A 56,674-nucleotide genomic window follows, 5' to 3' on the forward strand; every position below is an offset into this window, starting at 1 on the left:
TCTCGCGCAAGCAGACCATGCAGCCCGAGGTCATGGACCTGCGCGATACGCTCTCGGACCTTGCGCATCTGCTGAACAGGCTGGTGGGAGAAAAGGTGCGGCTGACGCTGAAACATGATCCCGTCCTGCCAACGGTGCGCGGTGACCGCCGGCAACTCGAACAGGTGATGATGAACCTGGTGGTCAACGCCCGCGACGCCATGCCCGAGGGTGGCGAGATCGTTGTCGAGACAGAGCGCCGCGAACTGGCCGAACCGATGACCCGCGACCGCGCGGTGGTCGCGCCCGGGCTCTATGTTTCGGTCCGGGTGACGGACAAGGGGATGGGAATCCCCCAGGACAAGCTGCAAAAGGTCTTTGAGCCCTTTTTCACCACCAAGCGCACCGGTGAGGGAACGGGGCTTGGCTTGTCCACCGTCTATGGCATCGTCAAGCAGACCGGCGGTTTCATCTTCGTGGACAGCGTGGTCGGGCAGGGGACCTGTTTCACCCTGCTTTTCCCGGCCTTCGAGGCGCCCCGGCAAGAAGCTGTGGCCACCGAGGAGAAGGCCGAGCGGAAGCTGCCCGAGCAAGGATCGGGCGTGGTCCTGCTGGTCGAGGACGAGGCCCCGGTCCGGGCCTTCGCGGCCCGCGCGCTGCGCCTGCGTGGCTACACGGTAATCGAGGCAGAGACCGCCGAGGATGCGCTCGCGACGCTGGATGATGACGATTTGGCCGTGGACATCTTCGTGACCGATGTCGTCATGCCCGGGATGGACGGCCCGACCTGGGTGCGCAAGGCGCGGGAACGCCGCCCCGATACGCGGGTGGTCTTTGTATCGGGCTATGCCGAAGACGCCTTTGGCGAAGGCAGCGAGGAAATTCCAAATTCCGTCTTCCTGCCGAAACCCTTCTCTCTATCGGACCTGACCGAGACGGTGCACCAGCAACTCAACTGAAGGTCGGGCGCTAGGTCGCGCCTTCCCAGGTCTCGAAATCCGCCGCACATTTGCGCCGCAGCTTGGCGTCGATCTCCGGGGACAGCGACAGGTCCCGCCGCGGAGAGACGTTTTCGCGCGGCAGGTCGATCTTCGTCTCAAGCCGCTCTTCGAGAAAGGCCAGCAAGCCGGCCTGGTTTTCGTAGCGGAACAAATGGTTGACCGAGACACCGTTGGGGCGCGGCTCCACGAACTTGGCCTGGCTGCCGACGTTCGCGAATGGCGGACGATCGCCGCGGGCATAGGCATCGCAGAACTGGTCAAAACTGAGCCCGCGCGTCGAGGTCGGCTTGCCATCCAGGAAATCACGCTGCCGATACCTGTACCAGGAGCCAAGCCAGTCCACCGGTTCGCGGATCACTGCCAAAAGCTCCATCTCGCCGCCGACCTTCTCGAACATCGGGCGGAAGAAACGGTTGTAACGATAGACCGGCGCATGTTTCAACTCGGGCGGGTCGGAGACCGCCATCGAAGCCTTGGGAGCCAGCGCCCGCGTATAGGCAGAGGTGCCGGTCTTGGGGACCGCCAGCATGACCAGGCGCGCTTTCCAGAACACGAGCATTCGATTTGTTCCTGTTTCGGTAACCTTGCCTTAACCCTCGCGCGCCAAGCTGGAAAGAGAAAGAATTCACTTGAACCGTTCATGGTTTGGTCTCATAGCTATTGGGAACAAGGGGTGAACGAAAGCAGCGATTGCCGCGCTCGCCGGCATATGGAATAAGGATCGAAACGCATGGCAACGGCAGATCTTCTGAGCATGGATAACAAGCGTAAGGCCGAGAAACAGAAGGCCCTGGACAGCGCACTCGCCCAGATCGAGCGACAGTTCGGCAAGGGCTCGATCATGAAACTGGGTGGCGACAATGCCATCAAGGATATCGAGGCCACCTCGACCGGCTCGCTGGGGCTGGATATCGCCTTGGGAATCGGCGGGTTGCCCAAGGGCCGGATCATCGAGATCTACGGCCCCGAAAGCTCGGGCAAGACGACGCTGACGCTGCACTGCGTGGCTGAAGAGCAGAAAAAGGGCGGCGTCTGCGCCTTTGTCGATGCCGAACACGCGTTGGACCCGCAATACGCCAAGAAACTTGGCGTCGATCTGGACGAGTTGCTGATCTCGCAGCCCGACACCGGTGAACAGGCGCTGGAGATCACCGATACGCTGGTGCGCTCGGGCGCGGTCAGCATGGTGGTGGTCGACTCGGTCGCCGCGCTGACGCCGAAATCGGAACTCGAAGGGGACATGGGCGACTCGAACGTCGGCGTGCAGGCCCGCCTGATGAGCCAGGCGATGCGCAAGCTGACCGGCTCGATCAGCCGGTCCAATTGCATGGTGATCTTCATCAACCAGATCCGCATGAAGATCGGCGTCATGTTCGGCTCGCCCGAAACGACCACCGGCGGCAACGCGCTGAAATTTTACTCGTCCGTGCGCCTCGACATCCGCCGCATCGGCTCGATCAAGGACCGCGACGAAGTTGTCGGCAACCAGACTCGCGTCAAGGTGGTCAAGAACAAGGTGGCGCCGCCGTTCAAGCAGGTCGAATTCGACATCATGTACGGCGAGGGCATCTCGAAGATGGGCGAACTGCTGGACTTGGGCGTCAAGGCCGGTGTCGTCGACAAGTCCGGCTCCTGGTTCAGCTACGGCGACGAGCGGATCGGGCAGGGGCGCGAGAACGCGAAAACCTACCTGCGGGAGAATACGCGGGTCTCGCTGGAGATCGAGGACAAGATCCGCGCGGCGCACGGCCTGGATTTCGACATGCCCGAGGGTGACCCGGAACTGACCGAGGATTGATCCGGCGATATGACGGACAGGAAAGGGGCGCTCTTCGGAGCGCCTTTTTTGTTGTCCCGTGCGGGGCGACAGGCGACTGTGGACACTTGCGGATGGCGCCGCTACATCTGCGCCGATCACTCGCCCGCAAAGAGGCCCGCAATGGCAAGTCTGAACGACATCCGCTCGACCTTTCTGACCTATTTCGAAAAGCAGGGGCACGAGGTCGTTGCCTCCAGCCCGCTGGTGCCGCGCAACGACCCGACGCTGATGTTCGTCAACTCGGGCATGGTGCAGTTCAAGAACCTTTTCACCGGGGTGGAAAAGCGCGACTACAACCGAGCGACCACCTCGCAGAAATGCGTTCGGGCAGGCGGCAAGCACAATGACCTCGACAATGTCGGTTACACCGCGCGTCACCATACCTTCTTCGAGATGTTGGGGAATTTCTCCTTCGGGGATTATTTCAAACCCGAAGCGATCCCCTTTGCCTGGGAATTGGTGACCAAGGAATTCGGCATCGACCCCAAGCGGCTGCTGACCACCGTCTATCACACCGACGATGAGGCCTTCGAGATATGGAAGAAGGTCGGCGTGCCCGAGGACCGGATCATCCGCATCGATACCTCGGACAACTTCTGGCAGATGGGGCCGACCGGCCCCTGCGGCCCCTGCACCGAGATCTTCTACGACCACGGCGATCACATCTGGGGCGGCCCGCCGGGATCGCCCGAGGAGGACGGCGACCGCTTCATCGAGATCTGGAACGTCGTCTTCATGCAGAACGAGCAGTTCGAAGACGGCTCGATGAAGGCGCTCGACATGCAGTCGATCGACACCGGTATGGGGCTGGAACGGATTGGCGCGCTGTTGCAGGGCAAACACGACAACTACGACACCGACCTGATGCGCAGCCTGATCGAGGCCAGCGCAGATGCGACCAGCGCCGACCCGGACGGGCCGGGCAAGATGCATCACCGGGTGATCGCCGACCACCTGCGTTCGACATCTTTCCTGATCGCGGACGGCGTGATGCCGTCGAACGACGGGCGCGGCTATGTCCTGCGCCGGATCATGCGCCGCGCCATGCGCCACGCGCACCTCTTGGGCGCACAGGACCCGTTGATGTACCGCCTCGTCCCGGCGCTGGTGCGCCAGATGGGGCAGGCCTATCCGGAACTCACCCGCGCGCAGGCACTGATCGAGGAAACGCTGAAATCCGAGGAAACGCGGTTCAAGGCGACACTGGATCGCGGGCTGAAGCTTCTCGATGACGAATTGGCCGGGCTTGACGGTGACGCGCCGCTGCCGGGCGCTGCGGCCTTCAAGCTTTATGACACCTATGGTTTCCCGCTGGATCTGACGCAGGATGCGCTGCGCGAGAAGAACCGCGAAGTGGACGTCGAAGGCTTTGACGCCGCGATGGCCGAGCAGAAAGCACGCGCCCGCGCGGCATGGAGCGGATCCGGCGAAGCGGCGGATGCGACCATCTGGTTCGATATTGCCGATGCGCATGGTGCTACGGATTTCCTGGGCTACGACACGGAAACGGCCGAAGGCCAGGTGTTGGCGCTTGTGGCGGACGGCAAGCCGGTCGACAGCCTGTCGGCGGGTCAAAGCGGGTGGATCGTATTGAACCAGACGCCGTTCTACGGCGAAGCCGGCGGGCAGGTCGGTGATACCGGCTGGTTGCGCCGGCTGGAGAACGAGGATGACAGCGCCACCGTCAGCGATACGCAGAAAATGGCGGGCGGCGCGGTCTACGCGCATCACGTCACCGTGGATCGCGGCACCTTCGCCAAGGGCGATGCGCTGCAAATCGAGGTGGATCACGGCCGTCGCTCGGCGATCCGCGCCAACCACTCGGCCACGCACCTGCTGCACGAGGCACTGCGCGAACGGCTGGGCGATCACGTCGCGCAGCGCGGGTCGCTGAATGCGCCGGACCGGTTGCGGTTCGACTTCAGCCATGGGCAGGCGCTGAGCCTCGAGGACCTGCAAAAGGTCGAACGGGACGTGAACGCCTTTATCCGTCAGAACGCGCCGGTGAGCACGCGGATCATGACGCCGGACGACGCGCGCGAGATCGGCGCGCAGGCACTCTTCGGTGAGAAATACGGCGAGGAAGTGCGCGTCGTCTCGATGGGGACAAAGCCCGGCTCGGGCAAGGGCACCGACGGCCAGACCTATTCGATCGAACTGTGCGGTGGCACCCATGTGCGCCAGACCGGCGACATCGGACTCTTCGTGACGCTGGGTGACAGCGCATCCAGCGCGGGAGTCCGGCGGATCGAAGCACTGACCGGGGCCGCTGCCTTCGACTATCTCACGCAGCAGGATCACCGACTGGCAGAGGTGGCAGGCGTTCTGAAGGCCAGCGCCTCTGACGTGCCGGGGCGGGTCAAGGCGCTGATGGATGAGCGCAGGAAGCTGGAGTCCGAGGTAGCACAGTTGCGCCGCGAACTGGCAATGGCTGGTGGCGCGGGGCAGGGCACCGGCTCGGAAGCGCGTGAAATCAACGGTGTCCAGTTCGTTGCTCAGGTGCTGAGCGGGGTGACGGGCAAGGACCTGCCACCGCTGATCGACGAGCACAAGACGCGGATCGGGTCGGGCGCCGTGCTGTTGATCGCGGATGCGGGTGGCAAGGCGGCGGTGGCAGCCGGCGTTACCGACGACCTGAAAGGCACTCTGTCGGCGGTGGACATCGTCAAGGCGGCGGTGGTCGAACTGGGCGGCAAGGGAGGCGGTGGCCGTCCCGATATGGCGCAGGGCGGTGGTGCCAACGCAGAAAACGCCGAGGCCGCCATCAAGGCCGCCGAAGCCGTAATCGGAGGAAAATGAGATGCCCGCACTCTGGATTGCCCATGTCACCGTGAGTGACGCCGAGGCCTACGGGAAATACGCCGAATTGGCCGGACCGGCCATCGCCGCGCATGGCGGAACCTTCATCGCCCGGGGCGGGCGTTTCGTGCAGCTTGAAGGCAAGGAACGTCCGCGCAACGTCGTGGCACGGTTCCCCTCGGTCGAGGCGGCGGTGGACTGCTACCATTCCGACGCCTACCAGGAAGCCCTGAGCCACGCGCGCGGCGCCTCCGAGCGCGAATTGATGGTCGTCGAGACCAGCGAGTGAAACCGCTCGCCGAGTTGCGCCGGTCCTTCAACGGGCCGGGGCGGCTCCACTGGATCGGGCTGCGGCCCGCGCGCAAGGCAGGTCTGACCCCGGTCGCGCGTGTCCGGATCACCGCCGATGGTCTGGACGGAGATCATGGCCGGTCCGGCAAACGGGCCGTCACATTGATCCAGGCGGAACATCTGCCTGTGATCGCCGCACTTGTCGGGCGGGACGACCTTCCGCCCGAATTGCTGAGGCGCAACCTTGTCATATCTGGGCTCAACCTGACCGCGACGCGGGAATTCGGCCTGCGGATCGGTTCGGTCCGGCTGTCGATCGAGGTCCCTTGCGCGCCCTGTTCCCGGATGGAGCAGGTTCTTGGCACGGGCGGCTACACGGCCTTGCGCGGGCATGGTGGTTGGTGCTGTTCGGTGTTTGAACCGGGAGTGATTGCCCTCGGCGATCCGGTCTGCCCCGATTTCTGACGGATATTTCGACGCTCTTCCGTATATCGGCGCTTTTTCGCCCGGCTGACGCGTGTATTGAGCGGGCTCCTGCCGCAGGTCAGAGCGGGCGTTGGGAAGATGAGTGATTCGTGCGACATTCCCGGCTATGCTTGCCAGAGTGGCCAATTTTTTCGCTTTCGGTAATTGTTCCCGAAACGGAAAAAAATACATGCGGTCCTTCTTGCTGGACCGTTGCAAAACTATGGCACCTCAACCACAGAATCCGTGAATTGGGCAGAAAATTGGGGGGTTAGCCCTTTTTTGCCGCGCCAAGTCAGGAATTCCTGTCGCGCGGGCGCGATTTTCTTGGCTAGAGTTTGGATACCTTCAATTTCTTGGGAGAAAGATCATGAAAAAAGTTCTTGCTGGCGCACTTCTCGCGGCCGCATTCGCCGCCCCCGCAATGGCCTGGGAAGGCAAGGTCGTTGCGTGCTACGACAAGGTCTGGGTTCCGGCCAAGTACGCCTACAAGCAGCATCTGATCATGGCTGCCCACACCGAGTGGGAGTACAAGCACGGTCAGATGGTCAAGGTCCACTATCCGGCGGTCTACAAGGAGTCCAAGCACCTCGTGAAGGCGGGCTACTACGTGGCGAAGAAGTCGGCCTGCAAGCACTGAGCTGCAGCCCAATGAATCGGAAAGGCGCGGGGACTGCCACCCCGCGCCTTTTTTGGTCTTGGGGCTTTTATCCCCTTTTATCAGGCCCTTATCTGGCGAATTTCATGCGCAACGTGAACCGGCCCCGCCTGAAATGAGGCGGAGCAAGAACAGGGTCAGGCGCCGCGCGCGGCGCGCTTGCGCTCATGCGGGTCAAGGTGGCGCTTGCGCAGGCGGATCGCGTTGGGCGTGACCTCGACCAGTTCGTCGTCGTTGATGTAGGCAATCGCCTCTTCGAGGCTCAGCGTGATCGGGGTGGTCAGGCGCACCGCTTCGTCGGTGCCGGAGGCCCGCACGTTGGTCAGTTTCTTGCCCTTGAGCGGGTTCACCTCGAGGTCGTTCTCACGCGAGTGCTCGCCAATGATCATGCCGGTATACACCGGGGCCTGAGCGCCGATCATCATCTTGCCGCGTTCTTCGAGGTTCCACAGCGCGTAGGCCACCGCTTCGCCGTTTTCCATCGAGATCAGGACACCTGCACGACGGCCCGGGATCGGACCCTTGTGCGGGGTCCAACCATGAAAGACGCGGTTCAGCACGCCGGTGCCCCGGGTATCGGTCAGGAATTCGCCGTGATAGCCGATCAGCCCGCGCGAGGGGACATGCGCGATGATGCGCGTCTTGCCGGCGCCGGCGGGTTTCATCTCGACCAGGTCACCCTTCCGGGCGCCGGTCAGCTTTTCGATCACTGCGCCCGTGTATTCGTCGTCGACGTCGATGGTGGCCTCTTCGACCGGTTCCATCGTCACGCCGTCTTCTTCGCGCATGATGACCTGCGGGCGCGAAATCGAAAGCTCAAAGCCTTCGCGGCGCATGTTCTCGATCAGGACGCCCATCTGCAGTTCGCCGCGGCCGGACACCTCGAATGCCTCGCCGCCGGGCGTGTCCTTGATGCGGATCGCGACGTTGGTTTCCGCCTCCTTGTGCAGACGCTCGCGGATGACGCGGGACTGGACTTTCTTGCCGTCACGGCCAGCCAGCGGGCTGTCGTTGATGCCAAAGGTCACCGTGATGGTCGGCGGGTCGATCGGTTGCGCCTCGAGCGGTTCATCGACGGCCAGAGCACAGATCGTATCGGCGACGGTGGTTTTCGTCATGCCCGCGATCGAGACGATGTCGCCGGCCTCGGCCTCTTCGATGTCCTGCTGTTGCAGGCCGCGGAAGGCCTGGATCTTGGTGACGCGGAACTGTTCGATCTTCTGGCCGATGCGCGATATCGACTGGACCGTCTGGCCCACCTTCAGCTTGCCGGACTCGACGCGGCCGGTCAGCATCCGGCCAACAAAGGGGTCGGCCCCCAGCGTCACGGCCAGCATGGTGAAATCCTCGTCGCGCTTCTTGATCTGCTTGGGTTCCGGGACGTGGTTCACGATCAGGTTGAACAGCGCGTCTAGGTTCTTGCGCGGACCGTCAAGCTCGGCGTCGCACCAGCCGGACCGGCCGGAGGCGTAGAGATGCGGAAAGTCCAGCTGGTCTTCGTCGGCATCGAGGGCCGAGAACAGGTCAAAGACCTCGTCCAGCGCGCGATCCGGTTCGGCGTCGGGCTTGTCGACCTTGTTCAGCACCACGATTGGCCGCAGGCCAAGGGCCAGTGCCTTGGAGGTCACGAATTTCGTCTGCGGCATCGGGCCTTCGGCGGCATCGACCAGCAGCACAACGCCATCGACCATCGACAGGATGCGTTCCACCTCGGCGCCGAAATCGGCGTGGCCGGGGGTGTCGACGATGTTGATCCGCGTGCCTTTCCATTCGACGCTTGTCGCCTTGGCAAGGATGGTGATGCCGCGTTCGCGTTCCAGATCGTTCGAATCCATCGCCCGTTCGGCGACGGCCTGGTTGGCGCGGAAGGCGCCGGATTGTTTCAGCAGTTCGTCCACCAGCGTCGTCTTGCCGTGGTCAACGTGTGCAATGATCGCGACGTTGCGCAAATCCATGAGACGGTTCCTTTGTCCGGAGTTGGCGCGGGACTAGCCGGGTAGGGACAAAAAGACCAGTGCCGATTTGCCGCAAGCGCGTTGCAAGGGGATCACGGATCACGCTTGCGAGAGCGCCAAGGGGAACCGGCGGAGGTTTGCCGGCCCGTCGGGGTCCCTCAGCGGGCTTTGGCCGGTGACGCGGCGGCAGGGTGCGCAGCGCGGAACAACTGGGCCTCCGACCCGTTGAAAGAACATCACGGGCCGTTACTTGCGGCTCAGCATGGCGCGCTGCGAGCCCGCAGCGTAGCGGAACCAGAAAAGGAGACAGTCATGAAATCGAGCATCTTTGCAGTGATCGCAGCGTCCGCATCGCTTGGCGCAGCACCCGTGCTGGCCGGCAGCATCGACCGCACACCGGTCGAAGTCGAACCGGCGGCGCCCGTTGTGCCCGCTGCCCCCGTTGGCGTGGACTGGACCGGCCCCTATGCGGGCTTCAGCTTTGGCAACCTGAACGCTCAGGGTGGCGGCACCTCCGACAACGGCAGCATCTTCGGCGTCTTCGGCGGTTACGATTATGACTTCGGCGATTACGTCGTGGGTGGTGAGTTCGAATACCAGGACGGCAACGGCTACAGCCTTGGTGGCGTCGACGTGGACAACGTGATGCGGCTCAAGGGCCGGGTCGGTGCCGACTTTGGCCGGACCCTGGTTTACGGGACCGCGGGCGTGGCACGCATCGACACGTCGCTGGGCGATGCGACCGGACCCGTCGGCGGTGTCGGCCTCGATTACAAGGTGACCGACCGGTTCTCGATTGGTGGCGAAGCGCTGGCGCACAGCTTTGAAGACGTCGGCGGTTCGGGCGCGGACGTGGACGCGCAGACCTATTCGCTGCGGGCAACCTTCCGCTTCTGATCGTCCCCCTCATGTGAGCGGAAGGCGCGGGCCCCCCGGAGCGTTCTCCGGGGGGCTTTTCCGTTCGGTCGTGCCTAGTGCGGCGAAGTGTTGGAAAAGAGGTGGATCACCAGGATCCCGGCCAGGATCATGCCCATCCCAAGGATCGCCGGCAGGTCGAGTTTTTGGCCAAAGACCGCCAGGCCGATCACGGCGATGAAAACGATGCCAAGCCCCGACCAGATCGCGTAGGCGATGCCCACGGGAAAATACTTCAGCGCAATTCCCAGCAGGTAAAAGGCGGCCGCATAGGCCACCACGGTGATCGCCGTGGGCACCACCCGCGTGAACTGCTGGCTCGCCTGCAGGGCGGTGGTTCCGATGGTCTCGGCCAGCACGGCAAAGGCAAGAAAGAGATAGGGCATGGCGGTCTCCGGAAATTCGCAGGCAAAGGGCTAGCGCGGGCGCGCCCCGGGCACAAGCCGCGGCACGCCCGTGCCCTTGACCTGATTCAGGCGGGCAGGTGGATCGGGAACCGTGCGCGGATCGCCTTGTCGGTGGCGGCATCGAAACGGGCCGGGCTGCGCATGGACAGGATGGCCTCCTTGCGTGCCGTGGCCTTGGCCACGAGGTCCGGCTTGTCCAGTTCTTCCCATTCGCGGGGCGATGTGCGGTCGCCAAACTGCGGGTAAAGGTGGTCCCGGTGCATCCTGTCCAGGGTTTCCGGCGTGCCGAGGTAATGGCCCGGCCCACCCAGGCAGACAGCGCGCATCTGGTCCAGGGCCAGGGTGGTATCGTCCACTTCGATCCCGCGCACGCAGCGCAGCGCCTGACCGATCAGGTCATCGCCAAGGATCAGGCTCTCATGGCAGAACCCCAGCAAAGAGGCATGCATCCCCGCCGCCTCGTAGACCATGTTTGCCCCGGCCACCCCGGCAAGCACGTTGGAACACATCTGTTCCCAGCCCGCCTGCATGTCCGGCAATTTCGAATCCGCCGCGCCGCCGGCAGTGCCTCCGGGGAGACCGTAATGCGCGTGCATCTGGGCACAGCCCGCGCTGAGCAGCGCCTGCTCTCCGGATCCCAGGCACATGGCCCCGGTCCGCAGATCCAGCCCGAAAGGCCAGGTGCCGAAGATCGCGGGGTGGCCCGGGGCAATGGCGTTGACGTAGACAAGCCCGGCCAGGCATTCCGCCACCGATTGCACGATGGCCCCCGCGATGGTCGAGGGCGCGGTCGCCCCTGACATGCCCGCCGACAGCAGCAGCACCGGCATGTCGCCCCGAATGCAGGCCTCCATCGTCTCGCAGCTTTCCGTGGCGAATTTCATCGGTGGCACGACAAAGCAGTTCGAATTCGACACGAAAGGCCGCGCGCGCCAGGCGGCCTCGCCCCCGGCAATCATGTGCAGCAGGTCCAGCGAAGCCGGCACGTTGGCGGGGTCGGAGAACGAGGTGCCCACCTGCTTGGTCGTCCCGGCGCAGCAGGCGTAGAGCGTGTTCAGATCGAGTTCGAGGTTGTCCATGATGTCACGGGCAACCATCGGGCGCTGGAGAAAGTGGATATTGTCCAGCTGATGCGCAATCCGCGCCGCATCGTGCAGATCCTGCAGCGTGCTTTCGCGGTAGGATTTCCCGTCGATCTCGACCAGGTGCACCGCCGCACCGGCGGTACCGTAGTGGACACGTTGCCCCGACAGGTCGAGGTCGAAACGGGGATCGCGGGCGGGCAGGGTGATGTCGCGCGCGGCCTTGGCCAGCATGTCTTCTACCAGGGCTGGCGGAAAGCGCAGGCGTCCGTCTTCGCCCAGTCGCGCGCCCGCGCCGGTCAGGATCTCGACCCCGGAGGCAGGCGCTCCGGACAGGCCGATTTCGTCCAGCGCGATCAGTGCGCTTGCGTGGATGCGTGCGACCTCTGCCTCTGTCAGCGGGCGATAGCCTCCGCCGATAAGGCCGGCGCGGACCGGTCGCTGGTCGTCGGACAGGGCGGCGGTGCGGGCGGCAACGCGGGCGGCTCGACCGCCGCCGCGGCGGGAAAGAGGGGCTGTCATCTGTCGTGTCTCCGAGGGATTGGGGCAGGGATCAGGGGGCCTACTGCCTGCTCGGACGTCCCCGGGCGGCGCGCCCGCGCCGTGCCCCAATCTGGCGCAGGATCAAGGAGATAACCGCGACATGCATCTTCATGAAAGCCAGTCTGCAGGGGCGGGTCTGCTCTGTCTCCGCAGAAAGCGACGTCATGTCGTTTTTGACCCGGTGATCTAAATAGTTTCAATTTTACAGCCGGTTAAACAGCCGTAAACCGCGGGCTGCATAGTGTGCCGTCATCTTGAACCCACACCGGAGACTTATGGATGAAACGTGCATTGCTACTGTCCGCAGCGCTTTTCGGGGCGGCGCCCGCTGCTTTTGCGGTCGAACCTCACGCGGCCATGCAGGCCTATGTCGACAGTGAAATCATGGCCTGGGCCCATGAAACCGCGATCGTCGAGGCGATCGAGGCCCAGAATGTCCGGACCGGCGGCTATGACGCCACGCGGATCACCCAGTTGGACGGAACCTGGCGGGCCGAGGTGGGCACGGGGTCGGCCCTGGTCGACGGTGTCCTGATGAACGCCGCCGCCGACTTCCTGCGCTCGCGGGTGGAGGCCAGTGGCGGAATGATTACCGAGGTGATCGTGATGGACGCAAAGGGGCTGAACGTGGCGGCCTCGGGCGCGACTTCGGACTATTGGCAGGGGGACGAGGCCAAGTACCTGGAAACCTATCCCAAGGGCGCCGGCGCTGTACATTTCGGCGAGGTGGAATTCGACGAATCCAGCCAGTCCTACCAGGTGCAGATCTCGATCACGATCACGGACCCTGACACCGGCAAGCCGATCGGTGCCATGACCGTCGGGGTCGATGCCGAAGTGCTGCTGTAAGGCCGCGGCGCCCCCCATCTTCAGGCAAGGAAAAAGAGCATGACACAGGACGGCGGCAAGACGAGGTCAGGCGCGGGCCTGCACTCGGTTTTCATCAGGTGCGCGGGCATCATGGCTGTGACCACGATCGTGGTGGCAGCCGTGCTGTCGGTACAATCCCTGCGGCTGGTCGACGACCTCGCCGTCAAGGGCGTGGTCGACCAGGCCGCGCGGACGGTCGAACTCAGCGCCAGCGCGCTGAACAAGCCGATCCGGTTCAAGGCTCTGCCGAAGGTAGAAGAAGAAGTCTCGGCCGCGATGACCGCGGCCGGGGCCAACGGGCGCGTGGCGATGGTACTGGGGGCCGAGGGCGAGCGCCTCGCCGCGGTCGGTGAGGATACATCGCTGCTGGACAGTGTTGCCGACCTTGCCGCACGGGCCCTGGCCGATGGCACCCGGATCAGTACCGAAGGCGGGCTTTGGGTGGCGGAACCCGTCCTCGCCGGACCCGAAGGGCCGGTGATCGGCGTGATTGCGATGGCCTGGAATGCGGATTCGGCCCTTGCCGACGTAAGGCCCGAGAAGATGAGCATCCTGCTGACGGCGGCGGCAGTCTTCATCGTGCTGCTGGGGGCGACGCTGTTCCTGTTGCAGCGCAGCCTTGGCCGTCCGCTGCGCCAGGTCACGGAGGCGGTCGAGCGTATTTCCGATGGCGACTACGACAGCGAAATCGGGATGAGCGGTCGGCGCGACGAATTCGGCAGCATCGCGGCCCGCATGCAGGACATGACCCGGGCCCTGAGCGTTGCGCGTGACGCAGAGAAAGAGCGCGCCCGCAACATGGAACGCCAGGTCGAGATGGTGTCTCACCTGGGCCAGGCGCTGGACGTGCTGGCGGAGGGCGTTCTGAACCGCGAGATCGTGGCCGAATTCCCCGAGGAATACGCCGCGCTCCGGACCAACTACAACCGTGCCATTGCCAGCCTGCGCCGGGTGGTCGACGAGGTTTCGGCCAGCGCCGACAGCCTCCTGGACAATGCCAACCAGATCGCCTCGGCCTCGGATGATCTATCCCGGCGGACAGAAACACAGGCCGCCACGCTCGAGGAATCTGCGGCGGCGCTGGAAGAACTGCTCAGCAGCGTCAGCGCGGCGGCGGAAAATGCCCGCAACGCGGATGACCAGGTACGCCAGACCCGCGAGATCGCGGAACGCAACGGCGAGGTGATGCGCTCTGCCATCGAGGCAATGAGCGTGATCGAGAAATCCTCGGAGCAGATCGGGGAGATCACCAGCGTCATCGACGACATTGCCTTCCAGACCAACCTGCTGGCCCTGAACGCCGGGGTCGAGGCGGCGCGCGCGGGCGAAAGCGGCAAGGGCTTTGCCGTGGTGGCGACGGAGGTCCGCGGACTGGCCCAGCGCAGCGCGGCTGCGGCCCAGCAGATCAAGGAGTTGATCACCGGTGCGGGCGAACAGGTGGCCAGCGGCGTCAGGCTGGTCGAAGAGGCCGGCGGCGCGCTGGACGACGTATTGAGCCGCGTGGCCGAGGTGTCGAACATGATGACGGGCATCGCCAGCAGCGCCGGGGAACAGGCCCAGGGCCTGCAGGAGATCAACGTCGGGATTTCCAACCTCGACCGGGTCACCCAGCAGAATGCCGCGATGGTCGAGGAATCCACCGCCTCGGCGCATATGATGCGCAGCGATGCAGGCGCGCTCAGCGAAACCGTGGGCCGTTTCGTCACCGGCTCTGATACCCGGACCCCAGGTGTTGCCGGACCGGAGGCCGCGGCGGGACGAATTCGGGCCGCCTGACACGGCACAGGCGCGGGGCGGGCTGTCATTTGACGACGCCAAATGCGGCAATCGCCATCCGCCCCGCCGCAAACTGCACAAGAAACGTGCAAAAGCCGCGCTCTGTCACCTGCTTGCGGCAATGATCGGCGGATTGGGCCCTGTCAGCATCTGCGGGTTTACATCGTCTCTCCGGAGGGCTTCTCTGGTTTGAGGACAATCAGACCCTGGGACAGACGGAAACATCATGGCGATTACAGCGAGCATCCGGCATCTTACCCATTACAAGTACGACCGCCCGGTGAACCTGTCACCGCAGATCATCCGGCTCCGACCGGCGCCGCACAGCCGGACCCGGGTGATCAGCCATTCGCTGAAGGTCTCGCCCGAAGGGCACTTCGTCAACCACCAGCAGGACATCTACGGAAACTGGCTGGCCCGGTTCGTCTTTCCCGAACCGGTGACCGAATTCCGGATCGAGGTCGACCTCGTGGCCGACATGACGGTCTACAACCCCTTCGATTTCTTCGTCGACGATGTCGCCCGGGAATGGCCCTTTGAATACCCCGCGGAAATCGCCCCCGATCTCGCCGTCTATCGCAAGACCGAACCGCTGACGCCCTTGCTGAAGAAATGGGTCGAAAGCGTCCCGCGCAAGAAACAGGTCACGATCGACATGCTGGTGGAACTGAACCGCCAGCTGGAACAGGAGACCGAGTACCTGATCCGGATGGAACCCGGTGTGCAAACACCGGAGGAAACGCTGGAAAAGAAATCCGGCTCCTGCCGCGACACCAGCTGGCTGCTCATCAACATCCTGCGCCACCTGGGTTTTGCCACGCGCTTCGTCTCCGGCTACCTGATCCAGTTGAAACCGGACCTAGAGGCGCTGGACGGTCCCTCGGGCACCGACCACGATTTCACCGACCTGCACGCCTGGTGCGAAGTCTATCTTCCTGGCGCCGGCTGGGTCGGGCTGGATCCGACCAGTGGCCTTCTCACCGGGGAAAGCCACATCCCCCTGGCGGCCACGCCGCACTACAGCAACGCCGCCCCCATCGTGGGTGGCTTCAGCGGCCACAAGGACACCAAGACCGATTTCGATTTCGAGATGGAGGTGCACCGCGTCGCCGAACATCCGCGCATCACCAAACCCTTTTCCGAGGAAAGCTGGGACGCGCTGGACGCGCTTGGGAAAAAGGTGGATGCCGAGATCGAAGCGCAGGACATGCGCCTGACGATGGGCGGTGAGCCGACATTCGTCTCGATCGACGATTTTGAAAGCGCCGAGTGGAACACCGCCGCCGTCGGCCCGCAGAAACGCGCCCTGGCCGATGACCTGATCCGGCGCCTGCGCGATCGGTTCGCGCCGGGCGGCTTCCTGCATTTCGGGCAGGGCAAGTGGTATCCGGGTGAAACCCTGCCGCGCTGGACCTTCTCGCTGTATTGGCGGCGGGACGGAAAACCCGTCTGGAAGAACCTCGACCTGGTGGCCAAGGAAACCTCCAAGGACGCGACCGCGGCCGACGCCGAGGCCTTCATGGCCGGTTTCGCCAAGGCGCTGGAGATCGGTACCGAATATGTCCAGCCCGCATTCGAGGACCCGGCGGTCTGGATCCTGAAAGAGGCGGAACTGCCGGAAAACGTCACCCCCGAGGATTCGCGCCTCAAGGATCCCGAGGCGCGTGCGCGCATCGCCCGTGTTTTTGAACGCGGGCTGGACAAGCCGGCCGGCTTCATCCTGCCGATCCAGCGCTGGCAATCCCGCGCATTCGGCCGTGGCTGGCGCTCGGAACGCTGGCAGACGCGACGCGGCCACCTGTTCCTGATCCCCGGCGACAGCCCGGTGGGCTTTCGCCTGCCGCTGGGGGCGCTGCCGCATGTCAGCGCCTCGGCTTATCCCTATGTCTATCCGGCGGACCCGACCGTGCCGGTCGAGGACCTTCCCGACTTCCACGAGATGGACGACAAGCGCCAGGCGCTGTTCGAGGAACTGCGCAAGATCGCCGCCGAAGAGCGGGACACGCTGCCCCGGACGACTCCGGGCCGCGAACAGCCCGTGTCACGCTTGCGGGCCGATGAACCGGCGGCGGTGCAGCGTGAACAGGCGGTCACGCCAGAGGGCGGTGTCGTCCGGACCGCCATCGCGGTCGAGCCGCGTGACGGGAAGCTGTGCATCTTCATGCCGCCGGTCGAAATGCTGGAGGACTACCTCGAGCTGATCTCCACAGCCGAACAGACCGCCGAGGCCCTGGGCCTGCCCCTGCATATCGAGGGGTATACGCCGCCGCATGACTCGCGCCTCAACGTCATCAAGGTGGCACCGGACCCCGGCGTGATCGAGGTCAACGTGCATCCTGCCGGCAGCTGGGAGGAATGCGTGGACATCACCAGCGCGGTCTACGAGGAGGCGCGCAACAGCCGTCTCGGCGCCGACAAGTTCATGATCGACGGCAAGCACACCGGGACCGGCGGCGGCAACCACGTTGTCGTCGGCGGCGCCACGACGATGGATTCGCCTTTCCTGCGCCGCCCGGACCTCTTGCGCTCGCTGATCCTCTACATGCAGCGGCACCCCTCGCTCAGCTACCTTTTCTCGGGCACCTTCATCGGTCCGACCAGCCAGGCGCCCCGCATCGACGAGGCACGGCACGACACGCTGTATGAACTGGAAATCGCGCTGAGCCAGATCCCGGATCCGTCCGAAGGGGAGCAGTCGCAACCCTGGCTGGTGGACCGCCTGTTGCGCAATATCCTGATCGACGTGACCGGCAACACGCACCGGGCAGAGATCTGCATCGATAAACTCTATTCCCCGGACGGACCGACGGGGCGGCTTGGCCTGGTGGAATTCCGCGGCTTCGAGATGCCGCCGGATGCGCGGATGAGCCTTGCGCAACAGGTGCTCTTGCGCGCGCTTCTGGTGCGGCTGTGGAAATCTCCGGTCAAGGGCAAGCCGGTGCGCTGGGGCACGACGCTGCATGACCGGTTCATGCTGCCGGAGTTCGTCTGGCAGGACTTCATGGACGTGCTGCGCGACCTCAAGGAACACGGGTTCGACCTGCGCCCGGAATGGTACGAGGCACAGCGCGAATTCCGCTTCCCCTTTGCGGGCGAAATCGAGGCCGAGGACGTCCACCTGGAAGTGCGGCAGGCGTTGGAGCCCTGGCACGTCCTGGGTGAACGCGGCGCCATCGGTGGCACCGTACGCTATACCGACAGTTCCGTGGAACGGATGCAGGTGCAACTGACCGCGCTGGATCCCAGCCGCTATATCGTCTGCTGCAACCAGCGGCAGGTGCCTTTGCACGGCACCGGCACCAGCGGGCGCAAGGTGGGCGGCGTGCGCTTCAAGGCTTGGCAACCGGCCGAGGCGCTGCACCCGGTGCTGCCGGTCAACGCGCCTCTGGTCTTCGACATCTTCGACACCTGGTCGGGCCGGGCCATCGGGGGCTGCACCTATCATGTGGCACATCCCGGCGGGCGCAGCTATGATACTTTCCCGGTCAATACGAACGAGGCCGATGCCCGCCGCCTGGCACGTTTCCAGAAGTGGGGGCATACGCCCGGAACCTATTGGCCGGCGACTGAAAACCCGCACCCGGAGTTCCCGATGACCCTGGACCTGCGGCGCGCGCCCTGGATCTGACATGGGCGAAACCGGCGCCGTTACGCCGGCGCGAAAGGCGCCGCTGGACAGTTATCTGCCACCCAAGGGGGTGGCAGATGAGCTTTTGCGCCCTGACGGTACGTTGCGCCCGGTCTGGCAGCCGATGATCGACCACCTGGCCGGGCGCAGACCCGACCAGGTGAACCAGGACTTTGCCCGCGGTGACCTCTACCTGCAGGATGCGGGCGTCTACTACCGCCAGTACACTGGCGACGAATCCACCGAGCGCGATTGGCCGCTGAGCCATATCCCCGTTATCATCGGCGAGGCAGAGTGGACCAAGCTCGCCGAGGGCATTGCCCAGCGGGCCGAGCTTCTGGAGCGCACGATGGCCGATCTCTACGGCCCGGCAACCCTGGTCAAGCGCGGGATCCTGCCGCCGCAGCTGGTGGCGCGCAACCCGGAATGGCTGCGCCCGATGGTGGGTGTCAAACCGCGCTCGGAACATTATCTGCATTTCCTCGCGTTCGAGATCGGGCGCTCTCCGGATGGCAGCTGGCTGGTGCTGGGGGACCGGACCCAGGCCCCTTCTGGCGCCGGCTTTGCGCTGGAGAACCGCATGGCGACGCTGCGGGTTTTCAACGATCTCTACCAGGAGACGAACGTTCACCGGCTGGCCGCTTTCTTTCGAACCTTCCGCGACCGGTTGACCCAGCTGCGCGGTCCCGAACAGGGGCAGGTGGCGATCCTGACGCCGGGCCAGAACACTGACACCTATTTCGAACATGCCTACATCGCGCGCTACCTGGGCTTCCTGCTGCTGGAGTCCGAGGACCTGGTGAGCGTCGACGGCAAGCTGATGGTGCGCACGATCAGCGGGCTGGAACCGGTCAGCGTGCTGTGGCGGCGGCTGGACTCGCGCTTTGCCGACCCGCTGGAACTGGACGAAAGCTCGGCGCTCGGGACGCCGGGCATGGTCGGTACGCTGCGCTCGGGCGCGGTGACGATGCTCAATTGCCTGGGGTCCGGCGTGCTGGAGGCGCGGGCGCTCATGGCCTTCATGCCGCGCATCTCCGAGGCGCTGATGGGTGAGCGGCTGAAGCTGCCCAACATCGCGACATGGTGGTGCGGGCAGGCCAGCGAACGGGCCTATGTGCGCGAAAACCTGGAACGCATGATGATCGGGCCGGCGCTCTCGACACAGCTGCCGTTCGAGATCGACAGTTCCACCGCGCTTGGCGGACGGTTCCGCGACAATGCGCGCGGCCCGGTGCGTGACTGGCTGGACAAGAACGGCGGTTCCCTGGTCGGGCAACAGGCGGTGACACTGTCGACCACGCCGGCGATGATCGATGGCAAGCTGTTGCCGCGGCCGATGGTTGTCCGCGTGTTCGCGGTCCGCACAAAGGACGGCTGGACGGTGATGCCCGGCGGCTATGCCCGCATCGGCCGGACAGAGGACCCAACCGCTCTGGCGATGCAAAGCGGCGGTTCGGTGGCTGATGTCTGGGTGGTCAGCGACGCGCCGGTGTCCACCGAAACGCTGTCTGGTCAGCAGCCCGGGCCGTTCATCCGTCGGATGCCCGGGCGGTTGCCCGCGCGGGCGGCGGACAACCTGTTCTGGTTGGGCCGCTACGTCGAAAGGGCTGATTTCACCGCGCGGACCCTGCGGGCCTACCACCTGCGGCTCGAGGACAACGGCGGCACGCCGATGCCCGTTTTCGACCAGCTTGGTCGCTATCTCGAGGGGCGGGGGCTGTACCTGGCGGAACCCTTGCCGGATCTTTTCCTGAACCTGCTGCAACGGGCCCGCGGTTGTGCCAGCAAGGTGCGCGACCGGTTTTCCGATGACGGCTGGTACGCGCTGGATGAACTGGAAGGAGCGGCGCGCGATCTGGCGGGGGCGGTGGACCACGGCGATGCGACGGGCCGCGCCCTGAGCCAGCTTCTGCGCAAGCTGGCGGGATTTGCGGGGCTCGTGAACGACAACATGTTCCGCTTTTCCGGCTGGCGCTTCATGTCGATGGGGCGCGCGCTGGAACGCGGGGTGCAGATCTCGGACCTGCTGGCGGTCTTTTCCGCCAGCGGCGCGGCGCAGGGCAGCCTGGATGCGGCGTTGGAAATCGGCGACAGCGTCATGACCCACCGCCGGCGCTACTCGGTCGAGACAAACCGGAACACGGTGGTCGACCTGCTGGCGCTGGACCCGGAAAATCCGCGATCAGTGATCTACCAGGCCGGGGTTCTGCTGGATCAACAGGCCAAACTGCCCCGGCAGGGCAAGTCCAGTCAGCTGACGGAGGTCGGGCGTCGGATCCTGAGGGTGCATACCGATCTCTCGGTCGCCACGCCCGAGGTGCTGGACAGCGCCGCGCTGGCAAAGCTGGCCGACGATCTGCAGGCGGTGTCGGATGCGATCCACACCCAGTACATGGGGTAGGGGATGCTCTACGACGTCACGCTTTCCGTTCGCTACGCCTACGCGCTTTCCGCCGCGGCGGCGCGGATGCACTTGCGCATGATGCCGGGGAACGGACCGGCGCAACGCCTTGTTTCGGGCCTCCTGCAGGCCGATCCCGCGCCCGCGTTTCGCCGCGACAGGGTGGATTTCTTTGGCAATGCACTGACCGAGATGGCCTATGACACACCGCTGGACACGGTCGATTTTCGGTTCACCGGTCGCATCCGGCGCGACGACTTGCCCAAGGAACTGGACCTGTCCTGTGCGCTGGCCGACATGCGGCGCGAATTGGCCGAGGTGCCCTCGCTGGCGCCCGATGCGCCGCATCATTTCTTGGGGGCGTCGGACCGGGTGGTGCCGGTACCCGCGATCACCACGTTCTCGCGGGGGATCACCCGGATGGACCAGCCCGTGCTCACCGTGGTGGAGGCGATTTCGCGGGCCCTGCACAAGGAAATCACCTTTGATGCCACTGCAACCGACGTGACCACCGACCCGGCCACGGCTTTTGCGAACCGGCGCGGGGTTTGCCAGGACATCAGTCACATCATGATCGCCGCGCTGCGTGGGATCGGCATTCCGGCGGGCTATGTCTCGGGCTTCCTGCGGACGGAACCGCCCGAGGGTCAGCCGCGTCTGGCGGGGGCGGATGCGATGCACGCCTGGGTCCGTGCCTGGTGCGGCAACGAAGTCGGATGGATCGAGATCGACCCGACGAACGACATGCGCGTCGGCGCCGACCATATCAGCGTGGCCGTCGGGCGCGATTATGCGGATGTTGCGCCGGTCAAGGGATCGCTGCGCAGTTCGGGATTTCACAGCACCCATCACAGCGTCGACGTGGTTCCGGTGGACGGACGCCCGCCGGTCGAGGCCGTCGGGCGCAGCAATACCGACTAGATCGCGCCCGAAAGAGGATCAGACCGCCGGGCTGTCTCCGTAGGTGACGACATCCTGGCTTCCATCGTCCCAGGTCGTCACCCTCTCGATCAGCGTACCGCTGGCGTCGTAGGTTTCCGACGTGGTGGTCCAGGCATAGACATCCTGCGTGTCGGTCAGAACGGAACTGCTGCGGATACCGTCGGTATAGTCGATCTCCTCCACGCGTCCGTCATCGTAGGTATTCGTCTGGCTGGCAAGATTGCCCCCGCTGTCCCAGGTGCGTGCGATCGACGACCAGAGGAATTCATCCGCGCCATCGGTCAGGAGGTGCGTGACCACTTGTCCGCCGTCAAAGCCGATTTCCACCGTGCGCCCGTCGTCATAGGTCATCTCTCGCGCGGTGCGTGCGCCGGTGACGGTGTCGTAGCTGTCGGTATAACTGGTCCAGAGCGCGATATTGCCGGCGTCCTCGACCTGGATCGTGGACTTCTGACCGTCGACATAGGTGATCTGCATCAAGCGCCCGTCGTCATAGAGGTTTGTCTGCCCGGTCTGGGATCCCGTGGCATCGAAAATCCGTTCGATCGTGTGCCAGCCCTGATCGTCGCCGCCATCGGTCGTCAGGGAACTGGTGCGAGCGCCCGTGCCGTCAAAGAAGGTCTCGACCACCATGCCGTTGTCCCAGGCGATTTCGTGGTAGATCCGCACGTTGCTGGTATCGTATCCGCTCGTGTAGCTGTCCCAGGCATAGACGTCTGCGCCGTCCGTCATGGTCGAGGTGGTGCGCAGCCCGTCCGAGTAGAAGATCTCCAGCACCCGGCCGTTGTCGTAGATGTTGGTCTGCTTCGCCCATTGTCCGGTCGCGGTGAAATCCCGGGCAATCGTCTCCCAGTCCTTGGTGTTGTCGACGTCGATTTCCAGCGTCGCGGCAGTCAGGTTGCTGCCCGTCTTGTAAAGCCGGACAAGGGTTGTGGTGCCGTTGTCCTGCACCGTCCCGAAGGCGCCGTCGGTAAAGCTGAGCGTCTCGACCCCCAGAAGCGTGTCGGTGCCATCGTCGCCGCCATTGATCGGGTCGATATCGGAGACGGTCAGCGCGCCGTTCCACGCCAAGGCAAAGCCCTCGGAGGCGCCTTCAAAGACCACCACGTCCTCTCCTTCGCCGGCGTCGATGGTGTCGTCGCCTTCGCCGCCCTTGATGGTATCCGCGCCGGCCCCGCTCTGGATGTCGTTCGCGGCGGCGTTGCCGGTGATATGGTCGTCGCCGCTGCCGGTGATGGCGTTCTCGATTACCGCGCCGCGCGCGATGGCAAAATTGCCCGCATAGCCGTCGATGTCCGACCAGGTTTCATCCACCAGGCTAAGGCGCTGGTCATGCCCGCGCGAGCCGAGGTCGATCACGTCGATGCCGGAACTGTCGAAGATCGCGACCGCCCGGCCCGGTGCCAGGTCCATGCCCGTGGCGGTCAGGTTGGTGTTGTCGCCGTAGACCGTGTTGCCCGTGTGGACGTTGTCGGGCGTGCCGTAAAGCATGTGCATCGCCAGGATGTCGGCCATCTGAGGCGTCGCCAGGTACAGGCCCGAAGCGTCGACGTTGGGATTCTCCCACTGGGCAAAGTAGGACATGATCGACATCTGCCAGCTGTCGTTGGCGTAATGTGCGTCACTGCCGAAACTTGCGGCCCCGTTGTAGTTGCCGCCGTGGCCCAGCCCCAGCGCGTGGCCGATCTCGTGGATGTAGGTCTGGTAGTAATAGTCGCCGTAGCCCTGCCAACTGGGGTGCACGTTGACGAAGGACCGGTCGATTTCGTTCCAGCTCGTGTAGATGTAGGAATAGGCGTAGGCGCCGTCTTCGGTGTCGTCGAAGGTGATGTCGGCGTTATCCGGGACCAGGATGAACTGGATTCCGGAAACGGCGGTCCACGCGTCCAGCGCGGCAAGGGCGGCGGCCTTGCCCGCCTCGTCCAGCGCGTCGATGTTGACGCTGATTGCGCCGCCGGCCTGCACGTCGAAGGCCCGCCAGTCACCACCGCCGTTCTGCCAGTAGCCATGCGTCAGCTGATAGGCCACCTGGTCCAGCGTGAAGACCGGCAAGGTGGAATCCGTTGTTGCGCTGTCACCGCCCGAGGGCGCCGCCGTCGGGCCGGTCAGACCGTGGCTGTCGTAGATTTCGATCGAGGGGTCGAGGCTTTGGCAGAGAAAGCACATGAGTCAGGTCCTGTTTGTCAGGTGCGCCGGGACGCGGGGCAGCGGTCGAGAAGGGCTTTGGCGAAGACGTCGAGCAGGTCGCCGGTAATCGTGGCATCACTGACCGAGAATTCCAGTCTGGGACCGGAAAGCAAGGTCCCGTCGGCGATTTCGTGCATAAGTTGTGCCCGCAGGATTGATCGGCCATGTGCGGTTATCCATGAGCGGGGGCAGGGCAGCCCCCGTTCCGCCGCGTTATGGCGCAAGCGTTCACGCAGCAACGCGGCGAGGCTGCATTCATCCGAGGAGGTCGTATTGCCGGAGGACAGCGAATGCCTTGCTCCGACAGGGACCGGAGGCAGGGCGCGAAGGTGCCTTGGGCGGGCGTTCATCGGGGTTTCCTTTGGCGGTCTACGGCGCAGCGGACCAAGAGCAGATCGGTCACAAGACCACTTGGAAGCGGGGAATTTGGGGCCCGCAGGGCTGGAAAATGTTAATTCCGCGTCATTGGTGCACGTTAAGAAACCGTAAACACTTGTGGCGGTGACTGTTTCCGAGAACACGGCGAGAGGGCGATGCTGCGCCTCAAGGGTCTCTTTGCGGTTGTGTCGCGAGGCGGCGCGTGACGCCTCCCCGTGCTTGCAGGACCGCGGGGCATGTGCCTAAATCCCGCGCATTGTAAGGAGCGGTGGTGTGCTTGAATTCTCGCATCACCCGGCGTTTGTGGCCGCCTCGCTGGCGGTGGCGCTGATGGCCGGGTTCAGCGGGCTATCCCTGACGCGTGGGGCCTCGGCGTTGCCGCTGACCCGGCGCAAGCTGGTGGTGGCGATCTCGGCGGTGGCTCTGGGCGGCGGAATCTGGTCGATGCATTTCGTGGCCATGCTGGGGCTGCAACTGCCGATCCTCTTCTTCTACGACGGGTTGGTGACGCTGATCTCGGCGTTGATCGCGATCCTCATGGTCGGGCTGGCGCTGCTGATCCTGCATTTCCGCGATCGCGGTCCGTTGACGCTGACCCTGTCTGGCGGGATCGTCGGCTGCGGGATCGTGGCCATGCACTACGTCGGCATGAGCGGGATGGAACTGTGCCGCCCGGTCTACAGCTTCGGGGGACTGGCGGTGGCGCTGGTCGCGGCGCTGGCGCTGTCGGTTACGGCGATCTGGATTGCTTATGGCGAACGCACGCGGGGCAGTATCATGCTGGGTACCCTGGTCTTTGGCCTATCGGTTTTCGCGGTGCATTTCATCGCGATGGCGGGCACCGGTTTCGTCGGGTTGGACGGGGGCGACACCGTCGGTCCCGCCTTGTCGAACGAGACATTGGCGATGGGCGTGGCGCTCAGCTCATTCGTCATCTGCGGCGCGTTCCTGCTGAGCAGCGTGACCTTTTTTGCCGTTCCGGCGGAGCAGGTCCCGGACACCGAAGAACCCGTGGAACGCGCGGCGCCGGGAAGGGTGCCAGTCCCCTATGAGAAAGAGGGCCGTACGCAATTCGTCGATGCGGGTGCCATCGCGGCGGTCCGGGCAGAGGGACATTACACGGTGCTCTACTCCGGTGCGGAGCGACTGTTCTGCCCCTGGTCGATTTCCGAGGCGGCGAAGCGGCTGGCACCGGCGGGCCTGATCCGGGCGCATCGCAGCTATCTGCTCAATCCCGCTCTCGTGACCGAGTTCCGGCGCACCAAGGATACCGGCGTCTGTCATTTCGACGGGGTCGAGGCCCTGGGCAAGGTGCCGGTCAGCCGCTCACGCCTGGCCGAGGTTCGCCGCGTGCTGGGCGTCTGAGGCGCGGACGCCGGGGCGGCGCTGGTGCCGGCCTTGCGGCCGTCACCTCGCCCCGCCCACCGTCCCCGGCCATAAAGGGTTCTCCATTCGTGCAGCCATTTCGCATTTCGTGCGCGAATGCCTGTCTTTTATGGCTCTGACGTTGGTTCCGGCGCGGTCTGGCGGAACCCTCCCCGAAGCGGCGCAAGATCGCGGGGGAGGATGATCACAGATGATACCGGCGGGGTTTGATTATCATAGGCCAGCAGAGCTGGACGCTGCCATTGGCCTGTTGCAGGAACATGGCGACGAGGCGCGGGTGATCGCGGGCGGCCACAGCCTGGTGCCGATGATGAAACTGCGGATGGCGGTGCTGTCACATCTGGTGGACCTGCGCGACATCCCGGACCTGCAGGGGATTGAGTTCGGCGCCGACAGCATCTCTCTTGGCGCGATGGTCACGCAGCATGAGTTGATCGCACACGCGGGCCTGGCAGAGGCCGTGCCGCTGTTGCGCGAGGCCGCGTTGCAGATCGCCGACCCCCAGGTGCGTTACCTTGGGACCCTCGGGGGCAATGTGGCCAACGGCGATCCGGGCAACGACATGCCGGGGCTCATGCAATGCCTGGACGCGACCTACAAGGTCACGGGACCGGACGGCTCACGGCAGATCCGGGCACGGGATTTCTACGAAAGCGCCTATTTCACGGCCCGGTCGGATGACGAGATCCTGACTCGCATCACGGTGCCGATCCCTGCCGCGGGCACGGGCTACGCCTATGAAAAACAGAAACGCAAGATCGGCGACTATGCCACCGCGGCGGCGGCGGTTCTGGTCGGCGAGGGTTCTGCCTCGATTGCCATGACCAACCTGGCCGACGTGCCGGTCTGGTCGGCGGAGGCGGGTGCGGCGCTGGCGGCTGGAGACAGGGAGGGGGCCGTAAGCGCCGCACTCGCAGCCATTGACCCGCAGGAAGACATGCGCGGGCCTGTGGAATTCAAGCGGCATGTGGCGGGCGTGGTGCTGCGCCGCGCCATCGCTCGCGCACTCTCGCGCGTTGCGGGCTGAGGGGGGCGTCATGAGCAAGATGCACGTAAAGCTGACGGTGAACGGCACGGCCGTCGAGGGGCTGGCCGAACCACGCACCCTGTTGATCCACTTCCTGCGGGAAAGCCTCGGCGTGACCGGGCCGCATGTGGGCTGCGAGACCTCGCATTGCGGGGCCTGCACGGTCGACATGGACGGGCGGTCCGTCAAATCCTGCACGGTCTTTGTGGCGCAGGCACAGGGCGCGGATGTGACCACGGTCGAGGGGTTGGTGAATGCCGACGGGTCCCTGTCGGTGCTGCAAGAGATGTTCCGCGAGCATCACGGGTTGCAATGCGGGTTCTGCACGCCGGGGATGATCACCCGTGCGCACCGCCTCCTGCAGGAGAATCCGACGCCCACCGAGGAAGAGGTGCGCTTTGGCATGGCCGGAAACCTCTGCCGCTGCACGGGGTATCAGAACATCGTCAAGGCGATCCTGGCGGCGGCGGACGTGATGAACGCCCAGAAGGAGGCCGCGGAATGAAAGACGAGGTGCAATCGCCCGAGGAACGTTCCGCCGGCCTGAAGGGCATGGGCTGCTCGCGCAAGCGGGTGGAGGATGTGCGGTTCACCCAGGGCAAGGGGAATTACGTCGACGATATCAAGTCGGACGGTATGCTGTTTGGTGATTTCGTTCGATCACCCTATGCCCATGCCAAGGTGGTTTCGATCAACACCGCGGAGGCTCTGAAGGTGCCCGGGGTTCTGGCAGTGCTGACCGCCAAGGACCTGGAACCTCTGGGACTGCACTGGATGCCGACGCTGGCGGGCGACAAGCAGATGGTGCTGGCAGACGGCAAGGTCCTGTTCCAAGGACAGGAAGTGGCCTTTGTGGTCGCAACCGACCGCTATGCCGCCGCCGATGGCGTCGAGGCGGTCGAGGTCGAATACGAGGAATTGCCCGTCCTGACCGACCCGTTCGAGGCGCTGAAATCCGACGTCGTGCTGCGCGAGGATCTGGCGGGCCAGAGCGAAGGCGCGCATGGCCCGCGCAAGCATCACAACCACATCTTCACATGGGAGCAGGGCGACAAGGACGCGACAGAGGCGGTGATGGCCGAGGCCGACGTGGTGGCCGAGGAGATGGTCTATTACCACCGCACGCACCCCTGTCCGCTGGAAACCTGCGGCTGTGTCGCCAGCATGGACAAGGTGACGGGCAAGCTGACGCTCTACGGCACGTTCCAGGCGCCGCACGCCATCCGCACCGTGGTTTCGCTGATCTCGGGCATTGCCGAGCACAACATCCGGGTGATCTCTCCGGACATTGGCGGCGGGTTCGGCAACAAGGTCGGGGCCTACTCGGGCTATGTTTGTTCGGTCGTGGCCTCGATCGTGACCGGCAAGCCGGTGAAATGGGTCGAGGATCGGATGGACAACCTGATGTCCACGGCATTCGCACGCGATTATTGGATGCAGGGCAAGATCAGCGCCACCAAGGAGGGCAAGATCACGGGTCTTTGGTGTCACACCACGGCTGATCACGGCGGCTTTGATGCCTGCGCCGACCCCACTAAGTTCCCGGCGGGATTCATGAACATCTGCACCGGGTCCTATGACATTCCCTCCGCTTACCTGGCGGTGGACGGGGTCTATACCAACAAGGCGCCGGGCGGCGTGGCTTACCGCTGTTCCTTCCGCGTGACCGAGGCCGCCTATTTCATCGAACGCATGATCGAGGTGTTGGCGATCAAGTTGAACATGGACGCGGCCGAGCTGCGGCGCATCAACTTTATCCGCAAGGACCAGTTTCCGTACCAGTCTGCGCTGGGGTGGGAATATGACTCGGGCGACTACCACACCGCATGGGACAAGGCGCTTGCGGCGGTGGGATATGACGATCTGCGCAGGGAACAGGCCCAGAGGCTGGAGGATTTCAAGGCCGGCAAGACGCGCAAGCTGATGGGCATCGGCCTGACCCATTTCACCGAGATCGTCGGCGCCGGGCCGGTCAAGAACTGCGATATCCTTGGCCTTGGCATGTTCGACAGTTGCGAAATCCGCATCCATCCGACCGGGTCCGCCATCGCGCGACTGGGCACGATCAGCCAGGGCCAGGGGCATGCGACGACCTTTGCCCAGATCATCGCCTCCGAGATCGGGTTGCCCGCGGATGACATCACGCTGGAAGAGGGCGATACGGATACGGCGCCCTACGGGCTTGGTACCTATGGATCGCGTTCGACGCCCGTCGCCGGCGCAGCAACGGCCATGGCCGCGCGCAAGATCCGCGCCAAGGCGCAGATGATCGCCGCCTACCTGCTGGAGGTGCACGACGGCGACGTCGAGTGGGACGTCGACCGTTTCGTGGTCAAGGGCGACGAGAGCCGTTTCAAGACCATGAAAGAGATCGCCTTTGCCAGCTACAACCAGGCCATTCCCGGACTGGAACCGGGGCTTGAGGCGGTCAGCTACTACGACCCGCCCAACATGACCTATCCCTTCGGCGCCTACATCTGCGTGATGGAAATCGACGTGGACACGGGCGAACACGAGGTGCGCCAGTTCTACGCGCTGGATGACTGCGGCACCCGGATCAATCCGATGATCATCGAGGGACAGGTGCATGGCGGCGCGACCGAAGGCTATGCAATCGCGATGGGACAGGAGATCGCCTACGACGACATGGGCAACCACAAGACCGCAACGCTGATGGATTTCTTCCTGCCGACCTCGTGGGAGACACCGACCTATCAGACCGACCACACGGTCACGCCGAGCCCTCACCATCCCATCGGTGCCAAGGGCGTGGGCGAAAGCCCCAACGTGGGATCCGTGCCCTGTTTCTCGAACGCCGTTCACGATGCCTTTCGGCCCTTCGGCCTGACGCAAAGCCACATGCCGCACGATCACTGGCGGGTTTGGAAGATTGCGCGGGACATGGGGCTGCACGGGTGACCAAGGGGGGCGGGGCGCCCTTCATTCACCTGGTCCGGGTGGCGGGCGCCCCGCAGTTTTCTGCCAGTCGTGGGGCGATGCCGGATGACACCTGAAGACAGGCTCGCAGAGCTGGGATTGTTTCTGCCTGCGCCGGTCAAACTGCCGGACGGGGTGCACCTGCCGTTCTCGCTGATCACGGTGCGCGGTGACAGGGTGCTTATCTCGGGGCATCCGGCGCAGGACAGGACGGGGCGGTTGATCGGTCCCTATGGTCAACTGGGCCGCGACCTGACCACCGAACAGGGATACGAGGCCGCCCGGGCGGTGGCACTGTCGGTCATGGCCAACCTGCGCGACAGGATCGGCCCGCTGGACCGGGTGGCCGGTTGGACGCGGGTTCTTGGCATGGTGAACTCTGTTCCGGGCTACACCGAACAGCACCTTGTGATGAACGGGTTCAGCGACCTCGTGCTGGATGTCTTCGGCCCGGAGGTCGGACAGCATTCCCGCTCGGCGATGGGGGCGTCGGGCATGCCGATGAACTTTGCCATCGAGGTCGAAGCGGAGGTCCTGTTGCGATGAGAACACCGCAGGACAAGCTGCGCGCAGATCTGGCCGCGACCGGCTATGTCGCGGACGACACGTTGGTCATGGCGCTGCACCTTGCGCAGACGCTGGGCCGGCCGCTGTTGCTGGAGGGCCCGGCCGGCGTCGGCAAGACCGAGATCGCAAGGGCGCTTTCCGAGGTTCTGACTACCCGCCTGATCCGGCTGCAATGCTACGAGGGGCTGGACGCGGGCCATGCCATCTACGAATGGAACTACCAGCGGCAATTGCTTGCGATCCGGGCCGAGGGCACGGGCGACGAGGCGTTGTTCTCCGAGAAATACCTGCTGCAACGGCCCTTGCTGGAGGCGATCCGCCAGGAGGTGCCGCCTGTCCTGCTGATCGACGAGATCGACCGCGCGGACGAGGAGTTCGAGGCCTACCTGCTGGAAATCCTGTCGGAATTTCAAATCACGATCCCCGAGTTGGGTACGATCTCTGCCCGGTCGCGGCCGTTTGTCATCCTGACCGCCAACGGCACGCGCGACCTGTCGGACGCGCTGCGGCGGCGCTGCCTTTATGCCTATGTCGACTATCCCGACCGGGACACGGAACTGGCGATCCTGTCGCGCCGGGCACCGGAGATCGAGGCCCGACTGGCGCGGCAGGTCATCGCCGCCGTGCAGGCCCTGCGCCAAGAAGACCTGGAAAAGAAACCGGGCATCGCCGAGATGCTGGACTGGGCCGCGGCATTGTCCGGCCTGGGGATCAACGACCTCGCCGCCGATCCGGCGCAGGTGCAGGCGACGCTGGTCTGCCTGCTCAAGACCGCCGCCGACCGTGATGCGCTACCGCCCGAGGCGCTGGCGCGCCTGTTGGGCAAGGTCGCATGAGCGGGGTCACGCGCTTTCCCGCCCGCGCCGAGGGGCTGGCCGACCGCATGGCCGGGTTTATCGCGCATCTGCGCATGAACGGGCTGGCTCTGGGGCCGGCAGAGACGGCGGCGGCGCTGGCAGCACTGGCGCAGGTGCGGGCCACCGACACGGCAGAGGCCCGGCGCGCGCTCAAGGTCGTTCTGGTTCCGGATGCCGACGGCTGGCGGCGCTTCGACGATCTGTTCGACGGCTATTGGTTCAACACCGGGCGTACGACGCGGCACGACACCCCGGCCCACGTCCGGGTGCAAAGCGCGAAACCCGCGTTGTGGCTGGCTCATCTGGGCGAAGACGGACCAGAGGGCGGACAAGGCGGCGACAGCGGGCCCGACGATGACGGCACCGAAGAGGCCGAGGGTACCGAAGGGCGGCTGATCGCAACCCGGACAGAGGCGCTGAGCCGACGCGACCTGCGCGAACTGATGGATGAGGACAGCCTGCGCGCCGCCGAGCGTGTGGCGCGCGACCTGGCCCGGGCGATCCGCGATCGCCGCTCACGTCGTCGCAAACGGGCGCTTCGGGGGCAGGAACCTGACATGCGGCGACTGATGCGCGCCAGCCTTGCGCGCGGGGGCGAACCGCTGGACCTGCCGCGGCGGGCCCGTCCGGACCGGCCTGTGCGGATCGTGGCGCTGTGCGATGTCAGCGGGTCGATGACGGTGGTGTCCCGAGTGTTCCTCGCCTTTCTCAAGGGTCTGATCAGCGCGGATCTGCAAGCGGATGCCTACCTGTTCCACACCCGCCTGATGCGGATCACCGATGCGCTGCGCGACCGGGACACGCTGCGCGCGGCCGGGCGGCTCAGCCTCATGGCCGAGGGCTTTGGCGGCGGCACCGACATCGGCGGCGCGCTGCGCGCCTTCAATCGGGGATACGGGGCGCGGGCGCTGAACGGACGGACGGTCGTGCTGATCCTCAGCGACGGCTATTGCACCGGCCCACCCGAAGCGGTGGCCGAAGGGCTGGTACGATTGCGGCGGCGGGCGCGGCGGATCGTCTGGCTGACGCCGCTGCCGGGATGGCGCGATCACGCGCACGTGGCCCGTGCGATGGCGGCGGCGCGCCCGCACCTCGATGCGTTGCTGCCCGCAAATACCATCGCGGCGCTGGCGGCGCTTGAACAGGACCTTGCAAGACTTTGAGGGAGCAGGAGATGGACGGTTTCGACATTTTCGACAGGATTGCGGACCTGCGGGCCACGGGCCGTCCCTTCTGTGTGGCGACGGTCGTGCGGACGGCAGAGGTGACCTCGGCCCGGCCCGGCGGTAAGGCCGCGGTGACCGAGGCGGGCGAGGTGATCGGCCACCTGGGCGGCGCCTGCGTGACGCGGGCGGTGCAAAAGGCCGCGCGCGAGGCTCTGGCCCAAGGCAGTCCCAAGGTGATCCGGGTCAAGCCAAAGGACAAGGTCGTGGCGCTGCGCGACGCGGACGGCACGCAGGTCTACAAGAGCGGGTGCCCCTCGGGCGGGACCGTGGAACTGTTGATCGAACCCTATTCCCAGGCGCCGATGCTCTGCATCCTTGGCGATACGCCCATCGCGCAGGCCGTGGCAGCGCATGGGGCGCTGGCGGGCTACCGGATCGCCCTGCGGGACGGGGTGCCGTTCGACGGCAACTGCCTTCGGTTCGAGGGGACCAAACTGGAGGCCCTGGACCTGGCAGAGCGGGACGTGATCGTGGTGGCCACACAGGGGCAGGGCGATCATGCCTGCCTCAAGGCGGCCTTGCAGAGCGGCGTGGGCAACGTGACGATGGTGGCCTCGCGTCGCAAGGCGGCGGTGCTTTGCAAACGCCTGCTGGAAGACGGCATGTCGGGCGAACGGGCGGGGCGGCTCAAGGCTCCGGCGGGGCTGGACATCGGCGCGGTGGAACCCGGCGAGATCGCGCTTTCGATCCTGGCCGAGATCGTCATGTGGCGAAACCGTCACCGCCTGACGGGGGCCGCTCGAACTGGACAGGCCTGACCTCGGCCGGAAAAGCGGTGCGGGCCGGACCAGTCGCCCAGCGGCAAGAGATGACTTCGAATGCCCGCCGCTCCGGCCTCGTGGATCAGCACGCCGCCCGGTTCCATGTCGAAGGTTGCCGACCGTGCGGCGCGCAGATCCAGCGTGACGGCGTGCGAGGTGCCGGGGCCGGTGACCACCGGGACCGTCCCAAGGCTGCCCATGACCAGCCGATGCACATGGCCCGCGATGATTCGAACGGGACCGGGGTGCCGTTCCAGGACTGCCTGCAAGGCCTCGGGCGCCTCGAGGCCCTGCCGATCCATCTGCACGATGCCGGTGGGGATTGGCGGGTGGTGCATGGCGACGATCAGAGGCACGGGGCCCGTCTGCGCCATTTCGTCGGCCAGCCAATCCAGCGTCTCGGACCGCAGAGCACCATGCGGCGCACCCGGCACCAGCGTGTCCAACCCGATCACGCAGGTGCCGTCGAGATCCTGCCGCCAACGGATAGCGCCGGTCCGTGGCAGCCAGCCGGTGCCGGCGAAGGCCTCTCGCATCGGTTCCCGCGCGTCGTGATTGCCGGGCACGGCGCAAAGCGGCAGGCTAAGCGGGGTCATGATCTCGATGAAACGGGCGTATTCCTCGGCCGTCCCGTGGTCCACCAGGTCGCCGGTGACGACGACAAGGTCGATGGGGCCGATGCGGGGCAGGGCGGAGCGGATGCCCGCCACCGTGCGTTCCAGCGCCGCGCCCGTGTCGACGACACCATAGGCCAGTGATCCGGCGGCAAGGACATGGGGATCGGTGATCTGAAGGATGCGAGGCATGAGGCTTTCCTGTTGCTCCGGTCAGTCTTTCTGCCGGGCGCGACCGTCGCAAGGGGCTGCGGCCCTCTCTTGCAAGGGCGCGGTGCGACGCGCTAGCCATTTGGGCAGAAGCGCGGAGCAGACCCTATGCTGGACATCCTCACGGACCGAACCTACCGGCACCTTTTCCTGGCGCAGGTCGTCGCGCTGCTGGGGACGGGGCTGGCGACCGTGGCGCTGGGACTGTTGGCCTTTGATTTGGCGGGCGACAGTGCGGGCATGGTGCTGGGCACGATCTTTACCATCAAGATGGTGGCCTATGTCGGGATCGCGCCGGTTGCCGGGGCCTTTGCCGACCGGGTGAACCGGCGGGCGCTACTGGTCGGACTGGACGTGGTACGCGCGGCTGTGGCGCTGTGCCTGCCATTCGTGACCGAGACCTGGCAGGTCTATGCGCTGGTCTTTGTCCTGCAATCGGCCTCGGCGGGTTTTACCCCGACCTTCCAGGCGACGATCCCGGACGTCTTGCCTGACGAGGCGCGCTATACCCGTGCGCTATCCCTTTCGCGGCTGGCCTACGACCTGGAAAACATCGTTTCTCCCACGCTGGCGGCGCTGTTGCTGGCGGTCATGAGCTACAACCTGCTGTTCCTTGGCACGGTCGCGGGCTTTGCCGCCTCGGCGTTGTTGGTGGTCTCGGTCCTGTTGCCCAGTCCGTCGGCGGGGGCGCGGCGCGGGATCTACGACCGGACGACACGGGGCATCCGGATCTACCTTGCCACGCCGCGCCTGCGCGGTCTGCTGGCCCTTAACCTCGCGGCCTCCTCGGCAGGAGCGATGGTGCTGGTGAACACGGTTGTGCTTGTACGCGGGCAACTGGGGCTGAATGAAAGCGCGCTGGCCTGGACCATGTTCGCCTTTGGCGCGGGCTCCATGCTGGCGGCCCTGTCGCTGCCACGGGTTCTGGACCGGTGCGCGGACCGTCCGGTGATGCTGGCCGGGGCCGGGCTGATGATCGGAGCACTGGTGGCGCTGGCCTTCGCGATCAGGCTGGCAGGGCTCAACTGGCAGCTGCTGGCGGCGGTCTGGCTGGGCGTCGGGCTGGGCTATTCGGCGGTGCTGACACCTTCGGGCCGGCTGTTGAAACGCTCCGCCCATCCCGAGGATCGACCGGCGGTCTTTGCCGCGCAATTCGCGCTCAGCCACGCCTGTTGGCTGCTGACCTATCCGCTGTCGGGGTGGCTGATGACCGCGCTTGGGACGGTGCCCTCGCTGCTTGGACTTGCGGCGCTGGGGGCGGTCGGACTGGTGCTGGCGCTGCGGCTCTGGCCCGGCGGCGACCCGGCTGAGGTGCCGCACCGGCACGACAACCTGCCGCTGGATCATCCGCATCTCCAGGGCCACCGGGAACATTCCCACCCGCTTGTGATCGACGATCAGCACCCGCGCTGGGGCGCCAAGTTTTGATCCGCGAACATCTGGTGCGATATAGCAAGAATTCATGACTTCCGCGCCTTTCGAATTGGCCGTTTCCCGTCATCGGGGGCAGACTGTCGGTCACAAGCGGAGGAGGAACAGGCGGCATGAGCGGGAGCAAGACTGCGCTGGTGATTTCGGCCCATGCGGCGGATTTCGTCTGGCGTTGCGGCGGCGCAATCGCCCTGCATGCAGAGATGGGTTACGAGGTGACTGTGGCCTGCCTGTCCTTCGGCGAAAGGGGCGAAAGCGCGCGTCTCTGGAAGGAAGGCAAGAGCCTGCAGGAGGTCAAGGACATCCGCCGGGGCGAGGCCGAGGCGGCGGCCGAGGCGCTGGGAGCGCATGACCTGGTCTGCTACGATCTGGGCGACTACCCCCTGCATCTGGAGCGGGAGGACAAGTTCGCGCTGGTGGACCTGATCCGCGAGGTTCAGCCGAACTTCATGATGAGCCATAGCAAGTACGACCCCTACAACACCGACCATATGTACATGACCCAGATCGCGCTTGAGGCGCGTATGGTCGCGCAGGCCTGGGGGCATAATCCGGGCGAAAAGGTGCTGGGGGCGCCGCAGCTATACCTGTTCGAGCCGCACCAGACAGAGCAGATGGGATGGAAACCGGATGTCTTCCTCGACATCACGCCGGTCTGGCAAAAGAAGCGCGCGGCGATGGAATGCATGCAGGGGCAGGTCCACCTGTGGGACTATTACACCCGCGTCGCACAGCAGCGCGCCAACCATTTCAAGCGCAACTCGGGCGGCCAGTCCGGCGGGCGAGATTGCCAGTACGCGGAAGGCTATCAGTCGATCTTTCCGCGTACCGTTGATGAATTATGAGGCCCGCAATGACCCAACCGACAAATCCGAATTTCGACATCGCGCACCTGGGCCATGTCGAGATCTACACCGACAAGTTCGAAGAGAGCCTGGATTTCTTCACGCGGGTCTTCGGGCTGAAACTCTCTGGGCGCGAAGGGAACAGCGTCTACCTGCGCGCCTGGGACGACTACGAGTTTCACTCGATGAAACTCACCGCGCACCAGACGACGGGCGTCGGCCACGTCGCCTATCGCTGCTCCTCGCCCGAGGCGCTAAAGCGCCGCGTCGCGGCCATCGAGGCCTCTGACTACAAGGTGTTGGGCTGGACCGGGGGTGACATGGGTCACGGACCCGCCTTCCGGTTCGAGGATCCCTTTGGCCATGTCTTCGAGCTCTACTGGGAGACGGTGAAGTACCAGGCCCCGCCCGAGGATGCTTCGGCGCTCAAGAACCTGTCCAGCCGGTTTCACGCGCAAGGGATCTCGCCCCGGCGGATCGACCATGTGAACCTCCTCGGCGAAGACGTGTCCGAGTTCCGCCGTTTCGTGGACACCTGCCTGGGGCACCGGGTGACCGAACTGATCCAGCTGGACAACGGGCGCCTGGGCGGGTGCTGGTTCACCTGCAACAACAAGACCTACGATCTTGTCTGTTCCGAGGAGCGCGGTGGCGGGCAGAAGCGCCTGCACCATGTCACCTATGCCACCGACCAGCGCGAGGACATCCTGCGCGCCGCTGACATCTACCTTGAAAACGGCGTCCACATCGAGACCGGCCCGCACAAACATGCGATCCAGGGATCCTTTTTCCTCTATGCCTGGGAGCCTGCGGGCAACCGGATTGAATTGGCGAACGCCGGCGCCCGACTGATGCTGGCGCCCGACTGGGAACCGGTGGTCTGGACCGAGGCCGACCGCAAGAAAGGCCAGGCCTGGGGATTGAAGACCATCGAGAGCTTCCACACGCATGGCACGCCGCCTGTCGGACGCTGAGCCGGGGCTGCGCCCCGTTTTGAGTATTTTTAGAGAGAAGAAACAGGGAGGCGCGCGTCATGGGTGTCGTTGTGCAGAACGTGGTCCGGGCAGAGGCGGCGCTGACCGCGAAGCTGGGGGCCGCTGGTGTCGCCACGGTGCACGAGGCGATGGGGCGGCGTGGGCTGATGTCCTCGGCCATGCGGCCTATCCAGCAGGACGTGGGGATCGCCGGGTCGGCGGTGACGATCAGCGCGCCGCCGGGAGACAACTGGATGGTGCATGTGGCGATCGAGCAGTTGCGGGAGGGCGACGTTCTGGTGCTGGCGCCCACGGCCCCCTGCGACATGGGGTATTTCGGCGACCTCCTGGCGACAAGCGCGATGGCGCGGGGCTGCCGGGCGCTGGTGATCGATGCCGGCGTTCGGGACACGCGCGACCTGCGGGCGATGGGATTTCACGTCTGGTCCACGGCGGTCTCTGCGCAGGGCACGGTGAAGGAGACCCCGGGCAGCGTGAACGTGCCGGTGGTCTGTGCCGGTGCGTTGGTCAATCCCGGCGACGTCGTGGTGGCCGATGACGATGGGGTCTGCGTGGTGCCGCGCGTGGAGGCGTCGGCGGTCACGGAAAAGGCGCAGGCGCGGTTGGATGCCGAAGAAGCCAAGCGGCAGCGGTTGGCCTCGGGCGAGCTGGGGCTGGATATCTACGACATGCGTGGGCGGCTGGCCGAAAAGGGGCTGAAATATGTCTGAAGGGCTGCCGGTCATGTGGATGCGCGGCGGCACGTCGAAGGGCGGGTACTTCCTGGCCTCGGACCTGCCCCGGGACGTGCCGACGCGCGACGCTGTTCTGCTCGGGGTCATGGGTTCGCCCGATCCGCGCCAGATCGACGGGATGGGCGGGGCCGATCCGCTGACTTCGAAGGTCGCGGTGGTGGCGCCTTCGGCCCGTGACGGGATCGACGTGGACTACCTGTTTCTGCAGGTCTTCGTGGATCGGGCGCTGGTCACGGATGCGCAGAACTGCGGCAATATCCTGGCCGGTGTCGGACCTTTCGCCATCGAGCGCGGGCTGGTGCCGATACGCGGCGAGGAAACCCCGGTGACGATCTGGATGGAGAACAGCGGCCAGGTGGCGGTGGCGCGCGTGGCGACTCCGGGCGGGCGTGTCGTCTATTCCGGTGACGCGCGGATCGACGGGGTTCCGCGGACGGCGGCGCCGGTGCCGATTGCCTTTCGTGATACTGCCGGATCCAGTTGCGGTGCGCTGTTCCCCAGTGGTCGGGTGGCGGACGTCATCGACGGTGTCGAGGTGACACTGATCGACAACGGCATGCCCTGTGTCGTGCTGCGGGCGCCGGACCTTGGCATCGCGGGCGACGAGGCGCCGGAGGTGCTTGAGACGGATGGAACCCTGCGTGCCCGCCTGGAGGCGATCCGACTTGCGGCGGGACCGCTGATGAATCTCGGTGACGTGGCAGAGAAATCGGTGCCCAAGATGACCATCGTCAGCGCGCCGCGCGCGGGTGGTGCGATTGCCACGCGCAGCTTCATCCCGCACCGCTGTCACAAGGCGATCGGGGTGCTGGGGGCCGTCAGCGTGGCCACCGCCTGCCTGACCGAGGGCGCCGTGGGCCATTATCTGGCTGTCTTGCCAGCGGGCAATCCAAAGGCGCTGTCGGTGGAACACCCGACCGGCGAGATGACGGTGGTTGGTCATCTGAAGGGTGGTGAGGTGACGCGCGCCGAGGTGCTGCGGACCGCGCGCAAGTTGATGGATGGAATTATCTTTCCCAAGGAGGCCGAGGCATGAGCGAGATGACACCGGGCCATCTGCCCGTTCGCCCGTCGCCGTAGCGACCGGACCACCATCTGCCCGACGGGGCGGTGGATGCACACAAGGACCAGCAGTTCGGCCCGCGCGACCACCTTGGCTTTGCGCGCAACGTGAACGTGAAGGGCAGTGGCCACGACGCGGACAACGCCGCCATTGTCGATGCGACGCCGCAGGAGGTCTTTGAATGGATCGCGGCCAAGATTGCGCGGTTGGGCTGGCATATCGTCGTCCATTTCGCGGGGCAGGAGCTGGTAGAGGCGGCGCCGCTGGTGCGGCGGCTGGCGGGGATCGTCGTTGTCAATCGCATGGGGCGGCCCGATGTCACCGAGGGCGTCGAGGACACGGCCTCTCGCGCCTTCATGGATGTTTTCAAGGAATTCCTGTCCGCCAAAGTCCGGTGCGGCTGGCGAAGGCGACTCCAGCACCCGCGACCGGGGCGTTCTGGTGAGCAGGACACTGAACAACACACGCAAAGGCAGGACGGACACGCATAAACCCACACTCGGAGACCAGAAGACGAAGCGCGTCTCCGGCCGCATCGTCGACGTGGCCGGCAACCCGAGCGAAGGCGCTGCCGGTGGGTTGCTCTGTTGCATGGGCATCACCCGATGCGGACCGGTCAGATCCATTTCAGGATCTCGAAAGACGACCACCAGCCATTCATCAGCCAGATTTACGACGGCCAGACCGAACACCACGACATTGATGCGGGGTTCGCATTGAAGGAAAGCCTAATCGGCGACATGACCCCGGCCCAGGTGGCGCTGACACAGACCTCGTCATGCAGTTCGTTTTCCGCCTGAAACCTGCGGCGTCTGAAATGGCGGTTGCGGCCGAATGATCCTTCGCAACGCGGGCGCCCTAAGGTGCGACGTCTTCTTACCGATAGAAGGATTCTGACATTGCGCAATCCATTGCCCAGATCGGCGACTCTCTTGCCGCGGGGGGGTGACCTGCTCCGCGAGAGGGCGATCTGCGAGATCCTTGCCCTGTGCAAAGACAGGTTTTCCGAGGCTGGGTTCTCAACGCGGGAATTCGTGCTGGTTCGGGTGCGGCTGGAAAACGGCATCGATGCGCTGGTCAAACCGCCAAGGGTCTTGGCGCTGGGTCCGGGGGAACTGGCCCTTGGCGAATGTCAGGCAATATTCACCCGGCCCACCTCCATCAGGACGGTTTCCCGGAACAGCGCGCCCAGACGCAAGAGGTCGGGCCGCGCGGCCAGTACCTGTCGTAGATGTTCCGGATTGATCTGTTAGGTGACTCTCCTCTGCCGTTAGCGCCATTGTCGGATCTTGGCAGCGTCAAGGCGATGCTGGCCCCGGTATGGCGCGATACCGAGGGTCGCCAAGGCGCCTTGTCCGCGCTGCGAAGGGCGTTGAGCTTTCCTGGCGCATGTGGGCGGCCGACAGTCTGCCCGGCAGAGGGAATTACACATCCGATGCCGCGCCGGACGCCGTCACCAACGTCTGTGGGAGGCATTCATGCGCTGGCCTCGGGGGCGGGAAATGACAGGATCGACCGAACTCGATAGGTCGACGCAGACCATCCGCTCAAAGACCGCAGGCGATCCGTTCTTCCTCTGTCAGGATATCCCCCAGAGCCTCTGCCAAGGGGCGCAGGTGTGCTCCGTAGCGGCGCCAGCGGGCGACGGAGGTGCCATAGACCGGCTCGCGGACCTGCGCCACCGAGGCCGTGTTGACCTGCCGCGACGAGGCCGTGTGATCCAGCACGTCGGGCGACCAATTCAGCCCGAGAAAGCCCAGCACGTCGCGCGCCATTCCCTCGGGATCGGCCACCAGCGCCTCGTAGGGCACTTCGCGGACGCGGTCGGGCAACAAGGTGGTCCAGTGTTTCGTGTTCAGGTCGAACTGGCGATAGGCCTCGGCCAGGTCCGCCAGGTCAGTCGATCCCGGCTGGTTCCGGCCAAAGTTCTGCACCCAGTTCGACAGAAGGCAATCCAGCGGATGCCGCCGCATCACCAGGAAGTTCGCCTTTGGCAGCGCCAGCGCCAGCAATCCGATATAGAGCTGGTTGCCCGGCATCTTGTCGGTCACGCGGGCACTGCGCAGGCCTTCGCGATGCAGGAAAGCCTGGTATTCTTCGCCCAGCTTGGTGAAATCGTCGTCCTGCAGGCTGTCGTCCGGCGCGCGTTCTTCCATCACCGCACGCATGCGTGGGCTGGCATGAAAGGCCCGCAGCGCGGCCGGCAGTTCCCCGCCGGCCTGTACCTCTGGGTGACGTGAGAGCATCTGCTCCATCAGCGTGGTGCCCGAGCGCGGCATTCCGCAAACGAAGATCGGTTCGACGCCCGCGAGCCCGGCCGTCTCGTGGCGCTGCAAAAGCGCGGGCGTGACCAGCGCGCGCATGCGTTCGGCACGCTCTGTATTGGCCTGCCGGTCATAGGGATACAGCTTGCGGCTCAGTCGGTTGGCTTCGGCGTAGTGGCCAAAGGCCCTGTCATGGTCGCCCAGGTCATCGCAGCCCTTGCCAAGCGCGAATTCCAGCGTGGCACCTGCCTCGTCCGGCAAGGTGTCCACCCGGTTGGCCAGTTGCTGCAACCCCTGCCATTCCGGGCTGTCGGCCCGGGTCTTGCGCAGGGTCACCAGCCGCGCCAGCGCCGAAAGCGCCATGCCCGGCATTCGAGCGGCGGTCAGGAGCGCATCGGCGGCCTCGTCCATGCGGCCCGCGGCGGCAAGGATATTGCCAAGGTGCAGCCAGGCCTCCCCGGCCTTCGGCGCCAGTTCAATGGCCCGGCGGGCATGATGTTCGGCGGCTTCGTGGCGTTCGCGGCGATACAATGCATGGGCAAGGTTGACATGCACCGCAACCGATTGCGGATCCACCGAAAGCGCGCGGAACAGAGCATCCACCGACTGCTGGAAATTGCCGGTGCGCACATGGGCCTGGGCCAGGTTCAGGTGCAGATCCAGGACCGAGCCATCCAGCGCGATGGCGCGTTCCAACCGCGGAATGGCCCGGGCGTATTCCTGCGCCATCACCAGCGCCGCCCCCAGGTTGGCATGGGCCAGGGCGTAGTTCGGTGCCGCCTCGGCGGCGGTTTCGAAATGCGCGCGAGCCTCTTCCATGCGACCCGACTGTGCCAGCAAGGTGCCGAGATCGACCAGCACCGCCGCGTCATCGGGCTGATGGGCGACCACGTCTTCCAGCAGCTTCATCCCCGCTTCGGCATCGCCGCTGCGGGCCAGGTTCAACCCTTTGAGATGCGTCAGTCTCGGGTGGCCGGGGTATTGTTCCAACAGGCGCTCCAATGCCTCGCCCGCCTCATTGAACCGGCCGGCGTTCTGGTGGCGGGTGATGCGGGCGATTTCCTCGTTGACGGCCTCCAGGGCGGCGGCGTCGGTCGGCGCGGTGGTCGCTGTCATGGCTGGCATTCCTGTTGGGGGGCGGAAAAGGGCAAGACGGCCCGGGATGTCACTCCGCGGGCCGCCTGTTTCATGCACGTCGAAAAAGTGGGCCGATCAGGCGGCGCGAACGGTGAGGCCAAGCGCCTCGGCGCGCTGTGCCAGCGTTTCGCGGATCGCCGGTGGCAGGTGACGCGCGGCAGAGATCCGGGGGGCGGCCATTTCCGGGATCGCCGGCGCAGCAAGGCGTTCCGCACCGTTGGCGAACCCGTCGCGACCGATGAAATCGACATAGGTTTCCGCGGCGCAGCCCTCGGCCAGCAGGAGTTCATGGGTGCCGGTCTCGACGTGGAAATAGGTGAAACCCTCGCTCGGCATACGCGCTTCGCGTGTCACGGTTGTGCCGTTGATCAGGGCAGAGGCATTCACGAGGTAGCCGTCGATGCCGATGGCGTGGTCGGGAGAGACCAGCAGGTCGCGCGCGGGCACATTGTCGGCCAGCGCACCGGCGCGGATTCGGATCGGGTTTGTCTTTGCCGGGTTCGACAGGGTCGTATCGATGGGCTGACGGCCCAGCCATTCCACGGTGGTGGTGCCACCATCGGCGGTCCGCACCACGTCCCCGGCCTGCAGCTCCTCGACCGCCTTTTCGCCCTCGGGCGTGGCGATTTTTGTCCCCTCGAGGAAGCACAGCAGCGTGGCGTCCAGCCGATCGATGGTCAGGATGCCCCCAGCAGAGTTCGGGGTAAACCGGATCTCGTTAAAGACGGTGGACGTGGAGCCAAGATCGATGACCTGCCCTGTGGTCACATTGGTGAACTGCGCATTATCGGCGGCGTTCGAGGCGACAAAGGTGACATCCCAGTTGCCAAGCACGAAGGTCCCGATTTCCAACTGCAAGCCGTTGCCCGCGAAGAACGAGCCGCTGGGATTCCCGGCAGTCACATCAAGGGTAAAGGGCTGTGCAAGGTTGTTCCCGGTAAGCGAGATGTAACCGTCCGCGCCCAGGTTCGGAAATTGGATGATACTCGTGTCTGCCCCGTTGCCCGAGGTGCTGAGTGTGAAATTCACGCCTTCGTCGGTCAGGTTGAGCGATGCGGTTGCGCCCGTAGCGGCCCCTGTCGCCCCGAAGTCGAATTCGAATTCCGCCATGATTTCCGCCCTTTGTTTCGCGCCAAATTTTCAAGAGTTTCTAGAATACCTGTCAGTTGAGTCATATGCGGTCCCACATCACTTGAAAAGCCCCCATAAGGTTGCAAGAACGGTGACGAAGTCGCCTGTTGCCCGGAGTCTGTGCCGAATGGACATTGCCACGCTGTCGCCCGAGAGTTTCGAGCCGCTGATCGGAGAGCCGATTACCGTGACCACCTCCGAAGGTCCGCTGCCGCTGCGCATCACGCGTGTCCAATCCACGGGAGATGCCCCCGAAGAGGGAATGCGCGCGCCGTTCACGCTGACCCTTGTCGGGCCGTTGTCGCCGATCCTCGAGCAGGGAACTTGGCCGATGTCGCTGCCGGGGCTCGGAGAGACGGCCCTGTTCCTGTCTCCCTTCGCGCAGGTCGGAGACGAGACGCGCTATCAGATCAGCTTCAGCTAGGGCCTGGCCGTGGAAGGCCAGCACATCGCGAGGTGCGCCCCGAGGTCTTTGACCGCAACAAAGCCCAACCTGTCGTACAGCGCTCGGGCGCGGGTGTTTCTGTGTTCGACGCTCAATTTCAGCGGCAGGCCAGCGGTTCGGGCCTCTTGCTGGAGGTTGCGCAAGAGGTGGCTGCCGATGCCCCGGCCACGGGACGCGGCCAACAGCGACAGGTCGATGGCGACGAATTCGTCCGTGCCGCGCAGAACCCGAATTTGTCCGACGGGTGTATCGCGGTGCAAAATGATGTCCCAGTGGTGACCGGGAAAGCCCCGTTCGTAGGATTGTGCCTGTGCGTCGAACTGCATTACCAGCATCTGGGTCAATGCCGCGGGCGGCAAGGGCAGGGCGGCGAGGTCGTCGCGTGTTTCCCTGTAGAGGCTGATGAGAAAGGCCCGGTCCGCCTCGCGGACCGGGCGCAATCCCGGACGTTGCGAAACCACGCTCAGTTCAGCACGATCTCGATGTCGGCACCGCCCGAGCGGCGCGGCACGGCGGTCATGTAGAGGTCGGCCGCGCCCATACGCGGATGCCAGACCCGATGCAGCCCGTCACCATCGGCCACCAGGGGGGCGCTGTCGGGACTGTCGAAGATCGCGGTCACGCTTTCGCGGCGGGGCAGGTGGGCGGGGCGATCCATTCCCGAATGACCGGCTTCGACCGCCTTGAGCCGCAGCACCATGTCTCCATGCCGGGGCGTCGAGACCCGGAACCTGTCACCGACCAGCGGCCTCAGCTCCTCGGCGGTGGCGTCGTGCCAGCGCGGTGGGCGCAGCGCGTCGGCGGCCCGTTCTGCCGGTCCGCCATGCAAGGCGTCGGGCGCGGCTGCGTCCCCGCGTGCAAGCGCCGCCCCCGGCAGGGCAGCCAGCCCCGCAAGCGCGGCCTTGCCCGCAAGCACGGCCCGGCGCGACACTGTCAACAGAACACTCATGGCGTTCTCCTTTCTGGTCCGGCCGGGTATCAGCTACGCGACGGGAAGATGCCCTGCAGCGCGATGATGTAGTTGATCGCGAGATAGGGGTTCATGATGTCAAAGGACTGCTGGCCGCCGGTGTTCTGCACTTCGACCGCCACGGCGGCGGGATCCATGGTGACGTCTTCGACCGGCGAATTCGGTCGGAAGATGTTCGAGCCTGCGGCGAGGATGTTGCCGGACGGATCTGGAAGCGATCCGTTGCGGCTCTCGGCGCGCATCTGGGCCGTGGCCGTGTGGTTGTGCGAGGGCAAGTTGTTGATGGTCAGCGTCCGACTCTCGGCGCCGCCTCTCTCTCCCTCGCGATAGAAGGAAAGCCCGGCCCCCTGACGCGGCCCGATCGGCATCCGGCCACGCAGGTCGGGCAGGGCGAATGTCGTCCGGCCGTCACCGCCGTAGATGGTTCCCAAGAGGGAGAAAAGCGCGCTGTACTGGCTGATCGGCAGCAACTGCCCGTCGCAGAATGCCCATCCGCGCGGCGCGAAGTTCCCCGCGAAAATCGTGACCTGTCCGAGAAATGGGTCTGCCATGAGATGTCTTCCTGTTTCCGATTTTGATTACAATTGGTTGAAACACTAGGGGTGATTGCAACCGCGTGTAAAGAACTAACCAAGCGCGGTCCGGCGGTCCTACCAGTGCGCAGTGTTCCGGAAACTTGCGTGTCGCGGAACCTGACAAAGCTCCGACAGTCGCCAGACCCAAGCCGGCGGGTTTTCTTCCGGCCTTTCGACAATCGCTTGACCTTCGATACGCCAGAGTGATCACCGCGCAATCTGAAGGCAGCCGGTGGCGTCTGCGCGCCGACCGCCGTTGCGCTGGCTTGCTGCCGCGAGATCGAGGCATGAGAAGCAGCCGCCGGCGCCATCTTCGATCAAGCCGTTGATGCCTGGGGATCAAGCGATCACTCTCGGGTGGTCTGTTCCCGATTGACCAGCGCCTTCAGGCCCCAGATTGCCACGCCCGCAAGAACACCCCAGAACGCGCCGCTGATCCCCAGCAGGGACATCCCGCTTCCGGCGATCAGGAAGGTCAGGGCAGGGGCCTCCAGCTGGTCCGCGCGGGCAAACGCGGCGGTTGTCGCGGCGACAAAGGCCGGGATCAGCGCCAGCCCGGCAACGGCCGTGATGACCTCTGTCGGGGCCAGGCTGGCCAGCGCGGTGATCGCTGTCGCGGCAAAGGCAAGGGCGACATAGCAGACGCCCGAGACGATGGCGGACCAGTACCGACCCGCCGGGTCGTGTCCGGCGTCCTCTCCGGCCATCATCGAGGCGGTGATCGCGGACATGTTGACCGGGATCGCGCCGAAGGGGGCGATGAGCAGGCTGACGATGCCGGTGCTCCGCAGCAGGAAGGGGCGATTGACGCCATAGCCGTTCAGCTCGAGCACCGCGAACCCCGGAATGTTCTGCCCGGCCATCGTGATCAGATAGAGCGGCAAGGCCACCGAGATCGCCGATTGCAGAGAGAAGCTGGGCGGAACGATATCGAGGACGGGACCCCAGCTGACAGGCGCTGCGTCGGGACGCGCCGATGGGTCGACCGACAGCAAGAGTACCAGAACGAAGACGACCACAGCCAGGGGCATCGCGGCCATGCGGTTCCAGGCCAGGCCCGCGACCCAGGCCACGACGATCGGCAGGACCAGAAGAGGCATGTTCCCGATCGCAAGCGCGGGGGCAAGGCAGAGTTTCAGGAGAACCCCGGCCAGCAGCGCGCTCGCGATCGGCTTGGGGATCGCGGCGACAGCGCGGCCCAGGCTGGGAACGATACCTGTCAGCACGATCAGCGCGGCGCAGATGATCAGGGCGCCCACCGCCTCGCCGAAGCCTCCGGCGAGCATGGTCGTGGCGGCCAGGAATGCGGCCCCGGGCGTCGACCATGCCACGGCGGCGGGGGTGCGGGTGACAATCGGCAACCAGATGCTGCAGATCCCCATGCCGATGGTGGCAAAGAACAGGCCCGTGGCCGCCTGGGTGTCCGAGGCGCCCATCGCCGTCAGCCCGGCCAGAACGATCGCAAAAGAGGCCGCGTAGCCGACGAAGGCAGCCAACACGCCCATGTTGAGTGCCGAAAACGAAAAGTCCTTGATCATGAAACAGTCCACTGCTGCCTGACTCGGTCCCTTACTTGACGGAGGACGAAGCGATCCGCCAGATCAGTCCTATCCGGATGCATGTCGTTTCCGCGCCGAACTGCCTTCGTGCCAATGGAAATGGCCCTTATTGGTGCGGGCGACTCACTCCATGTTGGTGCGTGTCTTTCAGGGCCGGATGGTCGGGTCCTCGATTCCGCAGCGTCTCTCCGCCGAGGTGCCGGTCCCTTGGCCTTCGATCCGGCGGGCCTTTGTTGGAGGCGGTTCGTGTCAGCGGCGAGGCCCTTCCCTGCGCTACTCCGGCACGCGTTCCCCGGCAGGGACTGCATTACACTGGAAGAACCGGTCGCCGTGAATTTGGGCTTGTATGTGTGATGTTATAACGTATTAAAAGCCGCAATCAGCGAGGCGGCAAGCTGACGCCTTTGCCCTTCGCCAGCTCCGGGTCTTGCGGTGTCGACATCCCCGGGACCTCAGTCAATCATCAGGAGACGTCAATGTTCCGAACTCTCTCCCTTGCCTTGTTCATGTCCGGCGCCGCCTTGCCCGCCCTTGCGACCGAAGGGGTGCTCGACGTGGTCGCACCCTTTGAACTGAAAGGGCCGGATCCGGTGCAATCGGGCAATATTCTCATCAAGATGGACGTGACCGAAACACTGGTGGATGCCGATGCCACCGGGGCGCTGTTGCCCGGTTTGGCGACGTCCTGGACCGTGGCCGAGGATGGGCTGTCCTGGCGCTTTGTCCTGCGGGACGGGGTGTCCTTTCATGACGGCAGCAAGATGGATGCGGCGGCGGTCGCGCAGTCGCTGGAACGGTCGCGTGGCAATGGCGGCTTGCTTGCCAAGGCGCCGATCCAGGAAATCGCGCCGCTCGACGACATGACCGTTCAGATCACGTTGAGCGAACCCTTTGCAATGCTGCCGTCCATGCTGGCCGAGTACCGTTCGGCCATCATCGCGCCCGCCGCGATCGCCGAGGATGGCAGCGTGACCAGCGCCATCGGAACCGGGCCTTATCGCGTAACGGACTATGCCCCGCCGAACAAGATGGCGGTGGCGGCCTTTGCCGATTACTGGGGGCAGGCGCCGGTGATCGCCGATGCGGTCTACCACGGGATCAGCCGGTCCGAGACCCGGGCCCTGATGGCCGAAAGCGGGGATGCCGACATCACGCTGACACTTGATCCGGCCTCTGTCACCCGGCTGAACCGTGCCGATGGCCTGTCCGTGATCTCTGTTCCGATCCCGCGGGTTCTGATGCTGAAGGTCAATGGCGCTGTCTTTGACGTGGAAACACGCAAGGGTCTGAGCCTGGCGATCGACCGGGCCGGCATTGCCCGCGCGGTGCTGCGGTTCCCCGAAGGGGCCACGCAGATGTTTCCGCCGGGCATGGCCGATTGGCATGATCCTGAACTGCCCCCGCTGGCCTATGACCCCGAGGCCGCAAGGACGGTCCTGGCCGAGGCCGGTTGGACCCCGGATGCCGACGGCATCCTGCAAAGGGACGGCAAGCGAATGGAAATCGAGATCCTGACCTATCCCGACCGCCCCGAACTGCCGCTTGTCGCCGCCGTCCTGGAACAGCAGTTCGCCGCGATCGGCGCCCGGCCTGTGATCAACTCCACAAACTTCTCGGAAATCCCGGCGAAACATGGGGATGGTTCCCTGTCGACGGCCCTTTTCGCGCGCAACTTCGCCTTGGTGCCCGATCCGGTCGGAACGCTGTTGCAGGACTATGCGCCGGGCGGCGACTGGGGCGCGATGGGCTGGTCGAACGAGGCATTTACCGCAGGGGTCAAGGCGCTTGCCGCCGGTTCGGCAGACGAAGGGACGCGTGATAAACTGGTCGCGACGCTGCATGCCGAACTGCCGGTCTTGCCGATTGCCTGGTACCAGTTGACCATGACCGTCTCGGACAAGGTGACCGGCGTGGTGGTCGATCCGTTCGAGCGGACCCTTGGCCTGTCGCAAGTCGGTTGGTCGCAATGATCGCGACACTTGCAAGGCCTTTGGGCTGGCGTCTGGCCCAGGCGTGGATGGTGGCCATCCTTGTCGGTGTCCTGAGTTTCCTGATGATGAGCGCCTTGCCCGGAGACATGATCTTTCGCATCGCCGCGGCCCGGTTCGGCTATGACAATGTCACCGCTGAAAACGCCGAACTGGTGCGGGCGCAGATCGGCGATCCTTCGGACCTGTCGGCCTTCTTCGATTGGATCGCGGGCCTGTTCCGCGGCGATCTGGGCCGGTCGCTTGTGACCGGAGAGGCCGTCAGTGCCGAGATCGCGCATCAGTTGGGGGCCACGGCACAACTTGCGGGGATCGCGATTGTCCTGTCGCTGGTGATCGGCCCGCCCCTGGGCCTGCTCGCCGGCCTGCGCCCCGGCAGTGTCCTGGACCGGGCCACGGTATTGATGGCCTCGGTCTTCAAGGCGACGCCGCAATTCCTGCTGGGCCTGGTGTTGATCGTCGCGGTTTCCATCGGCATGGGTCTCTTGCCCGCCGCCGGACACGGAGAGTTGCGCCACATGATCCTGCCAGGACTGACGCTTGCGCTGGGACTGGCGGCAAATACCACGCGGATCACCCGCGAGGCGGTGGTTCAGGCGCGTGGCTCTGACTGGTGGCGGTTTGCCCGCTGGAAAGGCATGACCGAGCCCCAGGTGGTCCGACGCCACGGCCTGCGCCATGTCGCCGTTCCGGTGCTGACGCTGATCGCCGCGCAATTCGTCGCCCTGATGGAAGGCGTTGTCGTGGTCGAGACGATCTTTGGCTGGCCGGGGATCGGACACGCGCTTGTGCACGCGGTGTTTCACCGCGACGTTCCGATGGTGCAGGGCACTGCGTTGGTCATGGGGCTGGCATTTGTCCTGGTCAATGCATTGGCCGATGTCGCCGCACGGCTGCTGGACCCAAGGGAGGCGACGCGATGACGGGGCGCCTTGCGGGGACGGTTATTTTTGCTGCCGTTCTGAGCTTTGCCTTTGGTCTGCCCCTGATCAGCGGTGCGGATCCGGTCAGCCAGAGCCTGATGAAATCGCTACAGCCACCTTCGGCGGACGGATGGCTGGGCTACGACCACCTGGGGCGGTCCATGTCGGCGCGGATGGCTGCGGCGCTGCGGCTGTCCTTGTCGATTGCGCTGGTGACGCTGGTCACGACGGCGCTGATCGGTGTCGCTCTTGGTGCTCTGGCAAGCTGGCGCGGAGGCTGGATCGACAGGGCGTTGGTGCTCTTCGCGGATTCCGTAGTGGCCTTGCCGGCGCTTCTGATCGTGCTGATCGCGGGGCTGATCCTGCCGAACCAGCCGCTGGCGTTCTGGGCAGGTCTGTCGGCAACGCTATGGGTCGAGATCTTTCGCCTGACCCGTGCCACGATCCGGTCGCAGATCGCCTCGCCCGCGGTCGAGGCGGCGCAACTGTTGGGCTTTGGTCCGCTTTACATCTTCCGCACGCATCTCTGGCCCGAACTGGCCCCGGTCCTGCGCGCGACCTTGGCGCTGACCTTTGCCGCCGTCGTCATGGGCATTGCCGCGCTTGGCTTCGTCTCAGTCGGCGTCCGTGCGCCGACCCCTGAACTGGGGTTGATGATGGTCGAACTGCTGCCCTACTGGCGCGAGGCGCCCTGGGCGTTGCTGCAGCCTGTGATTGCGACCCTGGCCACCTTGCTGGCCCTGACCCTGATCGCCGGAGGAGCAAAAGCATGACAGTGCTGCATGCAGAGACCCTGACCGTCACCTCGGGGCAGGGGACAATGGTTGCACCGATCTCGCTGGCGATCGAACCGGGGCAATGCGTGACCCTGATCGGGGAAACGGGATCGGGCAAAAGCCTGTTTGCGCAGGCGATCCTGGGCACCTTGTCCAAAGACCTGAGCGCCTCGGGAGGGCTGCGCATTGCCGGGCAGGACGTGGCCCTCGACGATCCGCAGGCGCTGGCCGGTCTCTGGGGCAAGGTGATTTCCGTCCTGCCACAGGAACCCTGGCGCGCGCTCGATCCCCTGATGCGGGCGCGGCAGCAGGTGGCAGAGGTCCATGCCCTCGTCACCGGACAGGCGAACCCCGAGGCTGCGGCGCAGGCGGATCTGGCGGCGCTGGACCTTGACGAGGCGGCAGACCGCTACCCCTTTGAACTGTCGGGCGGCATGGCGCAGCGCCTGGCCATTGCCGCCGCGCGGGCCGGTGGCGCAAGGATCGTCGTGGCCGATGAACCGACCAAGGGTCTCGACATCGCCCGCCGGGACGAGGTTGCCCGGCGGTTGAAAAGCGTGACGCGGGATGGCGGGGCGCTGCTGACGATCACCCATGACCTTGACCTGGCCGAGGCGCTTGGCGGCGAGATCCTGGTGTTGCGCAACGGGCGCCTCGTGGAACGCGGCCCGGCCGCACAGGTGCTGCGGTGCCCCTCGGAGTCCTACACCGCCGAACTTGTCGCGGCCCAGCCGCGCAACTGGCCGGACAAACCCGCGGCACAAGCCGGTGCGCCTGTTCTGACGGCACGGGGGCTGTCGGTGGCGCGCGGCGGACGCCGATTGATCGACGGGATGGACCTGTCGCTGCGTGCCGGCGAAGTCGTCGGTCTCTGTGGCCCGTCCGGCGTCGGGAAATCGTCGCTTGGGGACACGTTGCTTGGCATCACGGCGCCGGCGGCGGGCACTGTCCTGCGCGGAGCCGGCCTGGCGCGCGAGAGGTTTCAGAAGCTGTGGCAGGACCCTCCGGCGGCCTTTGCGCCCAAGCTCTCGCTTGGCAGGGCGCTGAAAGATCTCATGTCCTTGCACCGGATCCCTGCCGACCGGCTGCCCCCCTTGCTGGAAAAGCTGCGGCTTGAACCCGCCCTGCTGGATCGCCGCCCCGATGCGGTCTCGGGCGGTGAGCTGCAACGCCTGTCCATCGTTCGCGCGCTGTTGCTGGACCCGGTGTTGCTCTTCGCAGACGAGCCGACCTCTCGCCTCGATCCCCTGACGCAACAGCAGGTCATGCGCCTCTTGACCGATCTTGCAAGGACCAAGGGGATTGCGGTGCTGCTGGTCAGTCACGACCCTGGGCTGATCGCCAAGGCAACCGACCGTCAGATCGCCTTGTCGCTGGAAACCGCGCCGGACGAAGTGGCCAGCGCAACTGGCATTGGGACGGGCCGTCGCGCGCGATCCTAGGCCGGGGAGGGAGAGGACCGGTCATGCCGGCCCCTCTCTCTATTCTGTTCCAAGGTGTATTTTCCCGGCGGCGTTGATCGCGCGGGGGCCTGCTCTCAGTCCGAGACGAACAAAATGGCCACAGCCGGGGCCGACTCGCAGGTGGAGAACGCCATGCGCTTTGGCCTGTTCAAAGCCGCGCAACCTGCACCAGGGCGGTATGGGCGCTGCATCCCTGGCCAAGCCGAGAGGTGCCCTTGTCCAAGGTCAGGACATTGGGGTTGCCATCGGGGTCGATGTTGCCGCCCGGGTCGCCGAACCATGCCCCTGTCGGCAGGGCCACGACGCCCGGATTGATGTCGCGCGATACCGACGCCCGGGCGCGGCAGGCGCCCCGCGCGTTGTAGACCCGCAGCAGGTCGCCGGTGCTGATTTCGCGAGTCGCTGCGTCGTCGGGATGGATGACGAGGGTCTCGGGCCGTGCTCCCTCGACATCGGCAAGCGCGGACTCAAGCTGGCTGTGAAGCTTGTCGCCCGGCTGGGGAGAAACCAGGTGCAGGGGCGTCGCCGCGGTGGCGCTGCCCAGCCATTCCGACGGCGGCAACCAGACCGGATGGCCGGGGCAATCGTCGTAGCCGAAGCTGTCTATGGTGTCCGAGAATATCTCGATCCGCCCGGACGGAGTGCCCAGACGGAACGCCTCGGGGTCTTCGCGGAAAGGCGCAAAGAACGTGCGGTTCGGTCCTTCGGCTTTGATTGGCAGCTTTATCCAGTTGCGCTCTCGCAGGGTATCCAGTTCGGGCACGTCGATACCGACATGCGCCGCCGCTTCCCGGTATCCCGCGTAGAGCTTTTCGATCCATTCTTCGGCACTGCGACCTTCGGTGAACTGGTCACCCACGCCACAGCGTTCCGCGAGGCCGCTGAAGATGTCGTAGTCGTCGCGGGCCTGACCCACGGGCGGGATCAGCCGGGGCATATGAAACAGGTAGTCGTCCAAGTTGGTGCGACCGATATCCTCACGTTCGTAGGGGGTCGTGGCGGGAAAGACGATGTCGGCGCGCTTGGCGGTCGCCGTCCACCACGGATCGTTGACGATGATCGTCTCGGGCCGCTGCCATGCCTCGTGCAAGGCGTTGAGATCCTGGTGATGATGGTAGGGATTGCCTCCCGCCCAGTAGATCAGCCGGACATCGGGGTATGTCCTGCGTTGGCCGTTGAACTCGTAGGGGCGCCCGGGATTGCGGAGCATGTCGCCGATACGCGCCACCGGGATCGTTTCCTCGACCGGGTTCGACAGTTGCGGGAAGGTCATGCCGCGCAGCCCAACGAGCGATTTGCCCACGCCGCCGATCGCTCCGTAGCCATATCCGACGCCACCGCCCGGCAGGCCGATCTGGCCAAGCATCGCCGCAAGGACAACCGACATCCAGTAGGGCTGCTCGCCATGTTCGGCGCGCTGCAGCGACCAGGCCACGGTGATCAGCGTCCGGGTCGAGGCCATGCGGCGCGCGAGCGCGCGGATCGTGTCGGCGCCCACGCCACACAGGGGCGACGCCCAGTCAGGCGTCTTGGGCACGCTGTCAGTTTCGCCCAACAGGTAGGGCCGGAACCTGTTGTAACCAACCGTGTGGCTTGCCAGAAAGCCGCGATCGACCAGTCCTTCTTCCTCGAGCACATAGGCCAGCGCCAGCATCAATGCGGTATCAGATCCGGGCCGGAGGGGCATCCATTCACTGCCATCGGGCGCGTCTGTGCGTTGCGGACCAATGTTGATGCATCGCGTGCCCTTGGCCGCAATGCGATCGAACCAGCCGGCAGTCTCGTGCTCGGTGATGCCGCCCATGCTGACCTGCGAATTCTTCGGGTTGATGCCGCCGAACATCACCAGGGTCTCGGTGTTGTCGTGGATCGTCTGCCATCCGTCCTGGTGCTCGTAAAGCAACTGAAGGAAGTTCACGCCCAGCACATGCGGCATGATGGATTGTGCACATCCGGTCGAGTAGCTGCCAAAGGAGGCGACATACCCTCCGATGCAATTCAGGAACCTGTGGACCTGGCTTTGGGCATGGTGAAAGCGACCGGCCGATCCCCACCCGTAGGAGCCACCGAAAATTGCCTCGTTGCCGTGGTGGTGGCGCACGCGGTCGATCTCTGCTGCCGCGATGTCCAGCGCTTCGTCCCAGGGCAGTTCGACAAACTCCTGTTCCCCCCGTCCGCCACGTTCCCGCGCCGCCAACCAGCCGCGCCGGATCGAGGGGCGCGTGACGCGGGTCTTGTGATGGACAGCCGACGGGAGAATGTCGGGGATGCGCGAGGGGTGCGGATCCTTGGCAAACCCTCTGGTCGCGACGATCCGGTCGCCCTCCACGTCCACCTCGAACGCGCCCCAATGGCTGGAGGTCACCTTTGTCGATGGGGGGGATTTATCGGCCATGTGCCTTCTCCATACGGGTGCAAGCTCTCTGCCCGCGCTGCCTGTAGACATGACGGGGGTGAGGATTCCCGGCATCTTGCCACATCCGCGAGGACGTCTGCACCCGGTCTCGTGACGCTCTTGTCGAAGTCACCTTTTTCAGCTTCCGGTACCGTTCATGGCATCCGGCAATTCGCGGCGCAGAAAGGCGGCGAGTGCGTCCACCTGTGGCGGGTTGCCCCGCCGTTCGTGCATCAGCAGGCTGATCTCCGGCAACCCGGCGGTCCAGTCCGGAAGAAGGCGGCTCAACCGCCCTGCCGAAACATCCTCGGCGCAGACATAGGCCGGCAGGGCCACCACGCCGAGTCCTGCCGCGGCCGCCTGCTTCAACGAGACCATGTCATCGCTGCGCATCCGCGCGGCGTATGGAACCGAGGCGGTGCTGCCGCCGGGTCCTTGCAGCGACCACGAATTGCCACCGGGTCGCCACCCCAGCGCGAGACCCGGCCGACCCTGCAAGTCCGTCGGCGCTGCTCCGGTTCCGATCTCGTGAGCAAGATCCGGGGCACCGAACAGGTGCCAGGGGACATCCGTGATACGTCGCTGGATCAGGCCGGAGTCCGGCAGCAGCGTGACATGGCCGCGAATGGCGAGGTCGATGCCGTCGCCGATCATGTCGGCATAGTCGTTCGAGGCCTGGAGCCGCAGAACGACGCGCGGATTCTCGGCCAGAAAACGCGGCAGGATGTGGCTAAGCGCAAACTGCGCGACACCGACCGAACAGGATAGCGTGACGGCGCCTTCCAGGACGTCCCTGTCCTTGCGCACCGCTGCTTCGGCGGCTGCCATGCAGTCCAGCGCCATCCTGGCATGCCGGTAATAGGCCTCTCCCGCTTCCGTAAGGGACATGTGCCGTGAATCCCGGTTCAACAGGCGCGTGCCAAGAGCCTCTTCGAGGGTCCTAACCTGTCGGCTGATCCGTGACTTGGGTATGCCGAGCGTCCGTGCCGCGGCCGAGAAGCCCTGTTTCTCGACGACATGCACAAGGTAGTAGGCTTGGTTGAGATCCATTGCCCGACCTTCTCCGTAGTTGTTCTCGTTCCAAATACAGAACGAAGGGTTCCGAAATCAACGGATTTTCGGATCCGTGTCCCGTTTGTAGGTTCATGTTCAGCAAAGGAGGCGAACATGACCATGCAACACAAAGTTCCCGACAAGGACCCCGGCACCGCGATCACCGCGGTTCAGCATGGGGAGAAGATGACCCGGGGCACGGGGTTCGAGGCACTCAGCTTCATCCACCGCCAGCTCGACGGACTGATGGATCCGCTGATCATGGTCGATCATTTCACCATGACCGAGCCAACATTTGCACCCCATGCTCATGCCGGGCTGTCCGCGGTCAGCGTGCTGTTCGAGGACAGCACCGGCAGCTTTCGCAACCGAGACTCGCTGGGCAACGACATCGACCTGGCGCCGGGCGATCTCTACTGGCTGAAGGCGGCCAGAGGGGCGGTGCATGACGAGGCGCCGACGCCGGGGTCGCGGACACATGCGTTGCAGATCTTCGTCAACCTGCCGGCCGCGCAAAAGCTGGAGGCGCCTGACGCGCGCCATGTGCCCGCCAAACAGATGCCGCTGATCGAAGGCCCGGGCCACCGGGTGCGGGTGATGACCGGCCAGAGCAACGGCGTCACCGGGGCCATCCCGCCCGCCTTGCCCCTGACCATCCTCGATATCGTCTTGCCGGCGGGCGGTAATTTCACCCATCGCGCCGATCCCGGAGAGGCCACCTGGCTGCATCTCATCCGCGGCGAGGTCGAGGTCGAGCTTGACGGCACCCGTCACCGATTGAGCGGCGATACAGCGCTGGCCAGCCACGGTGCCGAGGAGATCCGCCTGCTGAGCGACAAAGGCGGCCAGGCCGTGTTGCTTGGCGGGGCACCCTTGCGCGAACCCTTCGTTCAAAAGGGGCCTTTCGCCATGAGCGATGCCGAGCAGCTGGACGCGGTGATCGCCGCCCACGCGGCCGGAAAGCTTGGCTCCATCGACTGAACCGCAGCGTCCTGCGGAACAGAACTCCCATCCATCCTACCAAAGAAAAGGAAACTCCAATGACCTATTCCAACCCCGAACCGATGACGCAGCACAACACCGCGCTTGTTCTTGTCGATCACCAGGTAGGACTGATGACCGGCGTCCGCGACTATTCGGTCGCCGAGCTCAAGCACAATGTCGTCGGCCAGACCCTTGCCAAGGTCCCTGACCAATTCCGGCAAGTCCGGGGAGGCGGTGTTTGCCCTGTGCTGGAAACGCAGGG

General features: G+C 65.1%; 49 protein-coding genes (2 of these 49 only partly in view). 34 read left to right on the forward strand and 15 right to left on the reverse strand.

Features of this window, described 5'->3' with window-relative positions; genetic code table 11:
• Positions 1-938, forward strand: partial view of an ATP-binding protein gene (locus RBB42_RS00555; RefSeq protein WP_305968714.1) — the 3' end only. The gene continues 1,315 nt to the left of window position 1, outside the view; 938 of the gene's 2,253 nt are visible here — the last part of the coding sequence; its start codon lies beyond the left edge, outside the window; its stop codon occupies positions 936-938.
• A gap of 10 nt (positions 939-948) precedes the next feature.
• Here the strand turns inward: RBB42_RS00555 and RBB42_RS00560 are convergent, their stop codons facing one another.
• Complete coding sequence (locus tag RBB42_RS00560) at positions 949-1,539, reverse strand: gamma-glutamyl kinase (protein WP_305968639.1); 591 nt, start codon at positions 1,537-1,539, stop codon at positions 949-951.
• A gap of 171 nt (positions 1,540-1,710) precedes the next feature.
• Here RBB42_RS00560 and recA point away from each other — a divergent pair, with 171 nt between their 5' ends.
• The 5 genes from recA to RBB42_RS00585 all read left to right on the forward strand — a co-directional run bounded on the left by recA (position 1,711) and on the right by RBB42_RS00585 (position 6,994).
• On the forward strand, positions 1,711-2,778 hold the full coding sequence (gene recA, locus RBB42_RS00565) for a recombinase RecA (protein WP_305968640.1): 1,068 nt from the start codon (positions 1,711-1,713) through the stop codon (positions 2,776-2,778).
• A gap of 141 nt (positions 2,779-2,919) precedes the next feature.
• On the forward strand, positions 2,920-5,598 hold the full coding sequence (gene alaS / locus RBB42_RS00570; RefSeq protein ID WP_305968641.1) for an alanine--tRNA ligase: 2,679 nt from the start codon (positions 2,920-2,922) through the stop codon (positions 5,596-5,598).
• Between the two features lies 1 nt (position 5,599).
• The gene (locus tag RBB42_RS00575; RefSeq protein WP_305968642.1) at positions 5,600-5,887 is read left to right on the forward strand and encodes a DUF1330 domain-containing protein; all 288 of its coding nucleotides are present in this window, start codon (positions 5,600-5,602) and stop codon (positions 5,885-5,887) included.
• Positions 5,884-6,354 carry an MOSC domain-containing protein gene (locus RBB42_RS00580; protein WP_305968643.1) on the forward strand — a complete coding sequence of 157 codons (471 nt, stop codon included), beginning with the start codon at positions 5,884-5,886 and terminating at the stop codon, positions 6,352-6,354. The genes RBB42_RS00575 and RBB42_RS00580 overlap by 4 nt, the downstream gene beginning before the upstream one ends.
• 370 nt (positions 6,355-6,724) lie before the next feature.
• Positions 6,725-6,994 (forward strand): hypothetical protein, encoded by a 270-nt coding sequence (locus tag RBB42_RS00585; RefSeq protein WP_305968644.1) that lies wholly within the window; start codon positions 6,725-6,727, stop codon positions 6,992-6,994.
• Between the two features lie 155 nt (positions 6,995-7,149).
• Here RBB42_RS00585 and typA read toward each other — a convergent pair whose 3' ends face one another.
• Entirely contained in the window at positions 7,150-8,967 is a 1,818-nt protein-coding gene (gene typA / locus RBB42_RS00590; protein WP_306043578.1) for a translational GTPase TypA, read from the reverse strand.
• 312 nt (positions 8,968-9,279) lie between these two features.
• On the opposite strand from typA, the gene RBB42_RS00595 reads away from it, so the two are divergent.
• Entirely contained in the window at positions 9,280-9,864 is a 585-nt protein-coding gene (locus tag RBB42_RS00595; RefSeq protein ID WP_305968646.1) for an outer membrane protein, read from the forward strand.
• 74 nt (positions 9,865-9,938) lie between these two features.
• Here the strand turns inward: RBB42_RS00595 and RBB42_RS00600 are convergent, their stop codons facing one another.
• Both RBB42_RS00600 and RBB42_RS00605 read right to left on the reverse strand, forming a co-directional pair.
• Positions 9,939-10,268: an SMR family transporter gene (locus RBB42_RS00600; RefSeq protein WP_305968647.1), complete on the reverse strand. Its 330-nt coding sequence runs from the start codon at positions 10,266-10,268 to the stop codon at positions 9,939-9,941.
• An 86-nt stretch (positions 10,269-10,354) separates the two neighbouring features.
• Positions 10,355-11,893: a trimethylamine methyltransferase family protein gene (locus tag RBB42_RS00605; RefSeq protein ID WP_305968648.1), complete on the reverse strand. Its 1,539-nt coding sequence runs from the start codon at positions 11,891-11,893 to the stop codon at positions 10,355-10,357.
• 300 nt (positions 11,894-12,193) lie between these two features.
• On the opposite strand from RBB42_RS00605, the gene RBB42_RS00610 reads away from it, so the two are divergent.
• From RBB42_RS00610 to RBB42_RS00630, 5 genes are all read left to right on the forward strand, one after another.
• Positions 12,194-12,763, forward strand: a complete 570-nt coding sequence (locus RBB42_RS00610; protein WP_305968649.1) for a PDC sensor domain-containing protein — start codon at positions 12,194-12,196, stop codon at positions 12,761-12,763.
• Positions 12,764-12,802: 39 nt separating this feature from the next.
• Positions 12,803-14,560: a methyl-accepting chemotaxis protein gene (locus RBB42_RS00615; protein ID WP_305968650.1), complete on the forward strand. Its 1,758-nt coding sequence runs from the start codon at positions 12,803-12,805 to the stop codon at positions 14,558-14,560.
• A gap of 226 nt (positions 14,561-14,786) precedes the next feature.
• Positions 14,787-18,188, forward strand: coding sequence for a transglutaminase family protein (locus RBB42_RS00620; RefSeq protein ID WP_305968651.1), 3,402 nt, complete (start codon positions 14,787-14,789; stop codon positions 18,186-18,188).
• 1 nt (position 18,189) lies between these two features.
• Complete coding sequence (locus tag RBB42_RS00625) at positions 18,190-20,589, forward strand: circularly permuted type 2 ATP-grasp protein (RefSeq protein WP_305968652.1); 2,400 nt, start codon at positions 18,190-18,192, stop codon at positions 20,587-20,589.
• Between the two features lie 3 nt (positions 20,590-20,592).
• Positions 20,593-21,510, forward strand: coding sequence for a transglutaminase family protein (locus tag RBB42_RS00630; RefSeq protein ID WP_305968653.1), 918 nt, complete (start codon positions 20,593-20,595; stop codon positions 21,508-21,510).
• 18 nt (positions 21,511-21,528) lie between these two features.
• On the opposite strand, the gene RBB42_RS00635 is transcribed toward RBB42_RS00630, so the two are convergent.
• Positions 21,529-23,697, reverse strand: a complete 2,169-nt coding sequence (locus tag RBB42_RS00635) for a M10 family metallopeptidase C-terminal domain-containing protein (protein WP_305968654.1) — start codon at positions 23,695-23,697, stop codon at positions 21,529-21,531.
• Positions 23,698-23,714: 17 nt separating this feature from the next.
• Positions 23,715-23,855: a hypothetical protein gene (locus RBB42_RS00640; protein ID WP_305968655.1), complete on the reverse strand. Its 141-nt coding sequence runs from the start codon at positions 23,853-23,855 to the stop codon at positions 23,715-23,717.
• A gap of 514 nt (positions 23,856-24,369) precedes the next feature.
• Between RBB42_RS00640 and RBB42_RS00645 the strand changes: the two genes are divergently transcribed.
• The 8 genes from RBB42_RS00645 (at position 24,370) to RBB42_RS00680 (ending at position 32,854) form a co-directional block, all read left to right on the forward strand.
• The gene (locus RBB42_RS00645; RefSeq protein ID WP_305968656.1) at positions 24,370-25,461 is read left to right on the forward strand and encodes an MHYT domain-containing protein; all 1,092 of its coding nucleotides are present in this window, start codon (positions 24,370-24,372) and stop codon (positions 25,459-25,461) included.
• A 211-nt stretch (positions 25,462-25,672) separates the two neighbouring features.
• The gene (locus RBB42_RS00650) at positions 25,673-26,509 is read left to right on the forward strand and encodes an FAD binding domain-containing protein (RefSeq protein ID WP_305968657.1); all 837 of its coding nucleotides are present in this window, start codon (positions 25,673-25,675) and stop codon (positions 26,507-26,509) included.
• 10 nt (positions 26,510-26,519) lie between these two features.
• Positions 26,520-27,014 (forward strand): (2Fe-2S)-binding protein, encoded by a 495-nt coding sequence (locus RBB42_RS00655; RefSeq protein WP_305968658.1) that lies wholly within the window; start codon positions 26,520-26,522, stop codon positions 27,012-27,014.
• Entirely contained in the window at positions 27,011-29,428 is a 2,418-nt protein-coding gene (locus RBB42_RS00660; protein WP_305968659.1) for an aerobic carbon-monoxide dehydrogenase large subunit, read from the forward strand. The genes RBB42_RS00655 and RBB42_RS00660 overlap by 4 nt, the downstream gene beginning before the upstream one ends.
• Before the next feature lie 84 nt (positions 29,429-29,512).
• Entirely contained in the window at positions 29,513-29,992 is a 480-nt protein-coding gene (locus RBB42_RS00665; protein ID WP_305968660.1) for a RidA family protein, read from the forward strand.
• Positions 29,989-30,849, forward strand: a complete 861-nt coding sequence (locus RBB42_RS00670) for an AAA family ATPase (protein WP_305968661.1) — start codon at positions 29,989-29,991, stop codon at positions 30,847-30,849. The genes RBB42_RS00665 and RBB42_RS00670 overlap by 4 nt, the downstream gene beginning before the upstream one ends.
• Positions 30,846-32,033: a vWA domain-containing protein gene (locus RBB42_RS00675; RefSeq protein WP_305968662.1), complete on the forward strand. Its 1,188-nt coding sequence runs from the start codon at positions 30,846-30,848 to the stop codon at positions 32,031-32,033. Before RBB42_RS00670 ends, RBB42_RS00675 begins: the two co-directional genes overlap by 4 nt.
• Before the next feature lie 11 nt (positions 32,034-32,044).
• Positions 32,045-32,854, forward strand: a complete 810-nt coding sequence (locus RBB42_RS00680) for an XdhC family protein (RefSeq protein WP_306043579.1) — start codon at positions 32,045-32,047, stop codon at positions 32,852-32,854.
• Here the strand turns inward: RBB42_RS00680 and RBB42_RS00685 are convergent.
• Positions 32,815-33,663 (reverse strand): phosphodiesterase, encoded by an 849-nt coding sequence (locus RBB42_RS00685; RefSeq protein ID WP_305968664.1) that lies wholly within the window; start codon positions 33,661-33,663, stop codon positions 32,815-32,817. The two genes, RBB42_RS00680 and RBB42_RS00685, sit on opposite strands and share 40 nt — an antisense overlap.
• Positions 33,664-33,789: 126 nt before the next feature.
• Between RBB42_RS00685 and RBB42_RS00690 the strand changes: the two genes are divergently transcribed.
• The 7 genes from RBB42_RS00690 to RBB42_RS00720 all read left to right on the forward strand — a co-directional run bounded on the left by RBB42_RS00690 (position 33,790) and on the right by RBB42_RS00720 (position 39,549).
• Positions 33,790-35,109 (forward strand): MFS transporter, encoded by a 1,320-nt coding sequence (locus RBB42_RS00690; RefSeq protein ID WP_305968665.1) that lies wholly within the window; start codon positions 33,790-33,792, stop codon positions 35,107-35,109.
• Between the two features lie 116 nt (positions 35,110-35,225).
• Positions 35,226-35,957, forward strand: a complete 732-nt coding sequence (locus RBB42_RS00695; protein ID WP_305968666.1) for a PIG-L deacetylase family protein — start codon at positions 35,226-35,228, stop codon at positions 35,955-35,957.
• Between the two features lie 8 nt (positions 35,958-35,965).
• Positions 35,966-36,931, forward strand: coding sequence for a VOC family protein (locus RBB42_RS00700; RefSeq protein WP_305968667.1), 966 nt, complete (start codon positions 35,966-35,968; stop codon positions 36,929-36,931).
• A gap of 59 nt (positions 36,932-36,990) precedes the next feature.
• Positions 36,991-37,662, forward strand: coding sequence for a 4-carboxy-4-hydroxy-2-oxoadipate aldolase/oxaloacetate decarboxylase (locus tag RBB42_RS00705; RefSeq protein WP_305968668.1), 672 nt, complete (start codon positions 36,991-36,993; stop codon positions 37,660-37,662).
• Positions 37,655-38,722 (forward strand): 4-oxalomesaconate tautomerase, encoded by a 1,068-nt coding sequence (locus RBB42_RS00710; protein ID WP_305968669.1) that lies wholly within the window; start codon positions 37,655-37,657, stop codon positions 38,720-38,722. The genes RBB42_RS00705 and RBB42_RS00710 overlap by 8 nt, the downstream gene beginning before the upstream one ends.
• A gap of 74 nt (positions 38,723-38,796) precedes the next feature.
• Positions 38,797-39,240 carry an amidohydrolase family protein gene (locus RBB42_RS00715; RefSeq protein ID WP_305968670.1) on the forward strand — a complete coding sequence of 148 codons (444 nt, stop codon included), beginning with the start codon at positions 38,797-38,799 and terminating at the stop codon, positions 39,238-39,240.
• 114 nt (positions 39,241-39,354) lie between these two features.
• Positions 39,355-39,549: a hypothetical protein gene (locus tag RBB42_RS00720; RefSeq protein WP_305968671.1), complete on the forward strand. Its 195-nt coding sequence runs from the start codon at positions 39,355-39,357 to the stop codon at positions 39,547-39,549.
• Between the two features lie 747 nt (positions 39,550-40,296).
• Here the strand turns inward: RBB42_RS00720 and RBB42_RS00725 are convergent.
• Positions 40,297-42,129: a tetratricopeptide repeat-containing sulfotransferase family protein gene (locus tag RBB42_RS00725; protein WP_305968672.1), complete on the reverse strand. Its 1,833-nt coding sequence runs from the start codon at positions 42,127-42,129 to the stop codon at positions 40,297-40,299.
• A gap of 96 nt (positions 42,130-42,225) precedes the next feature.
• The gene (locus RBB42_RS00730; protein ID WP_305968673.1) at positions 42,226-43,260 is read right to left on the reverse strand and encodes a Hint domain-containing protein; all 1,035 of its coding nucleotides are present in this window, start codon (positions 43,258-43,260) and stop codon (positions 42,226-42,228) included.
• Between the two features lie 148 nt (positions 43,261-43,408).
• Between RBB42_RS00730 and RBB42_RS00735 the strand changes: the two genes are divergently transcribed.
• A complete protein-coding gene (locus tag RBB42_RS00735) occupies positions 43,409-43,705 on the forward strand; it encodes a DUF6916 family protein (protein WP_305968674.1) in 297 nt (98 codons plus the stop codon).
• Here RBB42_RS00735 and RBB42_RS00740 read toward each other — a convergent pair.
• The 4 genes from RBB42_RS00740 to RBB42_RS00755 form a co-directional block, all read right to left on the reverse strand.
• Positions 43,702-44,166: a GNAT family N-acetyltransferase gene (locus RBB42_RS00740; RefSeq protein ID WP_306043580.1), complete on the reverse strand. Its 465-nt coding sequence runs from the start codon at positions 44,164-44,166 to the stop codon at positions 43,702-43,704. The two genes, RBB42_RS00735 and RBB42_RS00740, sit on opposite strands and share 4 nt — an antisense overlap.
• Positions 44,167-44,189: 23 nt before the next feature.
• Positions 44,190-44,675: a DUF6916 family protein gene (locus RBB42_RS00745; RefSeq protein WP_305968676.1), complete on the reverse strand. Its 486-nt coding sequence runs from the start codon at positions 44,673-44,675 to the stop codon at positions 44,190-44,192.
• Between the two features lie 29 nt (positions 44,676-44,704).
• Positions 44,705-45,247, reverse strand: a complete 543-nt coding sequence (locus tag RBB42_RS00750; protein ID WP_305968677.1) for a phage tail protein — start codon at positions 45,245-45,247, stop codon at positions 44,705-44,707.
• 371 nt (positions 45,248-45,618) lie between these two features.
• Entirely contained in the window at positions 45,619-46,809 is a 1,191-nt protein-coding gene (locus RBB42_RS00755; RefSeq protein ID WP_305968678.1) for a benzoate/H(+) symporter BenE family transporter, read from the reverse strand.
• A 497-nt stretch (positions 46,810-47,306) separates the two neighbouring features.
• Here RBB42_RS00755 and RBB42_RS00760 point away from each other — a divergent pair, with 497 nt between their 5' ends.
• From RBB42_RS00760 to RBB42_RS00775, 4 genes are read left to right on the forward strand one after another with little or no spacing between them, the layout of a single operon-like run.
• Positions 47,307-48,800, forward strand: coding sequence for an ABC transporter substrate-binding protein (locus tag RBB42_RS00760; protein ID WP_305968679.1), 1,494 nt, complete (start codon positions 47,307-47,309; stop codon positions 48,798-48,800).
• A complete protein-coding gene (locus tag RBB42_RS00765; protein WP_306043581.1) occupies positions 48,797-49,741 on the forward strand; it encodes an ABC transporter permease in 945 nt (314 codons plus the stop codon). The genes RBB42_RS00760 and RBB42_RS00765 overlap by 4 nt, the downstream gene beginning before the upstream one ends.
• Positions 49,738-50,514 (forward strand): ABC transporter permease, encoded by a 777-nt coding sequence (locus tag RBB42_RS00770; protein ID WP_305968681.1) that lies wholly within the window; start codon positions 49,738-49,740, stop codon positions 50,512-50,514. Before RBB42_RS00765 ends, RBB42_RS00770 begins: the two co-directional genes overlap by 4 nt.
• The gene (locus RBB42_RS00775) at positions 50,511-51,959 is read left to right on the forward strand and encodes an ABC transporter ATP-binding protein (protein WP_305968682.1); all 1,449 of its coding nucleotides are present in this window, start codon (positions 50,511-50,513) and stop codon (positions 51,957-51,959) included. Before RBB42_RS00770 ends, RBB42_RS00775 begins: the two co-directional genes overlap by 4 nt.
• Before the next feature lie 169 nt (positions 51,960-52,128).
• Here the strand turns inward: RBB42_RS00775 and RBB42_RS00780 are convergent, their stop codons facing one another.
• Positions 52,129-54,375, reverse strand: a complete 2,247-nt coding sequence (locus RBB42_RS00780; RefSeq protein WP_305968683.1) for a molybdopterin-dependent oxidoreductase — start codon at positions 54,373-54,375, stop codon at positions 52,129-52,131.
• Between the two features lie 138 nt (positions 54,376-54,513).
• Positions 54,514-55,425, reverse strand: coding sequence for a LysR substrate-binding domain-containing protein (locus RBB42_RS00785; protein WP_305968684.1), 912 nt, complete (start codon positions 55,423-55,425; stop codon positions 54,514-54,516).
• A 117-nt stretch (positions 55,426-55,542) separates the two neighbouring features.
• Between RBB42_RS00785 and RBB42_RS00790 the strand changes: the two genes are divergently transcribed.
• Positions 55,543-56,409, forward strand: coding sequence for a pirin family protein (locus RBB42_RS00790; protein ID WP_305968685.1), 867 nt, complete (start codon positions 55,543-55,545; stop codon positions 56,407-56,409).
• Between the two features lie 59 nt (positions 56,410-56,468).
• A protein-coding gene (locus RBB42_RS00795; protein ID WP_305968686.1) for a hypothetical protein crosses the window boundary here: on the forward strand, positions 56,469-56,674 show its 5' portion. It continues 40 nt past the right edge of the window; the window shows 206 of its 246 coding nt (coding positions 1-206); it begins with the start codon at positions 56,469-56,471; the stop codon falls past the right edge of the window.

It is taken from the genome of Mameliella sp. MMSF_3455 (genome assembly GCF_030733205.1).
Classification (GTDB): Bacteria; Pseudomonadota; Alphaproteobacteria; order Rhodobacterales; family Rhodobacteraceae; genus Antarctobacter.

Excerpts from the sequence above, each read along its gene's own strand:
- RBB42_RS00650 (WP_305968657.1), top strand. The coding sequence starts at position 25,673 with ATGATACCGGCGGGGTTTGATTATCATAGGCCAGCAGAGCTGGACGCT.
- RBB42_RS00575 (WP_305968642.1), top strand. The coding sequence starts at position 5,600 with ATGCCCGCACTCTGGATTGCCCATGTCACCGTGAGTGACGCCGAGGCC.
- RBB42_RS00765 (WP_306043581.1), top strand. The coding sequence starts at position 48,797 with ATGATCGCGACACTTGCAAGGCCTTTGGGCTGGCGTCTGGCCCAGGCG.
- RBB42_RS00635 (WP_305968654.1), bottom strand. The coding sequence starts at position 23,697 with ATGTGCTTTCTCTGCCAAAGCCTCGACCCCTCGATCGAAATCTACGAC.
- RBB42_RS00720 (WP_305968671.1), top strand. The coding sequence starts at position 39,355 with ATGCGGACCGGTCAGATCCATTTCAGGATCTCGAAAGACGACCACCAG.
- RBB42_RS00735 (WP_305968674.1), top strand. The coding sequence starts at position 43,409 with ATGGACATTGCCACGCTGTCGCCCGAGAGTTTCGAGCCGCTGATCGGA.
- RBB42_RS00625 (WP_305968652.1), top strand. The coding sequence starts at position 18,190 with ATGGGCGAAACCGGCGCCGTTACGCCGGCGCGAAAGGCGCCGCTGGAC.
- RBB42_RS00690 (WP_305968665.1), top strand. The coding sequence starts at position 33,790 with ATGCTGGACATCCTCACGGACCGAACCTACCGGCACCTTTTCCTGGCG.
- RBB42_RS00640 (WP_305968655.1), bottom strand. The coding sequence starts at position 23,855 with ATGCACGAAATCGCCGACGGGACCTTGCTTTCCGGTCCCAGACTGGAA.
- RBB42_RS00750 (WP_305968677.1), bottom strand. The coding sequence starts at position 45,247 with ATGGCAGACCCATTTCTCGGACAGGTCACGATTTTCGCGGGGAACTTC.
- typA (WP_306043578.1), bottom strand. The coding sequence starts at position 8,967 with ATGGATTTGCGCAACGTCGCGATCATTGCACACGTTGACCACGGCAAG.
- RBB42_RS00585 (WP_305968644.1), top strand. The coding sequence starts at position 6,725 with ATGAAAAAAGTTCTTGCTGGCGCACTTCTCGCGGCCGCATTCGCCGCC.
- RBB42_RS00615 (WP_305968650.1), top strand. The coding sequence starts at position 12,803 with ATGACACAGGACGGCGGCAAGACGAGGTCAGGCGCGGGCCTGCACTCG.
- RBB42_RS00705 (WP_305968668.1), top strand. The coding sequence starts at position 36,991 with ATGGGTGTCGTTGTGCAGAACGTGGTCCGGGCAGAGGCGGCGCTGACC.
- RBB42_RS00620 (WP_305968651.1), top strand. The coding sequence starts at position 14,787 with ATGGCGATTACAGCGAGCATCCGGCATCTTACCCATTACAAGTACGAC.
- RBB42_RS00710 (WP_305968669.1), top strand. The coding sequence starts at position 37,655 with ATGTCTGAAGGGCTGCCGGTCATGTGGATGCGCGGCGGCACGTCGAAG.
- RBB42_RS00695 (WP_305968666.1), top strand. The coding sequence starts at position 35,226 with ATGAGCGGGAGCAAGACTGCGCTGGTGATTTCGGCCCATGCGGCGGAT.
- RBB42_RS00610 (WP_305968649.1), top strand. The coding sequence starts at position 12,194 with ATGAAACGTGCATTGCTACTGTCCGCAGCGCTTTTCGGGGCGGCGCCC.
- RBB42_RS00760 (WP_305968679.1), top strand. The coding sequence starts at position 47,307 with ATGTTCCGAACTCTCTCCCTTGCCTTGTTCATGTCCGGCGCCGCCTTG.
- RBB42_RS00630 (WP_305968653.1), top strand. The coding sequence starts at position 20,593 with ATGCTCTACGACGTCACGCTTTCCGTTCGCTACGCCTACGCGCTTTCC.
- RBB42_RS00700 (WP_305968667.1), top strand. The coding sequence starts at position 35,966 with ATGACCCAACCGACAAATCCGAATTTCGACATCGCGCACCTGGGCCAT.
- RBB42_RS00560 (WP_305968639.1), bottom strand. The coding sequence starts at position 1,539 with ATGCTCGTGTTCTGGAAAGCGCGCCTGGTCATGCTGGCGGTCCCCAAG.
- RBB42_RS00675 (WP_305968662.1), top strand. The coding sequence starts at position 30,846 with ATGAGCGGGGTCACGCGCTTTCCCGCCCGCGCCGAGGGGCTGGCCGAC.
- RBB42_RS00605 (WP_305968648.1), bottom strand. The coding sequence starts at position 11,893 with ATGACAGCCCCTCTTTCCCGCCGCGGCGGCGGTCGAGCCGCCCGCGTT.
- RBB42_RS00600 (WP_305968647.1), bottom strand. The coding sequence starts at position 10,268 with ATGCCCTATCTCTTTCTTGCCTTTGCCGTGCTGGCCGAGACCATCGGA.
- RBB42_RS00660 (WP_305968659.1), top strand. The coding sequence starts at position 27,011 with ATGAAAGACGAGGTGCAATCGCCCGAGGAACGTTCCGCCGGCCTGAAG.
- RBB42_RS00730 (WP_305968673.1), bottom strand. The coding sequence starts at position 43,260 with ATGGCGGAATTCGAATTCGACTTCGGGGCGACAGGGGCCGCTACGGGC.
- RBB42_RS00775 (WP_305968682.1), top strand. The coding sequence starts at position 50,511 with ATGACAGTGCTGCATGCAGAGACCCTGACCGTCACCTCGGGGCAGGGG.
- RBB42_RS00655 (WP_305968658.1), top strand. The coding sequence starts at position 26,520 with ATGAGCAAGATGCACGTAAAGCTGACGGTGAACGGCACGGCCGTCGAG.
- RBB42_RS00785 (WP_305968684.1), bottom strand. The coding sequence starts at position 55,425 with ATGGATCTCAACCAAGCCTACTACCTTGTGCATGTCGTCGAGAAACAG.
- RBB42_RS00685 (WP_305968664.1), bottom strand. The coding sequence starts at position 33,663 with ATGCCTCGCATCCTTCAGATCACCGATCCCCATGTCCTTGCCGCCGGA.
- RBB42_RS00790 (WP_305968685.1), top strand. The coding sequence starts at position 55,543 with ATGACCATGCAACACAAAGTTCCCGACAAGGACCCCGGCACCGCGATC.
- RBB42_RS00680 (WP_306043579.1), top strand. The coding sequence starts at position 32,045 with ATGGACGGTTTCGACATTTTCGACAGGATTGCGGACCTGCGGGCCACG.
- RBB42_RS00595 (WP_305968646.1), top strand. The coding sequence starts at position 9,280 with ATGAAATCGAGCATCTTTGCAGTGATCGCAGCGTCCGCATCGCTTGGC.
- RBB42_RS00670 (WP_305968661.1), top strand. The coding sequence starts at position 29,989 with ATGAGAACACCGCAGGACAAGCTGCGCGCAGATCTGGCCGCGACCGGC.
- RBB42_RS00745 (WP_305968676.1), bottom strand. The coding sequence starts at position 44,675 with ATGAGTGTTCTGTTGACAGTGTCGCGCCGGGCCGTGCTTGCGGGCAAG.
- RBB42_RS00780 (WP_305968683.1), bottom strand. The coding sequence starts at position 54,375 with ATGGCCGATAAATCCCCCCCATCGACAAAGGTGACCTCCAGCCATTGG.
- RBB42_RS00755 (WP_305968678.1), bottom strand. The coding sequence starts at position 46,809 with ATGATCAAGGACTTTTCGTTTTCGGCACTCAACATGGGCGTGTTGGCT.
- RBB42_RS00725 (WP_305968672.1), bottom strand. The coding sequence starts at position 42,129 with ATGACAGCGACCACCGCGCCGACCGACGCCGCCGCCCTGGAGGCCGTC.
- recA (WP_305968640.1), top strand. The coding sequence starts at position 1,711 with ATGGCAACGGCAGATCTTCTGAGCATGGATAACAAGCGTAAGGCCGAG.
- alaS (WP_305968641.1), top strand. The coding sequence starts at position 2,920 with ATGGCAAGTCTGAACGACATCCGCTCGACCTTTCTGACCTATTTCGAA.
- RBB42_RS00770 (WP_305968681.1), top strand. The coding sequence starts at position 49,738 with ATGACGGGGCGCCTTGCGGGGACGGTTATTTTTGCTGCCGTTCTGAGC.
- RBB42_RS00665 (WP_305968660.1), top strand. The coding sequence starts at position 29,513 with ATGACACCTGAAGACAGGCTCGCAGAGCTGGGATTGTTTCTGCCTGCG.